Below are 55,870 nucleotides of genomic sequence, written 5' to 3' on the forward strand. Positions count from 1 at the left end.
CTCGAGGAGGCGTCCGCCGGGTAGGCCCCGTCCCTACGCGAATTTCGTCGGGGGAAGATCGGCGTGTTCGTGGACGGAGCGCGACCGTTGCCGGGTCAGTGCGGCGGGAGGCCGCCAGAGGAGTGCCTCGAACGGCGGGCCGGATCGAGCAAACGCATGGGCCGAATAGTATTTCATCTGTTCGGGCATATAGGGACGTACTATAGGGTCGACCGGAGGAGTTGCGGGGGAGGGACCGCGAGTACCTCGTTTCCGGTTTCATGCATCAGGCCGCGATCTCCGCGGCACGAAAGAAGGAGACTGAATGATACGCAAGGTTTCACTGGCGGTACTCGCCGCGGCCATGGCCGGGTTTGTAGCCGCTTGTGGCGGCGGTGGCGGCGAGCAGGAGGCGCAGCAGGGCGGCGGTCAGGGGGGGAGCTCGCAGGAGGAGCAGGCCCAGTCCGGCGGCGGCTCCGGCGTCACGACCGGTGGCACGACCGGTGGCGGCACGACTGGCGGCACCATGGGCGGCACGACTGGCGGCACCATGGGCGGTACGACCGGCGGGATGCAGGGGGGTACGACCGGCGGGGAGAGTGGGCAGCTCAGGCCCGTCGAGCCCGGCAACCCGGTCGTCGGGACGAGTTATGTGGCCCCGCTCGTGGAGCTCTTCGGCGACGTGAGGATCGGGGAGCGCAGCTTCGTCGCCTCCAACACCATCCTCAGGGCCTCCCCCGACCATAGTGTGGCGATCGGGAACGAGACCAACGCGCAGGACAACATCATCGTGCGCGCCCTCCAGGAGTCGTCGACCGTGGGCGACCGGACCAGCCTCGCGCACCACGCCATCATCCGGGACTCCGAGGTCGGCGACTTCGCCTTCGTCGGGTTCAACTCCGAGATCATCAACTCGACGCTCGAGAACGGGGCCTTCGTGCTCCACGGCGCGACCGTCGAGAACGTCACGATCCCGGAGAACAGTCTCGTCGGGCCGGGCGAGGAGATCACGACGCAGGAGCAGGCCGACGCGCTCCCCGAGGCCGACGCCTCGACCGAGGAGTTCCGCGAGGGCGTCCTCGACGTCAACGCCGAGTTCGCCGAGGGGTACATCGAGCTCTACGAGACCGAGGGCTACGAGACCGTCGTGAACGTCACCGGCCCCAACCCCGCGACCTCCTTCAACGAGCGGGCCGAGCCCGAGGTCGCGGAGCCGTTCGAGATCCAGGAGTTCGTCAGGATCGTAGGCGACGTCCGGATCGGCCCCAACGCTCAGATCGGCCAGAGGACGGCCATCCGGGCCGACGAGGGCTCCCCGATCATCATCGGCGCGAACGCCGACCTCGACGATCGGGTGACCTTCCACGCCCTCGAGGAGACCGACATCCAGGTCGGCGACGACCTGACCTCCTCCGAGGACGTGGTCTTCCACGGGCCGCTTCAGATGGGCAACGGCGTCTCCGCCGAGGACCGCGCCGTCGTCTTCCGCGCCATCGTCGAGGACGACGTCCAGATCGGCGAGGACGTCGTGATCGCGGGTCCTGCGCTCGAGGAGGGGGAGGAGCTCTCCTTCACCATCCCGGCGGGCAGCGTGATCCCGGACGGCTCCATCATCACCGACGAGGAGAGCTTGCAGCAGGCCATCGCGGGCAACCCCGTGACCGGCGACGAGCTCGCCGCCGCGGAGGTCGCGCAGATGGACCCGCACTCGCACTAGGTTCCGTCGGTCCGAAAAGGGCATAATGCCTCCCGCGTACTGGACGTAGAAACGCCGACGCGGGAGGCCCCAGAACATGCGGATAGTCCAGATGTCTGACATTCACGTCGGGTCGGGTCTCTTCAGGCCCGACCTTCTCTCTGCCGCCATAGAGGAGACCAACGAGCTCTCACCCGACCTCGTGGCGATCGTCGGGGACCTCACCATGGAGGGCTACCGCTGGGAGTTCGAGGAGGCGAAGGGCTACCTCGACCGCTTGTCGTGCCCGAACGTCGTCTACGCGATGGGCAACCACGACGCCAAGAACGTCGGGTACCGCCACTTCGAGGAGTTTTTCGGGATGCGCGAGACGTCGGTGACGGTCTCCGTCCCCGAGGGCGAGGCGAAGATCGTCTCCATCGACTCGACCAAGCCGGACCTCGACGAGGGGGAGGTCGGCCGGGAGCACTACGCCTGGCTCGACTCGGAGTTTCGCGGCTGGGACCGGGGGCCGAGGATACTCATGATCCACCATCACATCCTCGCCGTCCCCGGCACGGGCCGCGACGTCAACAACCTGCGCGACGCCGGCGACGTGATGGCGATCCTGCGTGACCTGAAGATAGAGATGGTCCTGTCGGGCCACCGCCACGTCCCCTACGTGTGGAGCATCTCGGGGGTGAGGATCGTGCACTCCGGCACGGCGTCGACCATGCGCGTCCGGGGGGTGATGCCCCCGTCCTACAACGTGATCGAGTTCGACGAGGAGACCGTGAAAATCTGGCTGCGCGAGCCTGGGAAGGGCGAGAGCCAGCCCCTCGCTTCTTTCTCCCGCAGCCCGGTGACCACGAGCGAGTTCTACCCGGCCTTCGAGAACTTCGTCGCCTACGACACCCTGCCGTTCCTCAAGGGAACGTAGTCCGGGGAGGGCTCCTAGAGCGCGCCCTCGGCCTTGTCGAGCTGGCCGGTCTTCTCGAAGGCCTGGCGGAGGAGGGCGCGCGCCTCTTCGCGTTCCTCGTCGCTGCGGGCCTTGCCGAGGACCGTCTCGACGCTCTCCTCGATGCCCGCCTCGTCGAAGACGATGTCGGGGAGGGCTATGACTACCTCCCGGATCTGGCGGTGGATAAAGTCCGGCTCGCCGGCGTAGACCCAGCTTTTGCGGGCCAGGACCCACGCCCAGCCCTTCATCCGAATGGTGTTCTCGATGTCCTCGTCCTCGAGGTTCCTCATCTCCATGCGCATCCTGTGCGCGGTGAGGACCTCGGGCTTTATCTTCACGATCGCTGCCATGGGGCTATTCTAGGGGACCGAGCGGGGGAAGTTCGTGTAACGGCCCACGAGAAGCGGCGAGGGGACCCAGAGAGGCCCCCTCGCCGCTTCTCGCCCGTGCTTTGGGCTGATACTTTACTGCTGCTCCAGGAGGCCCTCCGCCTCGAGGTGCTCCTGGGCGACGTCGGCGGGCTCCTCCTGCTGGAGGTCGACGCGGCCGTTCAGGTCGCGCATGACGTCGACGTTCAGGGTCGCGGAGACGGAGTTGAGGATCTCCTCCATCTCCGGGTTCTGCTCGAGGACGTCGCTGCGGACCACGGGGGCCGGGTAGTAGAACGGCCAGATGCCCTTCGTGTCCTCCAGGACGACGAGGTCGTCGGAGGTGAGCTGGCCGTCGGTGAGGAAGCCGACGCCCACGTCCGCGCGGTCGTCGGTGACGCCCTGGTAGCGGAGGCCGAGGTCGTTGGCGGTGATGATCTCGCCGAAGTCCAGCCCGGGGTAGTTCTCCTGCATGTTCTTGTAGCCGTCGGAGCGGTCCTGGAACTCGGAGTAGGTGGCGAAGCGGAGCTCGCCGGAGGCCTCCGCGAGGTCCTCTAGGGTCTCGATGCCCTGCTCCTCGGCGACGTCGCGCCGCACGAAGATGCCGTAGTTGTTGTTGAAGTCCGCCGGGGTGAGCATGGTGTTGGCGGGGTCGCGCTCGGAGTAGAGCCTGCGCGCCTCCTCGTAGGTCGCCTCGGGCGTGTCCAGCCCGTCGAGCTGCTGCTCGCTGTAGTCCAGGAGCGCGACCAGGGCCGTCCCCGTGTACTCGGGGTAGAAGTCGATCTGGCCGTCCTGCAGCGCCCGGTCGGCGATCTGCTCGGAGCCGAGGTTGAGCTGGCGCTCGACGGTGAAGCCCCTGGCCTCCAGAGCCTGCGCGTAGAGCTCGCCGAGGACGAACTGCTCGGTGAAGTTCTTCGAGCCGACGGTGATCGACGGGCCGTCGCCCTCGCCGCCGCCACCGCCGCCCTGCTCGCCGCCGCCCGCGTTGCCGCAGGCCGCGACCGAGAGCGCGAGGAGCGCGACGAGCGCCGCGCGGAGCAAAAACTTTAGCTTCATGTATGCGTCTCCTTCTGTCTCTGTTGCCACGGAATCTACTTGCCGCGCCGCTTGCGGGCCACGCGGAGGCCCTTCGGGGTGAAGGCGCGCTCCAGGAAGCCGAAGAGGAGCTCCGTAATGATCGCCAGCACCGCGACGGCGAGGGCGCCCGCGATCTGAATCGCCGGCTGGTTGCGCTGGAAGCCGAGGACTATAAGCTGGCCCAGGGCGCCGCCGCCGACGAAGGTTGCGAGGGTCGCGCTCGCGACCACCTGCACCGCCGAGGTGCGGATGCCGGCGAAGATGATCGGGGCGGCGATCGGGACCTGGATGCGGCCCAGAATCTGGGCCCCCGAGAGCCCCATCCCCTTCGCCGCGTCCATCACCTGCGGGCTAACCTGCCGGAGCCCCGTGGACGCGTTGATGAGGATCGGCGGGATCGCCAGCGCCGTGAGCGCGACGAGCGAGGTCGCGAACCCGAAGCCGAGCAGCGGGAAGGCCAGCGCGAGGAGCGCGAGGCTCGGCACGGCGCGCCCGATGTTGCCGATGTTGATGGCGATCGCCGAGAGCGTCGGCGAGCGGTTGACCGCGAGCGCGACCGGCAGGGCGATGAGCACGCCCAGGAGGAGCGCCACCACGGAGAGCTCGATGTGCGTGACGAGCAGGGGGATAAAGTCCGGCCTGCGGAAGACGTCCAGGAATTCGCTCATCGCCTAAGCCCTCCTCGTCCGCGCCCACGGCCTCAGGTAGCGCTCCAGGGCGAGGAGCAGGAGGTCCGCTATCACGGCGAGCAGCGTCGCCAGGACCGCCCCCACGATCACGCGGGTCGGGAAGTTGCGGCTGATGCCGAGGAAGATCAGCTCTCCCAGGCCACCGCCCCGGATGTACGCCCCGATCGTCGCGATCCCGATGATCGTCACCGTCGCTATCCTCACGCCCGCGACGATGACCGGCAGGGCGAGCGGGAGCTCGACGCCGAAGAGGATCTGGCGGGCGGTCAGCCCCATGCCGCGCGCCGCGTCCTTTGTCTCCTCGGGGACGGAGTCCATCCCGGCGACGACGTTGCGGATGAGGACGAGCAGGGAGTACGCCACGAGCGCGATGATCACGGCCGTCGGCCCGATCCCTATGCCGGGGACGGTCACGAGGAAGGCGAAGAGGGCGAGGCTCGGGATGGAGAACAGGATGCCCGTGAAGAACGTGACCGGCGGGTAGGCCTTGCGGTAGCGCGAGACCAGGACGCCGGTGGGCAGCGAGATCACGAGCGCTATCCCCACGGAGACGAATGAGAGGTAGACGTGCCCGATCAGGGCCGGCAGGATCTCGTCGCCGAAATTCTCCCCGATCCAACCCCAGTCCAGAAGCTTGGGCTGGAGGTCCTGGAGCAGCCCCAGGGTGTCGCCCGCTTTCGCGGGCTCTCCCGGGCTAGGCACGCGCCCCCCTGGTGAGACCCTCTATGGCCTCCATCGTCAGGAGCCTGCGCCCCCCCTCCCCCTCGACGACGCCGCGTCCGACCCCGGCCCCCATGAGCGCCGAGAGGGCGTCGCGGACGGTGAGGCGGTCGCTGAGGGTGGGCAGGCCCTCCCCGCTGCCGTTCGCCGGCTCCAGCTCCATCTCCGAGACGCGGGTGAGGGACAGGCGCTTGAGGATCCTGTCCGCCCCCACGAAGCTCGTGACGAAGTCCGAGGTGGGGTTGGTCAGGATCTCCTCGGGCGTGTCGTACTGGGCGAGGACGCCGCCCTCCTTCAGGATGGCGATGCGGTCGCCCATCTTTATCGCCTCGTCGATGTCGTGGGTAACGAAGACGATGGTCTTGCGGATCTCCTCCTGAATCCTCAGAAACTCGTCCTGCAGCCGGCTCCGGTTGATGGGGTCGACCGCCCCGAACGGCTCGTCCATGAGCATGATCGGGGGGTCCGCCGCCAGAGCTCGCGCCACCCCGACGCGCTGCTGCTGCCCGCCGGAGAGCTCGGCGGGGTAGCGGTCGCGGTACACGCCCGGGTCGAGGCCGACGAGCTCCAGGAGCTCGTCCACGCGGCCCTTTATGCGGGCCTTGTCCCAGTCCAGAAGCTGCGGCACGGTCGCGATGTTGTCGGCGATGGAGCGGTGGGGGAAGAGCCCGATCTGCTGGATCGCGTAGCCGATCTTGCGCCTCAGCTTCGTCCCGCTCATCGCGGTGTTCGGCTCGCCGTCGATGAGGATCTCGCCCGAAGACGGCTCGATGAGCCGGTTGATCATGCGCATGCTCGTCGTCTTGCCGCAGCCGGATGGGCCCACCAACACGCAGATCTCCCCGTCGAGCACCTCGAAGGAGAGATCTTTGACGACCGGCCGCGCGCTGCCGGGGTAGGTCTTGCTTACGCCTCTAAACTCGATCATGGTTTCTCCAAGACCTCCATGGATAAGCTCCCTCCCACTGTAGGACGCACGCCCTTGCGGTTTCGATCACCGTCTCTCCTGACTCCCGGACCCCCACGCGATCTTGTAAGTATAGAGGTTCCGACGGGCAACCGTACAAGCATGCCGCAGACCTACACCCTTTGGTGTATACATCGAGGGTGCTCGCGAGCCCGCCAGGACGACCAGCCCCTCGCCCGAGGATCGTCCTCGCCGGCGGCGGCCACGCCCACCTCTACACCCTCCGCCGGACCGCGGAACTGACCCGCCGCGGCTTCGACGTCACCCTGATCGACCCCTCGCCCTACCTCTACTACTCCGGCATGGCGACCGGCGTCGTCTCCGGGGTCTACACCCCCGAAGAGGACCGCATAGACGTCCGCCGGCTCGTCGAGGGGGGCGGCGGCTCGTTCGTGCAGGGACGCGTCCGGACGGTCCACGGGGAGGACCGCGCCCTCGTCCTCGAAGACGGACGCGCCGTCCCCTACGACGCCGTCTCGTTCTGCCTCGGCAGCACGACCCCCACGAACAAGGTCCCGGACGACGGCCGCGTCCTCCCGGTGAAGCCCGTCGAGAACGCCGCGGAGATCAAGCGTCGCCTCCTCCTGGACGGCGACCGGCCCGTGAAGCTCCTGGTCGTGGGAGGCGGGGCCGCCGGTTGCGAGGTCGCCGCGAACGCCCTCGCCCTCCTCGACCGGCGGCCCGCCGGGGGAGAGGTCGCGGTGGTGGAGAGGGGGGACTGGCTGCTCGAAGGCTCCCCAAAGCCCGCCCGGCGGAGCATCCGGGCGTACCTCGAAGGCCGCGGCGCGCGCGTCCTGACGGGGACCGAGGTCGTCTCCTACGACGCCGGCCGCGCCCGGACCTCCCGCGGGGACCTCCTCCCGTACGACCTCGCGGTCCTCGCCGTCGGCATCGTGGCCAGCGGCCGCGTCTTCCGGGCCTCGGGCCTCCCGGTCGGCCCCTGCGGGGGCCTCTGGGTGGACCGCGCGCTGAGGAGCGTGGCCGACGGCCGGATCTTCGGCGGCGGAGACGCGGTCTCCTACCGCGGCCTGGGCCTCCCGAAGCTCGGCGTCTTCGCCGTCCGCCAGGGCCCCGTCCTCTACCACAACCTGCAGGCCGTCCCCCGCGGCGAGCCCGTGCGTCGCTACAATCCCCAGAAGCGCTTCCTCTACGTCCTGAACCTCGGCGACGGCACGGGGCTCGCCGTCTACGACCGCGTGGCGTGGCGCGGGCGCCTCGCCTGGAAGCTCAAGAGCTACGTCGACCGCCGGTTCATGGCCGAGTACGGCGGTAGCGCATAACGCCGGCCCGTCCGGCGGCCTGAATGGTCACTTCCTCCGGCGCTCGCGCGTCGCCGCACGCGAGCGCCGCGTCGACCGTACAATGCTTCGATGCCGCTACGCCCGCCGGGCACCGCAGAGGAGGCGCGAGACCTTGTCGCAGAACCCGTACGCCGAGCACAACCAGCAGAGCAAGGCCAACTTCGACGGCGTCTACGACCTGCCGGACCCGCGCGGCTACTTCGAGGCCCTCGGCAGCCTGGACTACCGGGCGCCCGAGCACGGAAGCCGCGTCTTCTCCGCGCTCCTCGGGGCGATGGCGGGCGAGGCCAGCGACGGGCCGAGGGTCCTGGATCTCTGCTGCTCCTACGGCGTCAACGCCGCCCTGCTCAAGCACGACCTCACCCTCGACGACCTCTACGCGCGCTACGCCTCCCCGGACCTCGCCGGCCTCTCCGCCGAGGAGCTCGCGATCTCTGACGTCGCGTTCTACAGGAGCCGGCGGAGGTCGCAGGCGCCGGAGGTCGTCGGCACCGACTCGGCGGCCCGGGCCGTCTCCTACGCGCTCCGGGCCGGGCTTCTTGACGGGGGGAGCGCCGAGAACCTGGAGGAGGACGAGCCGACGGAGGCGCTGCGCCGGGACGCGCGCGGCATCCGGCTCGTAACCGTCACGGGGGGCGTCGGCTACATCTGGGAGCGCACGTTCGAGCGCGTGCTCTCGTGCGTCGCGGACGGCTCGGAGAACGGCGCGCCCTGGGTCGCCGCCTTCGCGGTGCGGTTCGTGGACTACGATCCCATCGCCGCGGTCCTCGCCCGACGGGGCCTCGTGACGGAGAAGCTCTCCACCCACACCTTCCCGCAGCGGCGCTTCGAGGGCGCTGCGGAGCGGGATCACGTCCTGCGGCAACTCGCGGCCGCCGGCATCGACCCCGCCGGCAAGGAGGACGAGGGCTGGTACCACGCCGACCTCTACCTCTCCCGCCCGTCCGAGGAGGTCTCCGCGGCCCCCGTAGACGAACTGCTGGGCAACTTCTAGGTCCTCGACCCGTAACCGCCGGTTAAGTCATGGTGCGCGATGACGGGACTCCGTTGCCGAGCCTGCCGAGGGTCGCCACCAGGGGAGGGGCGAGAAGCAGGCCCTCGACCGCCCCGAGCACGGCCTCGAACAGGACGCCGCCGAAGCCCGCGAAGGTCAGGCCGAGGCCGACGCTATCGGAGGTTCGGAGTACGAGGACGGCGGAGAATAGGAAGCCCATCAGCGCCCCGCCGAGGCAGACCGCGCCCACCACGCCGGCGCGGGGGTAGGAGAGCCCGTCGAGCCATCGGATCTCGGCCTCCGCGGCCACGAGGCCCGCGGCCACCGCCGCGAGCACGTACGGCGCGACCCGGGGTACGGAGACCTCTGTCCAGGACACGCCCGTAGGGAGGGCCGGGTTGCCACCGAAGAGATGGGCCAGCACGACGAGGTTGGCAAGCCCCACGAGAACGGCCGCCGTTCGGACGAACCACCGGGCCTCCGCCATCCGCGCCTCCTCTTCACAGGGCTGCTACCTCGTGTCGTCCAGCACAAGCATGGAGTGGACGGCCGAAGTGGCGCGGTGAAGGCGTTACCTGCGGCCGACGCCCAGGAGGAGGAAGAGGATAAAGTAGAAGCCGATGGCGGCGAAGCCCACGAAGTAGAGGCCTCCCGTGTCCACGTTCCCGCGCTGTTCGGGGGAGAGGGGGAGGGCCTGGAGGAGGGCCTGGGCGGGGATCTCGAGAAGCTGGGCGAGGCCCACGACGCCGCTCGTCAGGCCGTTCTGGTTCGGGTCCACGTTCAGGTAGGAGATGCCGAGGTGCAGCAGGATGACGACGATGACGAAGATCAGAACGGTTCGGAGGAGCGCCAAGCTCGCCTTCCTTTCTGAGTGGGGTCTCTACGCATTCTCGAAATGGCCGCGCAAGGACCCGGCCGCGGCCTCCGGGAAGAAGAACGCCAGCGACTCGGAGTGCGAGATCTCGAAGTAGTTGATGTCGCTGGTGCCCAGAGCGTTGGAGAGCAGGAACCGCGGCGAGAGCCGGCAGTGGACCTCGAAGCCCTCCGCGCCCTCCAGCCCGTAGAGCGCGAAGTTGAAGCTGGCGAAGCCCTCCGCGTCGAGGTAGGCGAAGATCCCGAGCAACGACCGCGAGAGCGCCCGCAGGTCCTCGTCCGTCAGGTCGAAGAGCGAGGCGCGGCCCGCGAAGACCCCGAGCACGTCGACGTGGCCCATCGGCGCGAAGCCGGTGAGCCACGCGATGCCGACCTCGCGCCCGACCCAGCGCTCCCCGCCCTCCTCGGTTGCGACGAGGTCCCCGAAGTAGCGACCGCCGTAGCGCGCGAGGCCGGCCTCCACGTCCGCGAGGTAGTTGGTGGGGAACGGGGAGGCGATAAGCTGGTGGTGCGGATGGACGAGGGAGCCGCCGGCGAGCGGCATGTAGTTCCAGTTGATGCTGTAGTGGCGCAGCCCGTTCCCGTCGGTCTCGCGGACCCGCCTCAGGTACTCCATGTCCGCCCCGAAGGCGTCGACGAGGAGCCCCTCCGAGAAGCCGGTCATGGGGACGAAATCCTCGTCCGAGAGGACGGTGACCGCGCTGTAGCGGTCGTAGGGGAAGAGGTTCGGGACGACGAGCGCCTCGCCGCGCCCGAGACGGCCGCCGGGGATGCCCTCGAGCTCCTCCAGGAACCTCGGCGTGACCTCCTCGCGCCCCTCCCGGGCGAAGGGGTTGAAGCCGGAGCGGAACCGCTCGACCATCCCCTCGACGTCCGGCCTCTCTGGCGAGAAGCCCATGTCCAGGATGCGGCTCGAACGATCGGTCAGGGGGTCGCGCCGGATCTCGGTGGTCTTTTCGACCGGCTCGAAGCCTCGGGTGGGGTCGAGGAAGCGGCAGACCTCCCGTTCGACCCGGAACTCGATGCTGCCCACGGCACCCCCTCAGACGACCCGACGCCGCTCGGTAGTATAGCGACGCCTCCGGGGGCTCGCCGCAGGCAGGAAAGCCCGGGAACGGGCTAGGAGGCGGTCTTGTTGTCCGCTCTGTTCTGCGTGCGGATCGCTCGCTGCGTGGTGCGCTCAGAGTCCGGGGAGAAGCGTCGCTGCTTGGAGGATTTGCGGGTCGACGCGCGCTCGAATACGAGCGCCGCGCCCGCTACGACAAAGCAGACCAGGCCCATGGAGAAAGTGACGGGGTCGCGCATGAAGATGCCGGCGGCGGCCGCGAGCGCCGGCGTCCACCACAGGGCGAAGAGGAGGCCGGGCTCCCGGGTGCGACGGTCGGCCGCCATGAAGAGCCCCAGCGCGAGACCGGCCAGCGCCACCAGCGCGACGAGTATCCCGACAAAGGTGATCAAAACGCCCATTTCCCTATGTTACATGACGATTTAAGGAGCGTCGGAGGAGAAGCGGAGAATACGCTGCCGGGCCGCGCTAGCGGCGGCTCATCTCGCGCCGGTAGGCCTTCATGTCGGCGAGAAACTCTTCCCAGCCGCGCTCCGGCGACTCGACGCGGTTGTTGTAGAGCGAGAACTTGTGGACGAACTCGTGCACCGCCGTCTCGGTCTCCGAGATGCACCGGGGGAGGGCGACGAGGAGTACCTCCCAGTCTTCCTCCTCCTTGATGTTCCCGATCGCGGCCTTCAAGCCGGGGCGGTGGTAGAGGAAGGCGCCCTGCGCGTCGAGGTCCTCGTAGCGCGCCACGATCTCGTGCCCCAACCTCGCGGCGAACCCTTCGAGGGTGGCCTGCTGCTCCTCGCGGGAGGGGAGTTTTCCCTCCGGATCTGTCCTGATGTAGACGGCCGCCCGGGACACGCCGCGGATGATAGCACGGCCCGACGGCCCGCTTGTCTCCGGCCTCCTTCTGGTATATTAAGGGCGATGCGTCGGGACGTGGCGCAGTCTGGTAGCGCACTCGGCTGGGGGCCGAGTGGTCGCCGGTTCGAATCCGGCCGTCCCGACTCTCTTGCGTTTTTTTGTGTGGCGGAGCGAGTGGTGGAGGCTCTTCTTTGGACACGCTGTACCTGCTCATGGGCGTCATCGGTTTCTTCGCCGTCATCGCCGTGTTCTTTTTCGGCGGCTTCGTGCTTCTCGACTTTATCTTCGCCCGCTCCGGCGGCGACTCTTAACCCACCCCGTCCAGGCCGTGGCCCGGAGCGCAATCCCGGCGCTCGATGCCCTGCGCATCGTGGAGCTGTCGTGCCTGATACTGCACGAAGACCACGACCCGGCGCGTCTGGCGCGCGTACGAGACGGCATCCGCGATGAGGCCGTCCAGCGCAACCCCGTCATCGCCGCCCCCTACGGGGACCGCTACCTCGTCCTCGACGGCGCCCACCGGGTGCGCGCCCTCACCGAGCTCGGCCTCCGCCTCGCCCTCGTGCAGATCATAGCCCTCCCCGAGAGCGCCGAGAGCTGGGGGCACCTCCTCCCCGCGGAGGGCCTCGAAGACGCCCTCCGCGCGCTCCCGGAGGTCTCGACCTCCACGCGGAGGCCGGAGGCCTGCCTCGTCGAGGCGCGTTTCCGCGACGGCCGGCGCCTGTACGCGCGGGCGAGGGGCGAGGGGCTGGTGGAGACCGTCCGCGGCCTGAAGGCCCTTGGAAGCATCTACCCGAAGGGTGGCGTCGTGCGGAGGATCGACCCGGAGGCGGATGTGGATCCTGGGGAGGGCGAGGCGCTGCTCCTCTACAGGAGCTTCTCCCCGCGCGAGCTTGCGGAGGTGGTGGACCGGGGGGAGGTGTTGCCCGCCGGGATCACGCGCTTCCCCGTCCCCGAGCGCGTCCTGAACGTCCGCTACCCCCTCGCCCTCCTCGAGGACGGCGAGACCGGCGCCCGCAACGCCGAGCTCAGGAGCTTCGTCGGGGAGTCGCTGGAGAAGAACCGGGTGCGCTACTACGCAGAGCCCGTCGTGCTCTTCGAGTAGCCCGCGGGCCGGGCGGCGTACCCATGCGGGCCCGTTCAAACCGTGTTGCTTCTATGCTACATTGCGTCAGTGCTGTCAGGACGCGAGGCTTTTATGAGTGTTGCACGCTCCCGCCCCGGATCTCCCTTACCCGAACTTCCAAGAGATAGGACGGTCACATGAGCGCTACGGTCGTGCTGGGACTTGCTTGGGGCGACGAGGGGAAGGGCCGCGTCTGCGACGCCCTCGCCGCAGACGCCAGCTTCGTCTCCCGATACTCCGGCGGGAACAACGCCGGACACACGATCCGGGTGGGCAAGGAGGAGTTCAAGGTCCATCTCATCCCCTCCGGCATGGTGCGCGAGGGCGTCGTCTGCACCGTCGGCAACGGGGTCGTGGTCAACCCGGAGGTCCTGGCCGAGGAGGTCGGCGCCCTGGAGGGTCGCGGCCTCGAGGTCAGGGGCCGCCTCAAGGTCGACGGCCGGAGCCACCTCATCCTCCCGTACCACATCCGCCTCGACGGCCACCGCGAGAAGGCGCTCGGGAAGGCCAAGATCGGGACGACCAACCGCGGCATCGGTCCGGCCTACGAGGACAAGGTGGCCAGGGTCGGCGTGCGGGTGCAGGACGTCTTCGACGAGGGCATCCTGCGGACGAAGCTGAGGGCCGCGCTTCGCGAGAAGAACGCGCTCTTCACGAGCGTCTACGACGAGGAGCCCTTCGACGTCGAGGAGCTCGTCCGCTACCTCCTCTCCTTCCGCGAGCTTCTGGAGCCGATGATGGCCGACACGGGCGGGATGCTCCGCGACGCGCTGGAGCGCGGCGAGGAGGTCCTGCTCGAGGGGGCGCAGGCGACGCTCCTGGACAACGACTTCGGGACCTATCCGTTCGTGACCTCCTCGAACCCGTCGGCAGGCGGGGCTTGCGTCGGGGCGGGCATCCCGCCGTCGGCCCTGGGCGAGGTGATCGGGGTGACCAAGGCCTACGCCACGCGCGTCGGGGACGGGCCGTTCCCGACGGAGCTCTTCGACGAGACCGGGGAGACGCTGAGGAGGGTCGGGAAGGAGGTCGGCACGACGACGGGGAGGCCCAGGCGGTGCGGCTGGATGGACCTGCCCGCGTTGCAGTTCTCGGCTTCGTTGAACGGCATCACCGGGCTCGCCCTCACGATGCTCGACGTCCTGTCGTCCGTCGACGAGGTCAAGGTGTGCGTGGGGTACGAGATCGACGGCAGGGAGGTCCGGGACTACCCCCTCAGCCAGACCGACCTCCACCACGCGAAGCCCATCTACGAGACCTTCGACGGGTGGAGCGTCGACGTCTCCGGGTGCCGCCGGAGGGAGGATTTGCCCGAGGAGGCGCGGTCCTTCGTGCAGTTCGTGGAGGAGGGGCTCGGGGCGCCGGTGCGCATGATCAGCGTGGGACCGGAGCGCGACCAGGCGATCGTAGAGAGCGCGAGGGTCTAGGGGTTGCGCGTCCTCGTCGTCGGCAGCGGCGCGCGCGAGCACGCGCTCGTCGAGGCCATCGCCGCGAGCCCCATGCGGCCCGAGATGTTCGCCGCCCCCGGCAACCCCGGCATCGCCGGGATCGCCGAGACCGTGGACATCCCGGCGGACGACCTCATCGGGCTCAGAAACTACGCGAGGACGGCCGGCATCGACCTGACCGTCGTCGGCCCCGAGTCGCCCCTGATAGGGGGCATCTCGGAGTGCTTCTGGCAGGCGGGATTGCGGATCTTCGGCCCCTCCCGCGCCGCCGCCCGCCTGGAGGGCTCGAAGGTCTTCGCCAAGGAGGTCATGCGCCACGCCGGCGTCCCGACCGCCCGCTTCGAGGCGTTCGACCGGGAGGAACCGGCGCTCGCCTACCTCCGCTCGCAGCGCGACTACCCCATGGTCGTCAAGGTCGACGGGATCGCGGCCGGCAAGGGCGTCACCGTCGCGCACTCGCCCTACGAGGCCGAAGGCGCGGTGCGGGCGGCCTTCCGGGGGGCCTTCGGGGCGGCGGGCGAGAGGGTCCTTATAGAGGAGTACCTGGAGGGGCGCGAGGCCTCCATCTTCGCGCTCACCGACGGGACCGACATCCTGCCGTTCGTCCCGGCGCAGGACTACAAGCGCCTCGGGGACGGGGACGAGGGGCCGAACACCGGCGGGATGGGGGCCTACTCCCCGACGATGTGGATGGAGCCCTCCACGTACGCGCAGATTCTGGAGCAGATCATCACCCCGACCGTCCGCCAGCTCTCGCTCATCGGCGCACCGTATGCTGGGCTCCTGTACGCGGGCGTCATGGTCACCGAGACCGGGCCGAAGGCGCTGGAGTTCAACTGCCGCTTCGGGGACCCGGAGACGCAGGCCCTTCTGCCCCGGCTCGACTCGGACCTCCTGGAGCTCCTCGTGGCCTGCACCGAGGAGGACCTCAGGAGGCGCGAGGTCTCGTGGTCCAACGAGAAGACCGTCTGCGTCGTCCTGGCCTCGGAGGGCTACCCGGAGTCGTCCTCGGAGGGGGACGAGATCTCCGGCCTCGACGAGGTGCGCGACCTCGCGGGGGTGCGCGTCTACCACGCGGCCGTGCGCGAGGATGACGGGGGCTTCTACACCGCCGGGGGGCGCGTCCTCAACGTCGTCGGGACTGGCCCCTCGATCATGGAGGCGCGGGCCCGCGCCTACGCCGCGGTGGAGCTGATCCGGTTCCCCGGCATGCAGTACCGCACGGATATAGCCCTCGAAGCGATGGAGATGGAAGAGCTGTGACCCCGCCCGTAGGAATACTCGTCGGCAGCGACACCGACATGCCCGTCATCGAGAAGTGCGTCGCGCGGCTCGAAGCGTTCGGCATCGATCACGAGCTGAACGTCATGAGCCCCTACCGCGACCCCGAGAAGGTCTCCGAGTACGCGGGCACCGCCCGCGAGCGCGGCCTCAAGGTCATCATCTGCGCGGCCGGCCTCGCCGGCGGCCTCGCCTCCGCCGTCGCCGCGCGCACCATGCTGCCCGTCATAGGGGTGCCGATCTCCGCCGGCACCCTGGGCGGCCTCGACTCCCTGCTCTCCACCGTCCAGATGCCCACGGGTGTGCCGGTAGCGACCGTGGCCATAGACGGCGCCGCCAACGCCGCCGTCCTCGCCGCCCAGATTCTCGCGCTCTCCGACGGGGACCTCGCGCAGAGGCTGGAGGGCTAGATGATAGGCCGCTACACGCTCCCCGAGATGGGGGAGATCTGGACGGAGGAGGCGAAGTTCCGCTCTTGGCTCGAGGTCGAGATCGCCGTCTGCCGCGCGCGGGCGCGCCTCGGCGAGATCCCGGAGGCCGAGGTGGAGGAGCTCGCCGAGAAGGCGGGCTTTACCGTCGAGCGCATCGACGAGGTCGAGAGGGAGACGAACCACGACGTTATCGCCTTCGTCACCACGGTGAACGAGGAGGTCGCACGTAAAGGTGGCGCGGACGCCGCCCGCCACTTCCACTTCGGCCTGACCTCCTCCGACGTCGTGGACACGGCGGGCGCCCTGAGGCTGCGGGACGCTTTAGGGCTCGTTATCGAGGAGGCGACGGCGCTGGCGAAGCTCCTCGTGGAGATGGCGCTCCGCCACCGCGAGACCGTGATGGTCGGGCGGACGCACGGGGTCCACGCGGAGCCGACGGTCTTCGGGCACAAGTGCGCGGTGTGGGCCTTCGAGATGGAGCGGAACCTCGAGCGGCTTGAGCACGCCCGGAGGATGGCCTCGGTCGGTAAGATCTCCGGCGCCGTCGGCGTCTACGCGAACGTGGACCCGAAGGTCGAGGCTCTAGCGTGCGAGGAGCTCGGCATCGAGCCCGCCGAGGCGTCCACGCAGGTGATACAGCGCGACCGCCACGCCGAGGTATTGTCCGTCCTCGCGATCATGGGCTCGACCTTGGAGAAGATAGCGGTCGAGGTCCGGGGGGCGCAGCGGACGGAGATCCGGGAGCTCCAGGAGCCGTTCGGCCGGGGCCAGAAGGGCTCCTCGGCGATGCCGCACAAGAGAAACCCGATCCTCTCGGAGCGCCTCACCGGGATGGCCCGCCTCCTCCGGGGCTACGCCGCGGTCGGCTTCGAGGACAACGCCCTGTGGCAGGAGCGGGACATAAGCCACTCCTCGGCCGAGCGCGTCGTCCTCCCGGACGCGACGACCGTAGCCCACTACATGCTGCGCACCGCCCGCCGCGTCCTCGACGGCCTGACGGTGGACGCGGAGCGCATGAGGGAGAACCTGAACATCGGCGGCGGCATCGTCTACTCGGGGCGCGTCCTGCTCGCCCTCGTGGAGAGCGGGATGTCCCGCGACGACGCCTACGCCATCGTCCAGGACTCGGCGCTCCGGGCCTGGGACGGCGAGGGCGGCTTCCGGGAGCTTCTGGAGGCGAAACCCGAGGTACGGGAGCGGCTCGGGGGCGGTCTCTCGGACCTCCTCGATCCCGGCTATGCGCTGAGAAACGTCGGCACCGTCTTCGAGCGGGTCGAGGAGCTAAAGAAGAGGTTGGAGAGTGTCTGAGAGGCTGCTCTACGAGGGCAAGGCGAAGAGGATCTTCGCGACGGACGAGGAAGGCGTCCTCCTCCACCGCTACAAGGACGACGCGACCGCGTTCAACGCGCAGAAGCGCGGCTCGTGGGTGGGCAAGGGGCGGACGAACGCCACGATGAGCGCGGCGCTCTTCAAGTTTCTGGAGAGCCGTGGGGTGGCGACCCATTTTATCGAGCAGGTCGACGACGAGACGATCAAGACGAAGAAGCTCCAGATGCTCCCCGTCGAGGTCATCGTGCGCAACGTGGCGGCGGGCTCGCTGGCGAAGCGCCTCGGCTACGAGGAGGGGACGCCGCTCAAGTCCACCATCATCGAGTTGTGCTACAAGAGCGACGAGCTCGGCGACCCGATGTTCAACTGGTACCACTTCCGGGAGGTCGGGGTCGCGGACGAGGAGCTGAAGCGCTGCGAGGAGATCGGGCTGGGGGTCAACGAGCTGCTCTACCCGTTCTTCGACGAGAAGGGCGTCCTGCTCGTGGACTTCAAGATAGAGGTCGGGCGCGACGAGGGCGGCGAGCTCATGCTGGCCGACGAGATCAGCCCTGACACCTGCCGCTTCTGGGACAAGGAGAGCGGCGAGAAGCTGGACAAGGACCGCTTCCGGCAGGACATGGGCGGCGTCGAGCAGGCCTACGAGGAGATGCTGCGCCGCGTGACGCACATGGGACCGATGGGGACGATGGAATGAAGAACGCTTTGAAGGTACGCGTGCTCGTACGCCCCAAACGGGGCATCCTCGACCCGCAGGGGGAGGCGGTGAAGCGCGCCTTACCGGCTCTGGGATTTTCGGGGGTTGGGGCGGTCCACATCGGCCGGCTGATCGAGCTGGAGGTCGAGTCGGCCGACGAGGTCGAGGGGATGTGCAGGAGGCTGCTGGCCAACCCGACGACCGAGGAGTACGAGTGGGAGGTCGTCTCGTGAGGATCGGGGTGACGGTTTTCCCCGGCTCGAACTGCGACCGCGACGCCCTGCACGCCGTCGAGCGCGCGGGCGCCACCCCCGTCGAGCTCTGGCACGCCGAAGCCGAGCTGAAGGCCGTCGACGCGGTCGTCGTGCCGGGCGGCTTCTCCTACGGCGACTACCTCAGGCCCGGCGCCATCGCCCGCTTCGCGAAGGTGATGGGCCCCTTGGAGGAGTTCGCGAAGGGGGGCGGCCCGGTCCTCGGGGTGTGCAACGGCTTCCAGGTCCTCCTGGAGGCGCACCTCCTGCCGGGGGCTCTGCTCCGAAACACGGGGATGCGCTTCGTGAGCAGGCGCGTGCGCACGCGCATCGAGAAGACGGACACGCCGTGGACGGCGCTGTACGGCGAGGGCGAGACCATCACGCTGCCCGTCGCCCACAACGAGGGGAACTACTACGCCGACGAGGGGACGATCCGGGAGCTCGAAGAGGAGGGGCGCGTCGTCCTTCGCTACCTCGAGAACCCGAACGGCTCGGCGAACGACATCGCCGGGATCTGCAACGAGGCCCGCAACGTCGTCGGCCTCATGCCCCACCCCGAGCGCGTCTCCGACCCGGCCCTCGGCTCGGAGGAGGGCCTGAGGGTCTTCCGGTCCGTGCTCGCGGCGGCGGGGGCGAAGGTTTGAACATCCAGGAGACGTACACCTCCCTCGGCCTCTCGGACTTCGAGTACGACCGCATCCTGGAGCTTATGGGCCGGCCGCCGAACTACCTGGAGCTCTCGCTCTTCAGCGTGATGTGGAGCGAGCACTGCGGCTACAAGAACTCCCGCCCGCTCCTGAGGCGCTTCCCGAACACGGGGCCGCGCGTCTTGCAGGGGCCGGGGGAGAACGCCGGCGTCATAGAGGTGGGGGAGGGCTGGGCGCTCGCGTTCAAGATGGAGAGCCACAACCACCCCTCCGCGGTCGAGCCCTACGAGGGGGCGGCGACCGGCGTCGGCGGGATCATCCGCGACGTCATCGCGATGGGGGCTCGCCCGGTAGCCCTTCTGAACGCGCTGCGCTTCGGACCCCTGGACGACGAGCGCAACCGCTACCTCTTCCGCGAGGTCGTGCGGGGCATCGGCGGATACGGCAACGCCATCGGCGTCCCGACCGTCGGTGGGGAGGTCGAGTTCTCACCCGCCTACTCCGGGAACCCGCTCGTGAACGCGATGTGCGTCGGCCTCATCCGGGCCGACGAGGTGGTTCGGGCGAAGGCCGAGGCGGGGGAGGGGAACCTCGTCGTCCTCTTCGGCGCCAAGACCGGCCGCGACGGCATCCACGGGGCGACGTTCGCCTCCGACGAGCTCACCGAGGAGTCCGAGGCGAAGCGCTCCAACGTGCAGGTCGGGGACCCGTTCGCCGGCAAGATGCTCATCGAGTGCTCCCTGCGGCTCCTCGAACGGAACCTCCTCGTCGCGCTCCAGGACCTCGGGGCGGCCGGCATCGCCTCTTCCGCCTCCGAGATGGCGGCGAGGGGGGGCGTCGGGATCGAGCTCGACGCCGAGAAGGTGCCCCTGCGCGAGGAGGGCATGGAGGCGTGGGAGGTCGTGATCTCCGAGTCCCAGGAGCGGATGCTCGCCGTGGTCGAGCCCGAGAAGGCCGACGAGGTTCTGAAGGTCTGCGAGCGCTACGAGCTCGACGCCGCCGTCGTCGGCCGCGTGACGAGCCACGGGGAGCTCCGGGTCTTCGACAACGGCGAACCCATCGGCTCCGTCCCGGCCGAGGCCCTCGCCGATGCCCCCGTCTACGAGCGCGAGGTGCGGAGGCCCGCCTACCTCGACGGGGCGCACCGATTCGACCCGGACGCCCTCCCGGAACCAGACGACTACAACGAAGTCCTGCTCCGGATGCTCGCCCACCCGAACCTCTGCTCTCGCGCCTCCGTCTACGAGCAGTACGACAGCGAGGTCGGCTCCGACACCGTCGTCCGCCCCGGCGCCGACGCGGCCGTGTTGCGCATCAAGGGCACGAAGCTCGGCTTCGCCGTCACCGCCGACGTCAGCGGGCGCCACTGCTACCTCGACCCGAGGGGCGGGGGGGCGGCGGCCGTCGCGGAGGCGTACCGAAACCTCTCGTGCGTCGGGGCCGAGCCCGTCGCCCTCACCGACTGCCTGAACTTCGGAAGCCCCGAGAAGCCGGACGGCTACTACGGGCTCTCCGAGTGCGTTGACGGGATGGCGGAGGCGTGCGAGGTACTCGGAACGCCGGTGGTCAGCGGGAACGTCAGCTTGTTCAACGAGACGGAGCGCGGCGCCATCTACCCTACTCCTGCCGTCGGGATGGTCGGCGTCTTCGAGGACGTGAGCCGTCACGCCACCCCCGGCTTCAAGCGCGAGGGGGACATGGTGGTGCATCTCGGAGACTACAGGCCCACGCTCGCGGGCTCCGACTACCTGGAGATCGTGCACGGAAAGGTCGCTGGCAAGCCGGAACAACCCCGTCTCCCTCGTGAGAAGGAGTACGCCGACTTGGTGAAATCCCTCGTGGCAGAGGGGATAGTGGATACGGCGCACGACGTATCGGGTGGCGGGCTCGCCGTGGCGCTCGCGGAGATGTCGATTACGGGCGGTATCGGGATGACGTTCGATAGGGTCGAGGTGGAACCCATGTTGAGCGGCAGGCGCGGGGACCAGGCCCTTTTCGGCGAATGCGGGGGGCATTTCGTCGTCGCGGTCCCCGAGGAGCGTTGGGATGCCCTGCAAGAAGCGTTGGGGGGTGTGCCGTACGACCAGATCGGCCGTACGGGAGGCGACCGCCTCGACGTCCCCGGACTACTCGACGTCGCGGTAGACGACCTTCGCGCCGCTCACGAGCGCGACCTCTTCGAGCAGCATGCCCCCGAGGGCGGACACCTCGGGTAGACGATTCGAAACTATGTGTAAGGAGCATGTAGTAGCATCTCTTGTTCGAGTCCCAGAAGGCCCCAATCTAGGAGTGCGGTCTGTTTTGATCGAGGTCGGAGAGATGGAAGGTAAGCCGAAAGAGGCGTGCGGGGTCTACGGGATGTACTCCCGCGAGCTCGCCGGTGAGCTCGCGCAGCGGACGTACTTCGGGCTGTACGCGTTGCAGCACCGGGGGCAGGAGTCGGCGGGGATCGCGGTCTCCGACGGGGAGCGGACGCTCGCGATGCGGGACATGGGGCTCGTCTCCCAGGTCTTCGACGAGACGCGGCTGGCTTCCCTGGAGAGCGGGCACATCTCGCTCGGCCACGTCCGGTACTCGACGACGGGGAGCGCCTCCTGGGAGAACGCCCAGCCCGAGTTCCACGGGCGGGGAGACGTGAACGTAGCGGTAGCGCACAACGGAAACCTCGTGAACGCGGATGTTCTGAGGCGCGAGCTCGAAGAGGAGGGCTTCGAGTTCCACTCCACCTCGGACACCGCGGCGATCGCGGCGGTCGCCGTCGGGGAGCTGGAGAGGGGCAAGGGGGTCGGGGAGGCGGTGCGCGACGCGATGCGCCGCCTCGAGGGGGCGTACTCCGTCGCCATGATCTTCCGGGACAAGCTCGTCGCCTTCCGCGATCCCCACGGCTTCCGGCCGCTCTCCATAGGCAGGGTCGAGGGGGGCTACGTCGTCTCCAGCGAGACCTGCGGGCTGGACATCATAGGCGCCGAGTACGTGCGCGACGTCGAGCCCGGCGAGGTCGTCGTGATCGACGACGACGGGCTGACGAGCTTCCGGGCGGAGCCCGCGCGCCGCGCGCTGTGCAGCTTCGAGTACGTCTACTTCGCCAGGCCGGACTCCCGCTTCGAGGGGCGCGAGGTCGCCGACTCCAGGTTCAAGATGGGCGAGATCCTCGCCGAAGAGAGCCCCGTCGAGGCCGACGTCGTCATCCCGGTGCCGGACTCCGGCATCATGGCGGCTACCGGCTACTCCAACGCGAGCGGCATCCCCTACGCCGAGGGCCTGATAAAGAACCGCTACGTCGGCCGGACGTTCATCCAGCCGACGGACGGGATGCGACAGATCGGGCTGAGGCTCAAGCTGAACCCGCTCCCCTCCGTCATAAAAGACAAGCGCGTCGTCGTAATCGACGACTCCATCGTCCGCGGCAACACGAGCCGCAAGCTCGTCTCGCTCCTGCACGAAGCGGGGGCGAAGGAGGTCCACTTCCGCGTCTCCTCGCCCCCCGTCACCGGCCCGTGCTACTACGGGATCGACATGGACACGAAGGAGGGCCTCGTCGGGGCGAACTACACGGTCGAGGAGATCCGGGCACAGATCGGCGCGACCACCCTCGCCTACCTCTCCGTGGACGGGATGACGCGCGCGACCGAGCAGCCCCGGGGAAGTCTCTGCCGCGCCTGCTTCGACGGCGACTACCCCATCACCGGCACGGCGAGCAAGCTCGCCCTGGAGAAGGTCCAGCCCGTGGGCGGCAAATAGGGATGACGGAGAGCAACCCCCCGTCGTCGTACGAGGCGGCCGGCGTCTCCATAGAGCGCGGCGACGAGGCGACCGGCCTCATGCGCGCCTCCGTCGAGGCGACGCACGGGCCACAGGTCGTCCCGAACCCGGGGGGCTTCGCGGGGCTCTACGCCCTCTCCGGCCTCCGGGAGCCGGTCCTCGCCTCCACCATCGACGGGGTGGGCACGAAGGTCCTCGTCGCCGGGGCCGTCGGCCGCTACGACTCCCTGGGGGCGGACATCGTCAACCACTGCGCCAACGACGTCCTCGCCACCGGCGCGACACCGCTCGTCTTTCTGGATTACGTCGCGAGCGGGCGGCTGGATCCCGCCGTTGTGGCCGGGGTCGTCCGGGGGGCGGCGGAGGCGTGCCGGCCCCTGGGCATCTCGCTCGTCGGCGGGGAGACGGCGGAGATGCCGGGGCTCTACGCAGGCGGCGACCTGGACATCGTGGGGGCCTGCGTGGGGGCGTGCGAGAGGGGGGACGTCGTCACCGGGGAGGGCGTCGAGGTCGGGGACGTGGTCATCGGCCTGCCCTCAAGCGGCCTGCACACCAACGGCTACACCCTCGCCCGCAAGGTGGTCGAGGACGCGGGGCTCTCCTACGCGAGCGTGCCGGAGGGCTGGGTCGAGACGGTGGGGGAGGCGTATCTGGAGCCGCACCGCGCCTACGTACGCGAGGTCTCGGCCCTGCGCCGGTCCGTCCGGGTGCGCGGGATGGCGCACGTCACGGGGGGCGGGCTCCCCGGCAACCTGCCGCGCGCCCTCGGGGGGAGGGGCGCGAGGCTGTACGAAGGTTCCTGGGAGGAGCCTGCTGTATTCGGCCTGATCCGTGCGCTCGGCAAGGTCTCCGAGGACGAGATGCGCCGCGTCTTCAACCTCGGCGTCGGGTTCTGCGTCGTGGTCGAGAGCGGTGATGCGGAGGAGGCGATGGCGGTCCTGCGGGACGCGGGGTCCGGGGCCCGGCGCATCGGGGAGGTCGTGGGGGACGGAGGGGTGGAGTTTGTCCCCGGAGGGTAGCGCGAGGGGTCTGCCGGAGGGGGCGCGCTTCGCGGTGCTCGCCTCGGGCTCGGGGACGAACCTCCAGGCGCTGCTCGACGCCTACAGAGAACACTGCGCGGTGGTGGCGGGGGACAAGGAAGGGGCGTACGCTTTCGAGAGGGCCAGGCGGGCCGGGGTTCCGGCGGAGCACGTGGAGCCGCGGAGCTTCGGGTCGCGCAAGGCCTACGACGCCGCGCTCGCAGATAGGGTCGCGGCGTATGACGTGGGGCTCGTGGTTGGGGCGGGGTACATGCGGGTGTTGACGCCGGCCTTTCTGGAGCGGTTCCCGGCGGTCATCAACGTGCATCCCTCGCTGCTGCCGCGATTCAAGGGGTTGCACGCCATACCCAGGGCCTTGGAGTCCGGGGAGGAGGAGACGGGGGTGACGGTGCATTACATGGTCGAGGAGGTCGACGCGGGGCCGGGGATCCGGCAGGAGGCCGTGCCGATCCTGCCGGGCGACACGGAGGAGACGCTGCACGAGAGGCTCAGGCCCGTGGAGCACCGGCTGCTCGTCGAGGCGGTCGCGGACCACTTTCTGGGGGGCGCGAAGTGAGGCGCCGGGCGCTCGTCTCCGTCTCGGACAAGCGGGGGGTCGCGGCGTTTGCGCGGAGGCTGCACAAGCTCGGGTTCGAGATCATCTCGACCGGCGGGACCGCGAGGGCGCTCGAGGAGGCGAAGGTCCCGGTGACGCAGGTCGCCGAGGTCACGGGGGCGCCGGAGATGCTCGCCGGGAGGGTCAAGACGCTGCACCCCAGGATCCACGGCGGCATCCTCGCCGACCTCGAGGACCCGGAGCAGGTCGTAGAGCTCGTGGACCACGATATAGGCCCGATCGACCTCGTCTGCGTGAACCTCTACCCGTTCGAGGAGACGGTCGCCGGCGGGGCCGAGGAGAAGGAGGCCATCGAGCAGATAGACATCGGCGGCCCCACGCTGCTGCGCGCCGCCGCCAAAAACTTCAAGAGCGTGACCGTCGTCCCCTCCCCGAGCTTCTACAAGGAGGTCGCCGCCGAGATGGAGCTCGGGCAGGTCGAGGAGACGACCCGCCGCCGCCTCGCCCTCGAAGCCTTCCGCCGGACCGCCGAGTACGACGCCTCTATATCGGCGTGGCTCGCCGAGAGGGTGGAGATGGAGGCCGTCCCCTCGACGAACGGTACGGCGGCGGCCCCGGAGCAGAGCCTGGACGATGCCGCCGCCGGAGATGACGTCTTCCCGGAGACCCTGACGAAGAGCTACGAGAAGGTCCTGCCGCTGCGCTACGGCGAGAACCCGCACCAGGCTGCGGCGTACTACGCCGAGGCGGGGGGCGGCAGCCACCTCCTCACGGGGGTCGAGCGGCTCCAGGGGCGTCCCCTGTCGTTCAACAACCTCTACGACGTGGACGCCGCGCGGACCCTGCTCGCGGACCTCTCGGAGGACGGCAGGGCCGCGGCGGTCATCATCAAGCACGCAAATCCTTGCGGGGCGGCGGTCGCCGACGACCTCGCGGAGGCGTACGGGAAGGCCCTCGCCTCCGACCCGACCTCCGCGTTCGGCGGGATCGTGGCGCTCGGCGGCCCCGTGGACGGGGAGCTTGCGCGCGAGATCTCCAAGGTCTTCACGGAGGTCCTGATCTCGCCGTCCTTCAGCGAGGAGGCGCGCAAGGTCTTCTCCGAGAAGCCGAACATGACCCTGCTGCAAGCCGGCCCCATCGAGCGTCCCGAGCTCTCCGCCAAGCCCGTGGCCGGCGGCCTCCTCGTCCAGGAGACCGACCGCGTGGAGGGCGACGACGAGTACGAGCTCGTCACCTCCGTCCACCCCTCGCCGGAGGGGCTCGGCGACCTGCTCTTCGCCTGGAAGGTCGCGAAGAACGTCAAGAGCAACGCCATAGTCCTCGTCAGGGACGGGGCGACGGTCGGCATAGGCGCCGGACAAACGAGCCGGGTCGACTCGTCCGAACTCGCCGTGCGCAAGGCGGGCGAGAGGGCGAAGGGCGCGGTGGCCGCCAGCGACGCCTTCTTCCCGTTCGCCGACGGGGTCGAGGCCCTCGCAAAGGCCGGCGTCGGAGCCGTCATCCAGCCGGGCGGCTCCAAACGCGACGCCGAGGTCGTCGAGGCCGCCGACAGGCGCGGCCTCTCGATGGTCCTCACCAAGCGGCGCCACTTCCTGCATTGACGCACGGGGAGGAGACCACGCGCGCCACGCGAGCCCTCGGGCTCTCCGAGAAGGTCGTCTACTACGCGGCGGCGGTCTTCCTGCTCGTCACGGTGGCGATGCTCTTCGTCTCGGCGGGGGCGAGCGTGCTCGGGGTGCTGGAGCTCGGCCCGCTCGAGGCGGCGCTCGAGGTCCTCGACAAGGTGCTGCTCATCTTCATCTTCGCCGAGCTCCTGAGGACGATAATAACCGTGGTCGAGGAGCGCGAGGTGAGGGTCGAGCCCTTCCTCGTCGTGGGCCTCATAGCCGTCGTCCGGCGCATACTCGCCGTCACCGTCTCCATCGAGCAGAGCCTCGGCACCCCCGATTTCAACGCGCTGCTGATCGAGCTCGGCGTCCTCACCGCGCTCATCCTCGCCCTCACGGGGGCGCTCTACCTCTCCCGCAGGATGGGCCCAGTCGCATCCCGCTAGGCGCACACCATCTGGTAAAATCCAAAAATTGGGCCAGTAGCTCAGTGGTAGAGCAGGGGACTTTTAATCCTCGTGTCGAAGGTTCGATCCCTTCCTGGCTCACAGGCCACTCAAGGTCCACCACGGCCCCCATCGTCTAGAGGCCCAGGACACCGCCCTTTCAAGGCGGCGGCACGGGTTCGAATCCCGTTGGGGGCACGACCTCGGCCAACCCGAGGACCGGGGCGATTAGCTCAGGGGTAGAGCACCTCCCTTACAAGGAGGGGGTCGCTGGTTCGAACCCAGCATCGCCCACCTCGAAAAAGCGGCGTTTTGCAGGTAGAAATAGAAAGTCAACGAGGGGCCGGGTTTCGACTCGGCCCCGTTTGACGACGGTTTGACGACAGTTGGGGCGAGGGCGGTTTGCGCTAGCGCTTGAGAGCGGCGACGGCACCCGGTATCATCGGCCACATGGCTAGATGCACGGCACCAGTATATGGCCATCGTACAGCGAGCGGCGCAGCGAACTGCCCTGCATGCGGTGGCCGCTACAGCGGCTACAGGTACTCGTACCCGTCGTCCTCGTCTCCGTCCTACCCCTCATCGGTGAGTAGCGGGAGCGCTCGGAGCAGCAGCGGCGGGTCTGGCAGCCCCAGGCCGAGGTGGTCGGGAGCCGGTTCGTCCGTGTCTTACACGCCTGCCCAGGTGCGGTCGCTCACGCCGATCCGCGAAAGCGTCGAGAAGCAAGCCTCCCTGCCTGACCTTCGGGACGTCTTCCTCTGCCATGCATGGAACGACCGAGGTGGGGCCGCCAAGGAGCTTCACGATCTGCTCGAAGCACGAGGTGTCTCGGTCTGGTTCAGCGAGAAGGACGTCGTCCTCGGCACGCCGTTGCTCCGCGAAATCGATAAGGGACTGGCGAAATCGCGAGTCGGGATCGTGCTGGTGACCCCCGCGCTGCTGCGCCGCGTTCAAGGAGCGGGCATCTCCGAGAAAGAGCTTTCGGCACTCCTAGCGCGTGACCTGCTCGTTCCCATCGTCCACGACACGACGTATGACGCTCTCCGCGAAGTTAGCCCCCTGCTCGGCTCGCGAAGCGGCCTGGACACTGCGGAAGAGCCGATGGAAGACGTCGCGGCCAAGCTAGCCGAGCTGGTCACGCTCTAGCTCTATTTCCGGGGTGGCCGGCCCCACGTCGCACAAGCGGTCCGGGCGCCGACGCGGCTTTTTCAACGGGCTGTCCGGAATGGTACTGTGACCCCAGATTGTGAGTAAAGCCCCTTGCGCAACGTCTGCGAGTTGCCGGACGAGGAGGCGGAGCGCCGATCGCGACGATATGTGAGTCTTACGGTCACCGATGTCTGCTGCCGAGTTATCTCACGGAGCGCCACGCAACGGAGGCCTGGTTTTGTCACGACGCCGGCCGGAGGTTGTCGAGCTCCCGAGGCGAGAGGTGCGCAACGTATTAGCAAGGATCTGCTGGGGATTGACGCGGGTCGCCGCACCGGAGTACGCTGGCCCCCGACGGAACCGCGGTATTGGGTCAGCGCATCGCCGGAGCGTAGGGACGAGGGGGGAGGACGCGGTATGACGGAACGCCAAGGGGCGCCATTGCGTAAGGGTTGCCCGCGCTTGATCGTGCTCGTCGCCGGTCGCCCGGTTCGCGCCGACGTGTGAACGATGCGAGGAGTCCGATCGGACCGCTGCCGCATAGCGGAACGGGCGGATGAGCAGGGTGCCAACACAGGGAGGGGCGACGCGTTTCTTAATGACGGTGGTGACCCGTTGCCCTACGGACGAGGGAAGGTCGTCCGGACTGCGAGCTCGTTGAACCTCCTATACGAGAAAACCATGTGGTGATCGCCGTTCGACGGAAAGACGTTGAGCGCGCACCATCGCTCCCCGACGTTCGTGCTTGCCGCCGAGAAAAAGCCGCTGACCGCGAGCGACGGCGAGCGCCCCGGCAGCGTCACGACCTCGTGCGCCACCTCGCCATGGGCGCCGGCCAGGTGCAGCCCGTCCAGCTTACGCTTCTCCTTCATCAGCGCGTCGGCGTCCTCGCCCGGCTTGGCCGCCGCGGCGGCGTCGAGTCTACTGCCCGGGGGCAAGACGCCGTCGCGCTCGAGGTCGGCGTAGACCGACGCCGGGCCTTCTTCGGAGAGGTACCTCAGCAAGATCGAGGCGCCAAGAGAATGGCCCATGAGGACGACGTCGCCGTCCATACCCGCAAGCTCCTCCGAGATCCGGTCCCTCCACGCCCCGTACTCGGGGCTGTCCTCGTTCGGCATCCTGGGGGACTGTACGCCGTATCCGGCACCCAATGCGTCTTGCAGGCTCGCCGCCAGCCTCCGATCCTCCTCATAAGCGCCCTCTCCGCCACCGTGAACGAACAGCACGTGCGTCTTCACGTCCGTCTCCTTCTCACTCCGTCCCCATCCGGGCGACGGGGTGGCTGGTGATCTGCCGCAGCGGGCCCCGGCAGGAGTCGACGAACCGGTGCGGCGTTCTCGCCGCCCGCTAGCCGTTCCGCCGCGGTGACGTACCCATCACTCATCCAGCGCCTCCTGCTCCGGTACGGCGGTTTTCCTCATGCTGATCCTCCTTCACCGGATCGGCTCCGATGGTACGGCCGGGCCGGAGGGGCGACCTCGACCGAAGGATGGAGCGCGGGGGCTGAGTTATTCCGCCTCCTCCGGTGAAGGAGCGTCGAGAAACTGAGGGACCATCGCCAGCAGCCATTCGGCGCGGTCCAGGATGCCGCTGCCAGGCGGGATGAAGTGGGAGGTGCCGGGGAGTACCGCGAGCTGGTGCCCGGAGAAGCCGGCGAGGTCCCCCATCGCTCCGCCTCCCAGCAGCCGGAACATCTCGACGGCGTGCTCCAGGCGCACGACGTCGGCGTCGCCGACGACGATCATGGTCGGGGATTCGATCCCCCGGATGTCCTCTTCCGGCCAGGCGAAGGGCGTCGTGTCGAGCGTCTTCAGTTTCTCGACCAGGGTGGGGAAGTCCTCGGGGTTCGGCGCGATCTCCTTGTAGGCGGCCTCCATGGGAGACCCGGCGAACATCTCGGGCGTAATGGTCGGGGCCATCTCGTGCAGCTCGGGCTGCACCCCGTCGCTGGTGTAGGAGACCGAGGCGAGCACCAACCTGCGCGCCAGGCCCGGGTGGCGGATACCGAGCTGGAGGGCGACAGCGGCGCCCATGCTGAAGCCGAATACGTCGGGCTGGTCCAGGTCGAGGTGACGGATGAGGGCGGCCACGTCGTCGGCCATGTGCTCGTAGGTTATGGGGCGGTCGATGTCCGCGGTGCGGCCGTGGGCCTGCAACTCGACGGCGATCACCCGCCAGGTCTCCGCCAGGCCGGACAGGAGCCGTCCCATGGAGCCGACGGTCATGTAGGCGCCGTGGAGTAGGACGAGAGGCCGGCCGGTGCCGTGAACCTCGTAGTACATGTTCAGGCCGTTGACCTCCGCGTACCCGCTCGCGAAATCGTTACTCGTCATCCGATCTCTCTCCTTTCCGGTTGGTAAGCGAGGGAGACGACCCCCGTACCGAACGTCTTCGAGTCCACCAGCGTCAGGCCTCTGGTATCTCCCCAGCCTTCGAAGAGGCGCCTTCCGGCCCCCAGGACCAGGGGATGGACGGTGAGCCTCAGCTCGTCGAGCAACCCGGCCCGTAGCAACGACCGTACGAGGTCGCAGCTGCCGACGACCGTGATGTTCTTGCCGGGCTCCCGCTTCAACTCCGCTACCCCCTCCGCGAACCCGTCACCCGGGATCAGGGCCGAGTTGTTCCATCCTAGCGGCCCTTCCAACGTCCCCGACACGACGAACTTGGGCACGCTGTTTATGTAGTCGACCATCTGCGTGCCGGGGGGTTGGCCGGGCCAGAAGGAGGCGAACTCCTCGTACGTCTTCCGCCCCAACAACAGCGCGTCCGACGCGGCCATCCCCGCCGTGTTCTCCCGCTCCATCTCGTCGTCGGAGTAAGAGAAGGCCCACTCGTTCGGCGACTCCATGACGCCGTCCAGAGACAGCAACTCCACCGCGACTATCTTCCTCACGTCTTCTCCCCTCTCGTAAGGTTCAGCGTCCGGCTTTGGCGAACACCGTCCTGGTCCGGGCCGGAAACTGTAGAGGTAGAATACGGTTTGTGTACGGTGTTCACAACGGGGGAAATCACCCCGACGCGGGCGAAAATGTGCACTAGCGGGGCGGCAGGATAGCGGGCCTGGGCGTGGGCTCTCCGAAGGGCGATTCGTACCGACACGGCGGCCTTCGCCGGGCGCTCGTGGGGGCCGGCGTTGAGCTGGCGCGGGGGGGCGCCGACGCGGTGGTGCAGCGCGAGGCGACGCGGCGGGTGGGGATGGCGCCCAGCGCGGCGTACCGGCACTTTGCGGACCGGCGGGAGCTTCTCGACGCAGTCTGCCCGGCCATCCAGGCGAAGCAGGCCGTTGCGATGAAGGAGGGTCTGGCTTGGTCCGCGGTACACGGTCCGGCGATGCTCCTCATCGACGGCACGTTGCGCGGCAAGGACGGCGCCGGGGTATACGACGTGGGGCAGCGGCTCATCTATATGGCCGAACGGGGCCTGTAGCCGGTTGGGACTTCTCGGTGGAGCGGCGGGACGCCCGAAGAAGCGTCTCCCTGAGGGGACGAGCCTCACTCACAGGCGTCACGCGCGCGATCTGTCCAGGACGGTCGAGGACACGATCTAGACTCGAGCAATACTCGTTCGCGGTGCTAGAGGGCGCTAGCCGCCTGCAAAGGACGGGTCCGGCGGCGGTATCTCGGGGCGTTGCACGGCGAAGGAGGCTCGCTGCCACGCCCGGGTGGGGCCTGGCCGCGGCCTTCGGGGCGCTCCGGGTACGTTCGTCGGAACCGTTAGAAAACCCGTTTGTGGTCTGCTAAACTGCTGGGGTCCCGGACGAGTCCGGGGAGCCCACGCGGGGGCGTAGTTCAGTTGGTTAGAACGCCGGCCTGTCACGCCGGAGGCCGCGGGTTCGAGTCCCGTCGCTCCCGCCCCGTTGTTGGGGTTTACACACCCTATCCTTGTGCCGTGGCTTATACTCTTGTGCGTAAGTCATACGGCAGGAGGTTTTTCATGGCACAGCCCTTCGCGGTTACCACCGAAACGTTCGAGAACGAGGTCTTGAAGTCCGACGTCCCGGTGCTCGTGGACTTCTGGGCTTCCTGGTGCGCGCCCTGCCGCCAGGTGGCTCCGGTGATGGACGAGATCGCGGCCGAGTACGACGGCGCCGTCAAGGTCGCCAAGGTCGACGTGGACGCGGAGTCCGCCCTCGCCGGTCACTTCGGCATCTCCAGCATCCCGACCATCGCCCTCTTCGAGCCCGGCGAGCAGCCCAAGGCCGTCGTCGGCGCCCTCCCGAAGGAGATGGTGGAGTCCGCCTTCGAGCTCGACCGCTTCTCCAAGAAGTAGTCGCGCCTCACGGACGCGCGAGGAAGGGGCCCCGCGTGGGCCCCTTCCTCCTTGATAGGGCGCATCCCGTGCCCTAGAATCTCCCAGGGCGCGCCCCGAGCGTGTCCTTTCGCCAGGCGAGATAGCTCAGCTGGTAGAGCACATGACTGAAAATCATGGTGTCCCGGGTTCGAGTCCCGGTCTCGCCACTCGGACGAGCCCCGCAATGAGCGGGGTTTTTCTTTGCCCGATCGTCCGGTCCGTCCCCCTGTACCATCGAGCCACCAGAACGGGTTAGCCGAACACCCCGTCCAGCGCGGCGAGCGCCCTCTTCCGGGCGCCCGGCACGAGGCGGCCGTAGACGCGTAGTTGCCCTCTTATTGCACGTCCCGGAGCCGTTCTCGACCACGACGCGGTCGTCGACGCGCGCCTCCTCCGGGCTCTGCGTCGGCCGTGCCTCCTGCCCGTACGGCGGGACACATTGCATACTTCGAACCATTGCGGCGGCTGTTCGCCGTGCGATCATGAAATGCATGGTACCGCAGCGTCGTCAATTCGAAGCCGAGATGGGAGACGCACGGCCCATGCTGCTCGCCGCGCTGCGCAGCCACCGGCCCGGCGGAAGAGGATTCGCGGACCCGAGGACCGCGAGGCTGGAAGCCGCGGCGGACGCCCACTGGTTCGTCCATCCGGACGACGAGGAAGTAATAGAGGCCTGGAAGGCGTTCTACGGCCGAGTGAGGAAAGGTGCCGCCACCAGAGCGGGCTGATCTCGCCGTCTCCTCCACGGGCGGCGGGAACGCGGCCGTTCCCCGGTGCAGAGCGCCTCGCGTCCGTTGGGCGAAGACGCGCTGATGAACGGGCCGGTGACCGATAACCGGCTCCCGGAGGACCTGCTCTCCGCGGTCGGGTGGATATGCCCGAGGCTCCTAGCGGTTCCCGGGCTCCCTGCCCGCCCGGGCCAACGCCGCGGCCTCGTCCACGATCGAGAGCAGGTCCTCCAGCTCGACCTCCTCCAGCTCCCGCCGTCGCCCCGCGATGCGGATCCGCGCGGGCGGGTGCTCGTATGGGAGGAACTCGATCCATGCTGTCCCTCTGTCGGGTGCGAAGGTGTCGGGGCGGTTCGAGAAGACGAGGTCGGGGTCGAGGCGCGCGACCGCCGCCCCGAGCGTGGCCGGTTCGAGCACGGTGACCTCGACGTCCGGCCTCGAGGCTCCGATGGCCTCCCCTATGACCTGCCGGTAGGAGCGGGGCTCTATGGCCACGATGACTCGCACCTTCGTCCGCTCACCTCCTCAACAAGATGCGTACGGCGGTGAGGATCTCCTCCACGGAAGCGTCTTTGGAGATCATCTCGTCCGCCCCCATCGACCGCACCCAGGAGTAGAGGTCGGGGCCCCGGGCCACGGTAAGGACCAGCACCGGCAGGTCGGGCTTCGTCCTGCGCAGATCCCGGATCAGCTCCGTGCCTATGCCGTCGGGCAGCAGCAGGTCTACCAGCGCCAGGTCTATCTCCTTGGCCCTGTCGCGCGTCTCCCGGCGCGCCTCCTCCAACGAACCGGCCTCACCGACGACCTCGAGGTCCGGCTCGAGCGCGAGCATGTCGGCGAGGGCCCGGCGGAACCAGGAGTGGTCTTCGAGCAAAAATATCCGTCCCAAACGCCGCACCGCCCTTCCAGGGTGCCTTACAAGCATTCATACCCGAGCGAAGTCCGCCCCACAAGGTGGGGGATGAGCCTTCATGCCCCCGGGCCGCCCACCGGGCGGGCGGTGCCTTTGAAGAGGTGTGACCGCGAGGTCGCGCCGACTCCTACCCCAAAATCCGTGGCGCCGCCCCGCCTCCCGGCACGGAACGCCCGGCGCGCCCGGACCCCGCCCGCGCCCCCTCAGGGAACCATCGACGCCGCCCGGACCCCCGCCGAAGCGAGAAGCGCGCCGGGCTTCGATCCGCCGGCCGCTCCTGATAATCGTGGTGTCCCGGGTTCGAGTCCCGGTCTCGCCACTTGGAGGGCCCCGCAAACCGCGGGGCGTTTTTGCGGGTCTTCCTTGCGCTCCCGATGGACTATCCACGGGCCGAAGATCGGCTCGCCTCGCGTGGCGTCTCCGCCTCGGGCGCCACGATCGGAGCTGTGGGACCGTCGCAGAGTATTGCCTCGTAGGCCACTCCTTCGTCCGCTCCCATCTGTAGCCTGAACGTGCCGCCCGAGGCGACCTCTCCGGAGCCCGCGCCCCGCGGGGAGCATCTCGGGTGGGGTGGAGATGTGCGGCAATTCCTCGGGCGAAAGGTCCTCGGGCAGGTACGGCGGGACCGGCTCCTCGCTGGTGACCCCAACGCCGAAGCTGCCCCGCCTCGATGTTGCGAACGTATCTTGGCCGTGCCTCGTTGGCTCGGATGTGAACGTCTCGGTGTCGAGATGTCGTCGACTCGGGATGGCGACAGCGGGAACGGGACGAACCCCGAGCAGCTCTTCGCCGGGCGGCGGAAAAAATTGTCGGAGACGCCTCGATCAGGGCGAACGTCTATCCGGGGAGGACCGAGGACGGAGGTTTCGGGCTCGCGGTCGATCGGCCACCCCCCGGACCTGACGCGGTAGGATGCCCAGGCGCTCATGGAGAAAGCGCACGAGGTCTGCTCGCACTCCGGGGCCACGCGCGGGGACATCGGCGTCAAGCTCTCGGTGGGGGAGTGGGCGAAGGGGCCGGGGACCACATAGGCCCCGGCCCCTTCGCTAGCACACGGTTCTCCTCCTGCTAGACGGCCGGCTCGCCGACCTCCGGCGCCGGCTCCTCGACGACGGGCTCGCAGGCGTCGCCCGTCCCGTTGCCGTCTGCGTCGGCCTGGTCGGGGTTGGCGACGTCGGCGCAGTTGTCGCCGGACGCGCTGACGTAGCCCTCCGGCTGCTCATCGATCACAAAGGTCCGGGGCTCGCCCGCCCCGATCCCGTCTCCGTCGGCGTCGAGGTAGTAGGGGGCGGTCGGGCTCGTCGCCACGAACATGTCGGCCGTGAAGCTTTGCGAGCCGCGCGGGGCCATCGCCTTCGCCACCACCGCGTCCCCGGCGTCGAGGTTGGAGAGCCTGGTCTTTACGTCGTCCTCGACGACCTTGGTCCGGGAGTTGGCGGCGATGTCGAGCCGCTTGCCGACGAACGGCTTCGCGAAGCTGTTGCCCCCCTCCACGCTCACCAGCACCGAATCGGCGTCGACCGCGACGATCTCGCCCCGAAAAACGTGCGCGACGGGCGGCGCCGGCTTCTTGTCGGGCTTCTTGGCGGGCTTGCCCTTCGCCCCCGCTACACCTGTCGTCATCGCGACCAGCAAGGCCGCGACGAGCACGAAAACCATCGACCTTCTCACAGCATTTCCTCCTACGCTTCGGTAGCCGGGCTGCCTCGTCTCGAGGCCCCTGGCTTTGCGCCCCCGCCTCGCGGCGGGTTTGCCTTTGTCGTCCGTCGAGGGATTTTCGGCACGGCGGCAGAGAAACTTTAGCCGCGCCAGCGAAGCTCCCTGGCGCCGACCGCTGCACGAGCGCCGGCCCGGGGTAGGGAGGCGTCGCTTGTCTCCGGGCTACGCCGTGGCGGTCGTGGGGGCGTTGCCGTGCAAGGACGAGGATGCGGGGGCGTCAGGGCCTAGGAGGAGTGGGGGCTCCGCCCAGGCCGGCGTCGCGGGCGAGGATGATGGCCTGGGCGCGGTCCGCCACCCGGAGCTTCGGGAAGATGTTGGAGAGGTGGTTTCGCACCGTCTTCTGGCTCAGGTACAGGTGGCGTGCGATCTCCCCGTTGCTCATGCCTCGCGCGAGCAGGTCGAGGACCTCTCGCTCGCGATCGGTGAGCTGGGGGAAGGTCTGCGAGGGTGCCGCTTCCGGGGCGGAGAAGAAGCCCATGAGCCGCCGGGCTATGTCCGGCCCGAAGTGCGCCTCGCCGCCGGCGACCGCGCGCATCACCTTTATGACCTCGTCGGCGTCCGCGCCCTTGAGCACGTAGCCGCGGGCGCCGGCGCGCATGGCGGCGAAGACGGAGTCGTCCTCCTCGAACATCGTCACGACCACGACGCCGACGCGGGGGTGGTCCCGCGCGATGCGCCGGGTGGCCTCTATCCCGTTGATGCCCGGCATCTGCACGTCCATGAGGACGATGTCCGGCTGGAGCTCGGCGGCGAGGCGCACCGCCTCCTCGCCGGTGGCGGCCTCGCCGGCCACCTCGAAGCCCTCCTCGGAGGCCAGCATGGCCCTCAGGCCGTAGCGGAACAGGGCGTGGTCGTCCGCGATCAGCACGCGCATGGGATCCACGGTGCTCCTCCCTCGTTCATCCCGTCACTCCGCCTCGCGCTCGAAGAGGGGAAGGCGCGCCACGACGCGCGTGCCGCCGGTCGGGACGGGTTCGACCGTCAGCTTGCCGACGAGCTCTTCGGCCCTCTCCGCCATGGAGCTCATCCCCACCCCCGCTCGGGGGTCATCCGGCAGCCCGATGCCGTCGTCGACGACGTCGAGCCGCAGCTCGTCTCCCGGGGCGGAGATCGAGAGCCGTATAAGGCAAGAATCCGCCCTCGCGTGGCGGACGACGTTGTTGAGCGCCTCCTGGGCGATGCGGTAGCAGGAGACCTCCACGGCGGCCGGCAGCGGCGGCAGCCCGGCCGGCGCCTCGACGCGGAAGGCGAGGCGCCCGTTCCTGTCCGCCTCGCTCGCCCCCGAATCGTCGAGCAGGCGGCCGTGCTTGGCGGCCTGCTCCCGGATGGCGCCGACGAGGCCCAAGTCGTCGAGGGCCGGGGGCCTCAGGCCGTAGACGAGCCGCCGGACGTCCCCGACCGCGTCCTTGGCCTGGGCCTTGAGCTGCGCCAGCATCTCGTCGGCCTCCCGCGGGTCGGTCTTCAGGAGCCGGCGGGAGACGTCGAGGCCGAGCGCGAGGCTCCCCAGGGTGGGGCCGAGGCCGTCGTGCAGGTCGCGCCGGAGGCGGCGGCGCTCCTCCTCGCGGGCCGTCACCAGGCGCTCCTTGGACCGCCGCAGGTCCGCGGTGAGCTTCACGGCGTGTACGGCGACCTCGGCGTTTCGGGCCAGGTCCTCCAGGAGGCTCCTGTCGGCGGGCGAGAAGCCCTCGCCCGGCGCCCTGGGGGCCAGGATCAGGCGCCCCACCGTCTCGCCGCCGTGGCTGAGCGGCAGGACCGTCCCCTCGCCGGTTGGGGTCCCGTAGGAGGCCGAGATCTCGAACCCGTCCTCCCCGCGCATCGCTATCGCCGCGTAGGGCAGACGGAGCGCCCCCGCCACCGTCTCGACGATGGTCGGGAGCACGGTCTCGGGCTCGAGGGCCGCCTCCAGGCGTCTTCCGAGGCGCGAGAGCACCCGGTAGGGGTCGTCGCGTTCGCCGTACATCAGGCGGTCGATGCCGCGCTGGAGCCGGTCGCGCAGCGGCGCGAAGGCGACGGCGACCACGCCCGTGGCGAGCAGGGAGGCGAGGAAGGTGCCGCGTGCCTGGAAGAGCGCCCCGATCCCCCCGACCAGCAGCACGTACAGCGCGACGACGCTGAGCGTGAGGGAGGCGTAGACCAGCGTGCGGTTGATGATCACGTCGATGTCCCACAGCCGGTAGCGCAGGATCGCCACGCCGAGCGAGAGCGGTATGCAGAGCGCCGAGGAGTAGAACACCGTGCCCACCGCCAGGTTCGAGAACGTGCCCGGCTGCGGCGGCTCCAGTAGGACGAAGAACACCAGGATGACGGCGACGTAGACCGCGAGCGCCGCCGCGAAACCGAAGACCACCCACTTCGTCTGCTGGCGCTCCACCGCGCCGGAGAGCCGGTACCGGAGGGCCTGCGCGATGAGACCGACGACGAGACAACCGCCGAAGAACGCACCGTGGGGGAGACCGGACCAGCCCTTCGGGTCCCAGACGGACGCCGGCCAGAGCGAGGCGAGGAGCAGGTACGCGACCAGGGGCGGGGCCACCCACCGGGTCCAGCGGGGGACGAAGCGCCCGTCGGGGAAGAGGTAGAAGAACGCGAACACGGACGCGAGGCTGAGCGACTCCAGGAGGCTGCTCGCGGTCTTCAGGACCGGGTAGGAGGCCGCCAGCGCCTCGTTGGCCTCCCACCGGGTCGCGCCGAACAGCACGAGCAGCAGCGCGACGAAGAGGGCCATCGGCTCGTCCGGCCGGCGCCAGAAGACGATGCCCGCGACGGCGAAGAACACCGCAGCCACCGCCACGGGCAGGACGACGGAGAACCACGCGGCGTAGAAGCCGACGGAGAGGCCGAGCCGGCTCAGGTTGGCCTCTAGCGAGGCGAGATCCTCACCGCCGAGAACCCCGTCGACCACCTCGGCATAGAGCGCGGGCAAGCCGGCGGCGAAGACCGCGACGGCGACGGCCGCCACGAACACCCAGGCCACCCGCGCGATGACGAGCCGGCGCTCGCGCACGACGAGGAGCAGACCATCCGGGATGCCTGCGGGTCCCCGTCCTGTAGGGTGCGGTCTCACGGGCGAGCCGTTCCGGGGATTACCTGCGCCTCCTGCCAATGGGCCAACCCCACCACCCGTACGTGGCCTCGTACTCCGCATAGTCGTCGTACGTCGGGCCCGGGTAAGGCTGGGTTTCGGTCCCCCACACGACGGTGCTCGACACGATCTTCCTCTCTCCTCCGACGGTTCCTATCGTGTCCGTCAACGTGCCGCGGTACCTCTTGGGGTCCCTTCGGTACTCGATCTCGGATTCGACTTTGTTGTCCCCCTTCGGGCTTACGCTCTTGTAATCGAAGCCGGGGTCGTGAAGCGGAGGATAAGGGGCCGGGCAGTCGGTGGCACCGATTATCTGCACCTCGTTGTCGTAGGCGAAGACTTCTCTGAGCGTCGCGGCGTCACCCCGTCTGCAGGCGTCGAAGGCCCTTCTCACCAACTCCACGTTCTCGTTCGACATCCGTCGTTCTCCTTCCCTGCTCTGGCTGTTCGTCCTGGCCGCGCCGACGATCGTCCGGGGGTCACGTGCGTCGCGTTCTCTTGAGGGGGAGCGCGGCATCCGCGTCGGGCGCGAGATGGCGTCCGCGGCGGAGAACGACGCTCACGCTGCTGCCTCTCGTAAGCGTCGGGGCCCTCCTTCCCGAACGTCGTGACCCGTGTCTCATGCGACTATATCCGGAGGTGGAAGCGGGGGGAACGTCGCGTTCCGGGCGAGGGGTAGCTGCTCCGGGCGCGACCGTCTGCGTTTGCCCGCGCCGCGCCCGGACCGCGGCGGTCTCGAGATCTCGACGACGCGCCCGCCATCCGCCGGCAACCTCTCGCTCGTGGGTGGAGCGGCGCGCTCGAAATGCCCCGCGTTGGAATCGTACATCCGGTCCTTCTCCTTCCCGAGATCGCTGCTCCCGGATCTCGAACGAATGCTAAGCAGGGGGTCGTCCCGCCGTCATGGGGCTCGTGTCCCGGTTTGGTCGGGAACTTGCGTCCCGGGCCCCCGTACGGTCAGGCCGTGAGCCGTCGGACCGTGCGGAGGATCTCCTCGATGGAGGCCTCCTTGGAGAGCACCTCGGTCGCCCCCGCGCCGAGTGCCCGGTCGTGATGCTCCAGGTCCGCGTTCTTGCACAGCGCCAGCACCCCGATCCCAGGATCTTGGCCGCGAAGACCGCTTTTAAGCTCCGAACCATCGCCGTCTGGGAGGCAGAGGTCCACGATCGCGGCGTCGACCGTCGCGTCCGGCAACAGCTCGAGGGCCTCGGTCAGAGAGCCCGCTTCGACGCTCTCTCGCAACCCGGTGTGCCGCCCCAGTACGCACGCGAGGGCCTGCCGGAACACGGCATGGTCCTCCACGATGAGCACGCGCTTCATCGCCGTCCTCCTTCCGAAGCGCCGCTCGGGCGCTTCCTCCCTCCGCCACGCGGTTGCAACGATCTCTGAAGACCCTACCGGGGGCACCATCCCGCCGGCGTGGGAGAGATGTCCCATTCGAACCGGGAAATTTCGGCTCCTACGACGGGAGCGGACGCGAAGCGCCGCGTCCGGAACGTAGCGCTCGGAAACGAGACTCGGCGTCGCGTCATGGATGCCGGTCCGAAGCATCGTATCCGATGATATGCGGGCACGAGCAAGCGGCGGACGGAGAGCGCAAAGCGGCGCATCCGGAGGCGCCGGAACCTCCTCGACGCGCTGGGGGGCCTACCGATGCCCGAGGGACGGCGCGGAGCGGTCATGCGAAGCGAGCGATGCGGAAGCTCTCGAAGCCGGGCGGACGAGCTGGCTATCGAGGGAAGTCGTGCGGCTGGATCTCAGGGTTGCGGGGATGGGGATTTCGTCCTCGCGCGCCGGACTCGCAGGTTCGGTCCCGTTCGAGGGCGCTCCAGATCGGCGAGGTTCTCGGGCTCGAGGACGGACGGCGCTCGGCGTCGGGAGGCTTGTCTGGCAGAGAGGGGGCCGGGGTTGCATGCGGCCCCGGCCCCCTGCGCTTTCGTCTCTCCTCTCGGGGACTACAGCTCGACCGCTACCTCGGCGGCGCCTTCCCCGGCGCTCGTGTTCGTGTCCGACGCGGGGCTCGGGTCCCGGTCGTCGGCCAGCCCGCGGATGATGGTCGAGGCCAGGATGACGGCCGCCACCCTGGCCGTGCCCTGCACCAGGGCCTCCGCGACGTCCTCCTTCGGTCCCCTCCTGCCGGGCACCAGCTCCTTGACGAGCCTCTTCAGCGGGATCTGCAGGGTGATGAACGTTGCCAGCACGAGCAAGGACAACAGCCGTTTCTGCGCGTTATCTCCCACGTCGGCCTACCTCCCTTTCCGGCGCCACCATCAGGTACCCCAGCGCTTGCTCAGTACGTTGCGTATGATCAACGAGGACACGATGGTCGCGGCGACCGAGAAGGCGCCCTGCACCAACGCCTCCTTCACGTCGTCGCCGACGCCGCGCTCTTCGGGCTCGTCCAGCAGCGTGCCCGCGACCTTCGTCGCCGCGAACGCGGCCAGCGCCGTGGATAGCACCAGGGCCAATCGCTTCTCCGCATCCTTACCCAACTTTGCCTCCTTCCGCTGCCGCACCACCGGCTTCCTGAGCCCTCGTTACCCCTCACGAGGACCGTCTACACGAAGCCGCGGGTCGGCCCGCCTCCGTAACGAGGCGACGGCGGCGCGCCCTCCCGAGCAGGTATCCACCGCCCCGGGCCGCGAGCGAGGTCCGTAAATCCGTCGGACACCCCTATCCCGCGCGCCGCCCATCGGTAACTCACGCCGGGGCTTCCTGCTATTAGGCCTTCCTCGTCGACGCTCTCGTGGTCGTTCGCCCCGGCCGCTTGTAGAATCGTCGCCGTGGAAGAGACGCGCAAAAAGAACCTGCCGGAGAGCGTGGACGTCCTCGTGCTGGACAGCTCGGGGCGGCTACGCGACGACGTCGGTCTCGAGGAGCTGCCCTTCCATCTCTCCGACCCGGACGCGCTCGTGTGGTGCGACATCGCGAGCACGGAAGGGGGGCAGGGCGGACCGTACGGGCGGCTGTTGAGGGAGGTCTTCGGGTTCGACGACCTGACGATCGAGGACTGCTTCACCCGCAGCCACCTGCCCAAGGTGGACATCTACGACGAGTACCTCTTCGTGGCGCTCTTCTCGTTCCACCTCTCCGAGAAGACGCAGAGGGTGCAGACCGTCGAGGTGGACATGTACGTGGGGGAGAACTACGTGGTCTGCGTCCATCCACGGCCGCTCAGGGAGCTCTCGAGGGTGCGGCGCAGGCTCGGCTCCGGGAACGCGTTCGTCTCGGGCTCGCCGGCCAACGTGGCGCACACCGTCTTCGACGCCGTGGTCGACGAGTACCTGCCGATCATGAACAGGCTCTCCGCGACCGTGGACGACATCGAGGACAAGCTCCTCGACGAGGACCTCGGCTCCGGGACGGACGTCTTCGACCGGCTCTACCACCTCAAGCACGAGCTGACGGCGCTCCGGAGGCTGGCGGTCCCCTTGCGGGACGTCGTCGGCATCCTGATGCGGCCCTCGACCACGCTCGTCCCCGAGGAGAGCGTCGCCTACTACGACGACGTGCGGGACCACCTGATCCGGGTGGTCGACATGATCGACACCATGCGCGACTACCTCATGGACTCGCTGGACATCTACACCACCCGCCAGACCCAGCGCAACGCCGAGGAGACCCGAAGGGTCAACCAGAGCGTCGCGCGCCTCACCGCCGTCTCGACCCTCTTCCTGCCGTTGACGTTCATCACGAGCGTCTACGGGATGAACTTCGAGAACATGCCCGAGCTCTCCACGCGCTACGGCTACTTCGTCGTCCTCGCCGTCCTCGTCGTGATCGGCGTGACGATGCTCGTCTACCTGCGCCGCAAGGGGATAATCTAGGCCCGATCGGAAGCGTTGGCGGCAGCATGGATAGGTTTCCGTGCCGCCGGCCGACATATTCATCGGGTCGAGGAGGTCGCCGACACCCCGGGAACGCCGTCGACTACCACCAAGCGAGGGTTTCAGGGCCTTCTGGACAGCATGGGGAGCGGCTACTGCCCCTCAACCCGATCCACCGCCCGAGTCCCGACTTCGTGAAGCTCGACGTATGGCTCATGCGTGGTGTTGGTTGGGGTGCTCATGAGGCGGTCGTCGTCGACGAGATCCGGATGACGGCCAAGAAGCTCGACGCGGAGACGATAGTTGAGGGCTTCGTTTGGGACGTCCGACCCTCGGAGCGTCCCGGCCGTCTCTTCGCCGTTGGTGTCGTGCGTTAAAGAAATCTCGCGCGGCGTCCGATAATCGGCGTAGGGGCCCGAAACCACCCTATTTCCTCTTCCCTATTCCCTCCGGGCCCCTTCCTTCTCGGTCGGGAGCCGCCCCGATACTCCCCCTGCGCGCGAAGATATAATGTGTCTAACTATAGGGAAGATAGGAGTCGGGGAACGGGCCCGTGGCCCCGCGAGGGTTTCGGTTGGCAAGAAGAAAGGGCAGGGATTTTGACCGACAGGGCGCAAGCTACCGAGAATGGAAAGGCTCAGGCTACCGAGGGGGCCGACAGCCTTACCATCAAAGACAACCGAACCGGGAAAAGCTACGACGTAGAAGTCAAAGACGGCACCGTGCGGGCCATGGATCTCCGTCAGATCAAGGTCGACGACGACGACTTCGGTCTGATGACGTACGATCCCGGCTTCTCCAACACCGCGAGCTGCCGCAGCGCGATCACCTACATCGACGGCGAGAAGGGCATCCTGGAGCACCGGGGCATCCCCATCGAGCAGCTAGCGGAGAGCTCGTCGTTTCTAGAGGTCTCCTACCTGCTCCTCTACGGGCACCTCCCGAACCAGCAGCAGCTCGACGAGTGGGTGCACGAGATCACGCACCACACCTACGTCCACGAGAACATCAAGCGCTTCATGGAGGGCTTCCGCCACGACGCCAACCCTATGGGCATGCTGCTCGCGAGCGTCGGCGCCCTGAGCACGTTCTACCCCGAGGCCGTGGACATAAGGGACGAGGAGCAGAGGCACATCTCGGCGGTGCGCATGATCGCCAAGATGCCGACCCTCGCCGCCTTCGCCTACCGGAACGCCATGGGCCTCCCGTACGTGTATCCGGACAACGACCTCTCCTACACGGGCAACTTCCTCTCCATGCTCTTCAAGATGGCGGAGCCCCGCTACGTCCCCGACCCGAGGATCGAGAAGGCGCTCGACGTCCTCTTCATCCTCCACGCCGACCACGAGCAGAACTGCTCGGCGGCGGCGGTCAGGGTCGCCGGCTCCTCCCTGCCCGACCCGTTCTCGGCGATCGCGGCCGGGGTCGCCGGGCTCTACGGCCCGCTGCACGGCGGGGCGAACGTGGCCGTCCTCAAGATGCTCCAGAGGATCGGCTCCGTCGACAACATCCCGGGCTTCTTGCAGGGCGTCAAGGACGGCAACGAGCGCCTCATGGGCTTCGGCCACCGCGTCTACAAGAACTACGACCCGCGCGCCAGGATCATCCGCAGCCACGTCGACGAGGTCCTGGAGGCGACGAACAAGCAGAGCGTCCTCCTCGACATCGCCATCGAGCTCGAGAAGCGGGCGCTGGACGACGAGTACTTCACGAGCCGCAAGCTCTACCCGAACGTGGACTACTGGTCCGGCATCATCTACGAGGCCATGAACATCCCCACCGACGCCTTCACGGTCATGTTCGCCATCGGCCGGACCCCCGGCTGGATGGCCCAGTGGATGGAGATGATGGACGACCCCGAGCTCAAGATCGCCCGCCCGCGCCAGATCTACACGGGCGCCCGCGAGGCCGACTACGTCCCGATGAACCAGAGGAACGGCTCCGGCTCGTAACCGAACCCGAACCAGGAGGCGCCGACCGGATCCATCCGGTCGGCGCCTGTTCTTTGGGCGAAACGTTAGGTAGGACGCGCCGCTCGTCCGCCGTTCCCGGGCGAGCGGGTTTAGCGATCGTCCCGCATTACGTCCTCGTACAGCTCCCTCTGGCGTTCGAGCGCCCGCCGGTAGGCCTCGTGTCGCCCGTCGTCGGGCTGTATCGTCTCGCCGAACGGGGCCGGCACCTCTTCGATCCTGGGTCCGCCGAGGGCCTCCGCCGCGAGCAGGGCGGCGCCGCGGCTGGAGGCCTCCCCGACCCCGGAGACCGTGACCGGCCTCCCGAGGGCGTCGGCCATGATGCGCGCCCAGGTCGGCGAGCCGAGCAGGCCGCCCCCGGTGGCTACCACCTCCCTGCCGCGGGCGCCTTCGGGGAAGGCGGCGTCCAGACCTTCCGCTATGAGGGCGAAGCGGAGGGCGACGGCCTCCATCGCGGCGCGCAGGATGTCTATCGGCGTGGTGCCCATCGAGAGCCCCGCCACGGTCCCGTTCGCCTCGTCGGCCCAGCCGGGACCGCGCTCTCCGGCCAGGAGCGGGAGGAGGGTGAGGCCGTGCGAGTCGGGCTGCATGCGGGAGAGCAGGCCCTCCGCCTCCTCCTCACCGGGGAGGCGCAGCGTCCTCCGGAGCCACTCGACGAGGTTGCCCCCGTCGGAGAGCGCGCCGCCGGAGACGAAGCGCCGGGCGTCGGCGCGGTAGCACCAGAGGCCGTCGGGCACCTCGGCGGACTCGGCCTCCCACAGGACGCGCATGGCCCCGCTCGTCCCGACCATCAGGGCGAGCCTGTCCTGCGTCACGCAGCCGCTCCCGACGTTCGAGCACGCCCCGTCCCCGACCGCCGGGAACCACGGGACCTCCCGGAGCGCCGGCCAGCGCTCGGCCCACTCGCCGCCCAGTCCCCCGAGCGGCTCGTCCGAGATGGGGGAGAGCTTGCCCTCGTCGATGGGCAGCGCCGCCAAGAGGTCGCCGTCCCATGCCTTGCGGTTCTGGTCGAGGAGGCCGGTCCCGGAGGCCATCGAGGTCCCGACGCGCGCCTCCCCGAAGAGCTTGAGCTGGAGGTACTCGCCGGGGGAGAGGAAGCGATCGGTGCGGGAGAAGGCGTCGGGGTCCGTCCGGCTCAACCAGAGGAGCTTGGCGGGCCAGTAGCTGGAGTGGAGGACGGAGCCCGTTCGGGCGTGCACGGCCCCCTCGTCGAGGGTCCGCCGTAGCCCACGCGCCGCGCCCGCCGCACGGCGGTCGGCCCACGTGAAGATCGGGGTCGTCGGACGCCCGCGCGCGTCCACGCCGAGCAGGCTGTGCCAGAACGTGCTCGTGGCGACGGCGGCGATGCCGCCCTCCGTGCCCCCGCCCTTGGAGAGCGTCTCGTCCACGGCGCGGAAGACGAGCGCCGCGAGCACCTCGGGGTCGAGGGTGGCCGCCCCGCCCGCGCCCCGCTCGAAGGCGTGCTCGTGGGCGGAGGCCGTGCCCTCGACGACCTCCCCCAACCCTCGGTACACGGAGCAGCGGACCGACGAGGAGCCGACGTCCAGGGCGAGGACGTTGCCGGAGGGGGTCAAGATCGGAAGGAGGGGCCAGCTTCGGGCCCCCGGCTCGCCTTGTTACCGATGGTTCTTCCCCGACGCATCATCTACCAATATATAGCTTGGCGACCGCGATCGCGCCGCCCGGGCGTACCGACTCCGCGTATGTTTTTTCCGCTCCGGAGGGGGTACAGGTCCCACCGAAGCCAAAAGTGGCAAGGAGGAGATACCGTGGCCGGTGAAGATCGCTTGCGCGAGTTGGAAGAGAAGTACGAGGGCTACAAGGTCTACGACAACAACGGCGAGAGCATAGGCAAGGTCGACGACTTGTTCGTCGACGAGAGGGACCGCGAGGAGTACATAGGGGTCAAGATGGGCCTCTTCGGGCTCTCGGGGACGACCTTGATCCCGATGGAGATCGTGCGCGTCAACGACCGGGATCGCGTGATCGAGGTGGCCGAGTCGAAGGAGCGCGTGAAGGACGCCCCGCAGTACAGGGACGACGACGAGATCGACCGCTCGTTCGAGGAGAGGATCCGCGGACACTTCGGCCTCGGCGGCGGGACGGGCGGTTCCTACGACCGTCCGACCGACGCCTCGGGCGCGGAAGGGGCCGCGGCTGGCGACAACACGATGCGCGGCGACGACTACGATACCTCCGATCGCGGCTCCCGCGAGAACGTGGGCCGCGAGGAGTACCGCAACGACGAGAACTACGTCTCCGATTCCGCCATGGCTTCCGCGGCCGGCGGCGCCTCGACCTCCGGCGGCGTGAGCGACTTCGAGACCGGGGACCGGGGGGATGGCGGCGAGTACCGCGAAGGCGGGGGCGAGTACCGCGAGAGTGGCGGCCAGCATCGCGAGGGCAGCGGACAGGACGATCGCCAGGGCGCAGAGGCGATCGCCGGCGAGACCTCCGGGACCGGCGGCCAGGATACGGGGGAATCCGCCGCTCGCGAGGCGTACCTGCAGGGCTACCGCGACGCGATCCGCGAGAGCAGCGGCGGCCAGGGTAGCGGCCCCTCCGGCTCGGCGGGCTCTGGCGAGGGACAGGGCGGCCGTACGGGCGACAGGGAGGGGGCGAGCGAGTACTTCGGGGCCCCCGCCGCCGAGCCCGGCGAGAAAGAGTTCACGGACATGCAGGACTACCAGAGCGCGTCGACGGGCTACCAGCCCGGCCGCGACGAGGGCAGTGGGGGCGGCGAGGGCGAGGGCCGCACCAGGATCCGGCGCCTGCGACGCGGTTCCTGACCCCGGCAGATCGGGATAGCCGCGCGAGATCGGGGCCCGCGAGAGCGGGCCCCTTCGCGTGCCCCGGGTGAGAGGCGGTGCGGCTCGCGCGGGGCGCGATGGTGCGGCATCCTGGGGCGCGACGGGATCGTCTCTCGGCGTACGGAACGCTTGTCGTCTCCGGGGCCGGGATGAGAAGGAGGAGCGCATCGTGGTAAAGCAACCCACCCCCGAACAGCTGCGGGAGATCTCGGCCTCCTACAACCTCAACCTCTCCGACGCGGACGTCGCGTCGTTTCTCGGGCTGGTGGAGGGGGCGATGGCCTCGTACCGGCGTCTCGACGAGCTCGTCGAGCCCGCGCCCGAGGTGAGGCACCCGCGCTCCGGGGCCTACCGTCCCGAGCCCGAGGAGAACGCCCTGGGGGCCTGGTACTGGAGGTGCAGGATCCGGGGCTCGGACGGCGGGCCGCTCGCCGGGAAGCGCCTTGCTATCAAGGACAACGTCTGCGTCGCCGGGGTGCCGATGATGAACGGCACGGCCGTCCTCGAGGGCTACGTCCCCGAGGCCGACGCCACGGTCGTCGCGCGCATCCTCGACGCGGGCGGCGAGATCCTGGGCAAGGCGGTCTGCGAGTCCCTGTGCTTCTCCGGCGGCAGCCACACGAGCGATACGGGGCCCGTCCGTAACCCCCACGATCGCTCGCGCTCGGCGGGCGGCTCCTCCAGCGGGAGCTCCGCGCTCGTTGCGAGCGGGGAGTGCGACGCGGCGATAGGCGGCGACCAGGGCGGCTCGATCCGCATCCCCGCCTCCTGGTGCGGCGTCTACGGCCTCAAGGGCACGCACGGTCTCGTCCCGTACACCGGCGCCTTCCCCATAGAGCTGACGCTCGACCACGTCGGGCCGATCGGGGCCACCGTCGAGGACGTCGCCCTCCTCCTCTCGGCGATCGCCGGGGAGGACGGCCTGGACCCGCGGCAGGCGGGCGTCAGGGTCGACGACTACCTCTCCGACCTCGACGGCGGCGTCGAGGGGGTGAGGATCGGCGTCCTCTCGGAGGGCTTCGGCTGGCCGGGGCTCTCGGAGGAGGACGTGGACGCCTCCGTCCGGGAGGCGGCGGAGGTTCTCCGGGGGCTCGGGGCGGAGGTGGGGGAGGTCTCCGTGCCGCTGCACCGCGACGGGATCCACATCTGGAACGGTATCGCCATCGAGGGGGCGACGGCGCTCATGGTGAGCGGAAATTCCATGGGCACGAACTGGAAGGGCCACTACACGACCTCCCTGCTCGACGCTTACGCGCGCGGCAGGATCACGCGCGCGGACGACCTCGCCGAGACCGTCAAGCTGACGATGCTCGTCGGACGCTACATGCAGCAGCGCTACCACGGCCGCTACTACGCCAAGGCCCAGAACCTCTCCCGCAAACTCTCCGCGGCCTACCACGCGGCGCTCTCCGAGTACGACCTCCTCGTCCTGCCCACGGTCCCGATGAAGGCGACCCCGATCCCGCCCGCCGACGCCCCGCGCGAGGAGATCGTCGCGCGGGCGCTGGAGATGATCCACAACACCTGCGCCTTCGACGTCACCGGCCTCCCGTCCATGAGCGTGCCCTGCGGCACGTCGGAGGGTCTCCCCGTAGGCGCGATGCTCGTCGGGCCGGACTGGGGCGAGGCGAAGATCCTGCGCGCCGCCCGGGCGTTCGAGGGCACGAAGACCTACAGCGCCGCACCCGTGCCCCCGGGGCACGCGCGAGGCTCCGGCGTCGCCGGTTAGGCTACGCGGGCCGGCCCTTCTGAGTGCTCCGGAATTGCGCATGCCCCGCGGGGGCGTATACGATGGGCCGGTCTCAGACCGGCGGAAACGTCGACAGGAAGGGGCCATTATCGAGACCGCAACGATCGGCAGCCTCGTCGAGGGCGTGAGTGAGGAGGTCGTCGGCTGGCGGCGCCACCTCCACCGCAACCCGGAGCTCTCTTTCCACGAGGAGGAGACCTCGCGCTTCGTCTACGAGACCCTGGAGTCCTTCGGCGGGCTCGAGCTCTCGCGGCCGACGCCGACGAGCGTGCTGGCGCGGCTCGTCGGGGGTGCGCCGGGGCGCGTGATCGCGCTCAGGGCGGACGTGGACGCCCTCCCCATCACCGAGGAGAACGACTCCGAGTTCGTCTCGCGCAACCCGGGCGTGATGCACGCCTGCGGCCACGACGGCCACACGGCGATGCTGCTCGGCGCGGCGAAGGTGCTCGCCGGGATGAAGGGCGAGCTGCGGGGCGAGGTCCGCTTCGTCTTCCAGCACGCCGAGGAGCTCTTCCCCGGCGGGGCGGAGGAGATGGTCCGGGCCGGGGTCATGGACGGGGTGGACAGGGTCGTCGGGATCCACCTGTGGAGCGGGCTACCGGCGGGCAAGGTCGGGGTTGTCTACGGTCCGATGATGGCCGCGCCGGACACGTTCAAGATCGTGGTGAAGGGGAAGGGCGGGCACGCCGCGCTGCCGCACCAGACCGTCGACTCGATCGCGGTCGGGGCGCAGGTCGTCACGAACCTCCAGCACGTCGTCTCCCGGGAGACGGACCCGATAGAGAACGTCGTCGTCTCCGTCACGAAGTTCACCGGCGGGACGGCCCACAACGTCATCCCCGGCTCGGTCGAGATGATCGGGACGGTGCGGACCCTCAAGCCGGAGATCCGGGACGGGATGCCGGGGGCGATGGAGCGGGTGGTCCGCGGGATCACCCAGGCCCACGGGGCCGAGTACGAGTTCGAGTACCAGCGCGGCTACCGGCCGGTCATAAACGACGACGAGGTGACGCGAGCGGTGGAGGAGACGGCGCGCGACGTCCTCGGGGAGGCGACGCTGGTGCGGATGCCGCCGACGATGGGCGGCGAAGACTTCTCGGCCTACGGGCAGGTCTCGCCGGGGACCTTCTACCTCGTCGGGGCGAGGAACGAGGAGAAGGGGATCTCCTTCCCCCACCACCACCCGCGCTTCGACATAGACGAGGACGCCCTGCCCGTCGGGGTGAAGATGCACGTCGGAGCGGCGCTGAGGCTGCTGGAGGACGCGTCGTGAAGCGCCGGACCACCTCCCCTCCCTGCCGTTCGGGGGGCTCGCGGTGAGCGTGATCGGCGCGCGCACCGCGACCGTGCCCGCCCCTTCGGGCGCGAACCTCGGCCTCGCCGGTCGCGGCGGTCCTACGAGCGGGGAGCGGAGCGCTTGAGCAAGCGGCTGAACGAGATGGACGACCTGCGCGACATGGGCCGCTTCCCGGTGCCCATCTACGTCGGAGCCACCGGGAACGTGCTGATGACGATCGTCCTGACGTACCTCGTGCGGGGTCGCTCTTCGGGTCCGCGCGCGCTGGCGGCTTGGGGAGGCGCCGTGATCCTGGCGAACCTGCTCCCCGTCTTCGTGCTCCGCTCCCGGATGGACGAGGAGACGCGCTACCCGGAGATCGAGGAGATGGATTTCTTCTCGGACCAGCACAAGTTCTCCCGCTGGGTCTACGGCGTCGCGTCGGCGAACATGCTGTTCTGGATCTCCCTCGCCTGGCTCGCCTTCTCCCGCCGCCGCGACGGCAGGACGCTCGCCGTCACGCTCCTCCTGGCCTTCGTCTGCACGTTCTTCCCGGCCTGGGTCCGCCTCTTCGGGAGACCCTAGTCAGGCCGGCCAGGTCCCGCCGGGCAGGTAGACGCCGGAGCCCTCCGCGGCCGAGTAGGCCCACGCGAGCACCGGCTCTCCGCTACTCGCCGGCGTGACGGGGACGAGGACGCGGGTGTAGAAGCCCTCCTCGCCCGGACGAAACCTCTCAAGCCCGTCGACGGCCGGCAGACGCTCCGTGGGGTCTCCGAAGGTCATAAGCTCCCCGTGGACGGAATCCCAGCCCGGGAGCTCCGCGCGCTCGCGGACCCTGGCGCCGTGGGGGAGGTTTGCGTCGGCTACGTAGTCCGCGGTACCGACGGCGTGGACGTCCTCCGCCGGCACCACGAGAGCGGGGAAGCCGTAGGGGAGGTCGTAGATCCTCCCCCGGACGGTCGCTTCCTCGACGCTCGCGAAACCCGCGCAGAAACGGTCGTGGTTGCGCTCGCCTCGCTTGAGGGTGCCGTAGACGAAGAGGCGCAGGGGAGGTTGCTCCGGCGGAGCGCTCAGAGCTTCGCGGCGAGGTCCCGGAGGTCCGGGACGACGAGGTCGGGTTCGATGCCCCAGGGGTCGAAGAGGGCGGCGGGGCCGCGCTTCACCCAGGCGGCGCTCAGGCCGACGTTCTTCGCCCCGATCACGTCGAACGGGTTGCTGGAGACGAGCCACACCCCCGAAGGCGGCCTGTCGAGCCTCCGGCAGAGGTAGCGGTAGACCTCGGGGTCCGGCTTGAACGAAGTGACGGCGTCGACGCTGACGACGCCGTCGAGGAGCGGCAGGATGCCCGCCCGTTCGAGAAGCGAGCGCAGCGTGGCCTCCACGCCGTTGGAGAACGCGACGAGGGCGTGGCCCGCCGCCCTCATCTCCTCCAGGCCCGGCGCCACGTCGGCGAAGGGGGAGAGGTTGACGTACTCGGAGATCAGACGCTCCCGGTCGGCGCCGGAGAGCTCGGCCCCTAGGGCCTCGATCGCGTAGTCGAGCGCCTGGCGGGTGCAGGCGTCGAAGTCTTCGTAGCGGCGCATGAGGGCGCGCCTGAAGGTGTACTCGAGCTGCTTCTCGCGCCAGAGCTTCGCCATGGACTCCGCGAGCCCCTCCCCGACGACGGGCCGGAGGCGCTCCCCCATCTCCAGCGGGTCGACGAGGGTCCCGTAGACGTCGAAGGCGATGGCCCCGGGCATCTTCTCCCCCTAGCCGACCGCTTCGACGTGCCGGACCTCGGGCCGGCCGGCGAGGTACGGACCGATGGCGTCCCCGAAGTCCTCGAAACCGGGCTCCCTCGTGAGCGCGGTGTGCGCGTCGACGGAGTCCCACTCGACGATGAGGGTGAAGGAGTTGGGGTTCTCTATCCCCCTGTGCAGCGTCGCGCCGTGGCTCCCCGATGCCTCGTTCAGGACGTTCGCGACCCCGTTGTAGGCCTCGATGAAGCCCTCGCCCTGGCCCTCCTGGACTTCGAAGTAGGCTATCTCTCGTACCACGCGGTGACCTCCAGGAGCGTCCGGGGCGACCACCGTCGCCCCGGTGATGGATGCATGTTCAGCGGCTGCTCGTCGGCTCGACCGCGGGGATGTCTACCTCCGTCTGGATCGAGTCGTTCATGTAGTTGGAGAACTGGGTGAGGGCGACGTTGGAGATCACCTCCATGATCTGCTCGTCCGTGTACCCTGCCTCGCGGACCTCCTCGAACGAGCCGTCCGAGGGGTGCCCCCGGCTCTCGACGACGTCGCGGGCGAAGCGCAGCGCCGCCGCCCGTTTGGGGTCGTCCGATTCGAAGCTCTGCGCCTGCCGGACCTCGTCCTTGCTCAGGCCCTCTTGCTCCGCCACGGCGGAGTGCACCGAGAGTCAGTAGACGCAGCCGTCGTAGTCCGAGACCGCGACGGCGATGGACTCCTGCGTCTGCCGGTCGAGCGCGCCGCCTTCGAGCGTGGCGGCAAAGTCCATGTACGCCTTGAACGATGAGGGGGAGACGGACATCTGCTTGTAGAAGTTGACGACCTGCCCGCCGGTCTTGGCCTTGCCCTTCTCGACGTACTCCTGAGATACCGAAGGAGCGTCCTCCGGCTCTATCGGCCTGATGCGCGGCATGCTTACCCCTTCCCTCGCCTCCTGACGTTGCATATCTTACACATACGCTCGGGGCGACGGGGGCTCTGGCCAACCGCCGGGCGTCCCTAGCGGCCCAGGAGGGCGGCGTGGTCCACCTTTATGCAGCGGTCCATGACGACCGTGAGGCCGTGCTCCCCGGCGTAGCGCGCCGCCTCCTCGTTGTAGACGCCGAGCTGGAGCCAGATGGCCCTCGCCCCGGCCACCGCGGCGTCGCGCGCGACCGGCGGGGTGAGCTCGCTCCTGCGGAAGACGTCCACGATGTCCACCCGCTCCGGGATCTCCTCGACCGTGGCGTAGGGCTCCTCGCCGAGGACCGGGCCCTTGAGGTTCGGGTTGACCGGGAAGATCCTGTACCCCGCGTTCTGCAGGAAGCGGGCGATGGCGTGGCTCGTGCGGTACGGGCTCTCCGAGAGCCCGACGACCGCCACGTTGCGCGCGCCCTCCAGAAGGTTCCTGATCTCCTCGCGTGAAGGGTTCTCGTGCACGGCTGCTCCCTCCTAGACGTCCAGCATCTCGAACGCGTCGATGTACGCGCCCGTGAAGGTCGGGAACTGGGCGATGCCGTCGCGCAGCTCCTCCACGGGAATCCCGACGCGGATGGCGGTCGCGGCGTGGTGGATCCACTCCCCCGCCTGCGGCGCCACGGCCCACGCCCCCACGAGCACCCCGCGGCCCCGGTCCGCGACGAGGCTCAGGGTCCCCCGCGGCTCCTGCTCGTACGTCCACGGCTTCGCGATAAGCTCCGGCAGGTCCAGGGTCACGGCGGTCACGTCCATCCCCTGCGAGCGCGCCTCCTCCTCGGTGAGGCCGACGGCCGCGATCTCCGGGTCCGAGAACACGACCCGCGGCACGCCGCCGTAGCTCGCGTGCCGGTCCCCGCCGAGGATGTTCGCCGCCACGACCCGGCCCTGGTACTGGGCCACGTGAGTGAACAGGAGCTTGCCCGTCACGTCCCCGACCGCCCAGACGTTCCCGGACGCCCCCTCGACGCGGCACCGCTCGTCCACGGCGACGCCGCCCTTGTCCGGCTCGACGCCGACCGACTCCAGCCCGATCCCCTCCGTCCTCGGCGTCCGGCCGGCGACGGTGACGACGACGTCCGTGGGGATCTCCTCCCCGTCGTCGAGGGTGACCACCGCGCCTTCGCCCTCCTTACTGCGCGCCCTCTCGACGCTTCGGCCGACGCGCACCCCGATGCCCTCCTCCTCCAGGATGCCCTTGATGATCCCGCCGACCCTCGGGTCCTCCCGGTTCACGAGGACGTCGGCGTGTTGGACGAGGGTTACCTCGCACCCGAGCCGGGAGAGCCACTGGCTCGTCTCGACCCCGTTCGGACCGCCGCCGATGATGACGGCGCGGCCCGGCACCTCGCGCGTCGTCGTGGCCTCGCGGTTCGTCCACACCGTCACCTCGTCGAGGCCGTCGATGGGGAGGGGGTTCGAGTACGAGCCGGTGGCGAGGATCACGTGCTCCGTCTCGTAGCTCTCGCCGTTGACCTCGACCCGTCCCTCGCCCGCGAGGCGCCCCTCGCCCTTGATGACCGTGGCGCCCTTCTTCTCGTAGCCCTCGACCTGGCGGGAGTCGTCGAGGTTGCGGATGATGAAATCGCGGTAGTCGAAGATGGCCTCGACGTCGAGCTCCGGCGTGCTCGTCCCCGCGGCGCGCGCCGCCTCGCTCCTCACCTCGGGCGGACGGATCAGGGTCTTCGACGGGATGCAGGCCCAGTAGCCGCACTCGCCCCCGATAAGCTCCCTCTCGACGACGGCGACCTTCTTGCCCGCGTTTAGGAGGCGCCCGGCGGCGACCTCCCCGCCGGGGCCCATCCCCAGTATCATCACATCGAACCTCTCGGCCATCCCGAACCTCCGTCCGTCGCGTTGCGTTCGCCGTCTCCGGTCTGGGAGACGCCCCCAGCCCTCCCTATACCCCGAGCTCCACACCGAGCGCCACGAGGGCCTCCTCCTTGCCCTTCGCCTCGACCATGACGTCCGCCTCCCGGCCGTCGAGGGCGATGAGAAGCGTCTCGTAGTCGGCGGGGTCCACGAGGTAGGCGTGGCCGCCGGGGCGCTTCTCGGGGTCCTGGCTGGAGAGGTGAAGCTTCGGCCGCCCGTGCCCCGCCCAGGTGGGGAGGGCGAGGTCGACGGCCTCCCCCAGGGTCAGGCCGCCGGGGTGGATGCCGTGGTGGAAGGAGTCGAGGATCGCGGGTACGCCGAGGGCGCTCGCGGTCGCGACGATGTCGCCGATGGGCCAGACGCGCTCGTCGTTCTCCAGCGCCAGGTACTTCAGGATCTCCGCGTGCGGCGCCATCACCTCGACGAAGCGCCGAGCGGTCTCGGCCCGGTCCTCGTAGGCCCCGCCCATGTGCAGGACCATGACGGAGTCGTCGCTCCCGAGGAGGTCGAAGAGGCGCGCGACGTACCGAAGCTCGGCGAGGCTCCGCTCCGAGGTGCCGGGCTTGGGGCTGCCGGGCTGGATAAACTGGCCGGGGTGCATGCTCAGGCGCACGCCGAGGGAGCGGGCGAGCCCGCCGATCCAGCGGAAGTCCTCGCCGTGCTCCTCCTCCCAGTCGTACGGGAAGGCCGGGTGGGAGGCGAACGGGACCATCGCCTGCCCCATCCGGAAGAGCGAGATGCCGCGCTCGGCGTTCCAGCGGATGATCGTCTCCAGCGCGGTGATGTTCTCCCACACGAGCGCCCGCACCTTCTCGGCGTCCGGCAGGCTCGCGAGGCGGCACGTGTGGTTCGTCCCCGCCGGGATGGCGAGGTTCTGCGCGGGGTAGCCTAGTCGGATCACGCGCCCTTTTTAACACCATCGCCGGAAACGTGCCCCTCCCGGGCGCCCGGCGTGAGCCCACCGCGGTCGGGGTATGGTGTCCGTAATGTCCGATTCTTTCGCGGGAATGTTCGAAGAGGCCGTTCGCGTACTCCGCCGCAACGACATGGGCGGCTGGACGAGGGCCGCGCCGGAGCTCTACCCGCACCAGTGGAGCTGGGACAGCGCGTTCATCGCCATAGGCCTCGCCCGACTCGGCGCGCGGCGCGCGGCCAGCGAGCTCACGACGCTCCTCGACGGCCAGTGGACGACGGGCAAGATCCCGCACATCGTCTTCAACCCCAAGGCCCCGCCCGGAAGCTACCTCCTGGGCCCCGAGCACTGGGCCTCCGCCTCGCTCTCCAGGAGCGCCTCCGGGACGCCGCGACCGACGAGCGCCCTCTGCCAGCCCCCGGTACACGCCATAGCCGCCCTCCGGATCTTCGAGGTCGCGCGGGGGACGGCGGACGAGGACGAGGCCCGATCCTTCCTCTCCGGAGGCTACGCGAACCTCCTCGCGTGGCACCGCTACCTGGCTACGGCGAGGGACCCCGAGGGCTCGGGGCTGGTGACGATCTACCACCCCTGGGAGAGCGGCACCGACAACTCCCCGCGCTGGGACGAGGCCCTCGCCAACGTCAAGGTCGGCGAGCTCTCGCCCTACGCGCGCCCCGACCTCGGGTTCGTCGACGAGCCCTCGGAGCGCCCGACCGCGGAGGAGTACGACCGCTACCTGTG

Annotated in this window: 62 protein-coding genes, 6 tRNA genes and 1 riboswitch (2 of these 69 running past the window's edge); of the genes, 37 read left to right on the forward strand and 31 right to left on the reverse strand. The window is 69.1% G+C overall.

What is annotated here, in order from left to right; genetic code table 11:
- The 3 genes from argH to GBA65_RS09190 all read left to right on the forward strand — a co-directional run.
- A protein-coding gene (gene argH, locus GBA65_RS09180) for an argininosuccinate lyase (protein WP_166396310.1) crosses the window boundary here: on the forward strand, positions 1–24 show its final stretch. Its footprint begins 1,383 nt before the window's first position; the window shows 24 of its 1,407 coding nt (coding positions 1,384–1,407); its start codon lies off the left edge, out of view; the stop codon is at positions 22–24.
- A 280-nt stretch (positions 25–304) separates the two neighbouring features.
- Complete coding sequence (locus GBA65_RS09185; RefSeq protein WP_166394803.1) at positions 305–1,696, forward strand: LbetaH domain-containing protein; 1,392 nt, start codon at positions 305–307, stop codon at positions 1,694–1,696.
- Between the two features lie 91 nt (positions 1,697–1,787).
- The gene (locus GBA65_RS09190; RefSeq protein WP_166396311.1) at positions 1,788–2,594 is read left to right on the forward strand and encodes a metallophosphoesterase family protein; all 807 of its coding nucleotides are present in this window, start codon (positions 1,788–1,790) and stop codon (positions 2,592–2,594) included.
- A gap of 14 nt (positions 2,595–2,608) precedes the next feature.
- On the opposite strand, the gene GBA65_RS09195 is transcribed toward GBA65_RS09190, so the two are convergent.
- From GBA65_RS09195 to GBA65_RS09215, 5 genes are all read right to left on the reverse strand, one after another.
- A complete protein-coding gene (locus tag GBA65_RS09195; protein ID WP_166396312.1) occupies positions 2,609–2,965 on the reverse strand; it encodes a hypothetical protein in 357 nt (118 codons plus the stop codon).
- Positions 2,966–3,079: 114 nt separating this feature from the next.
- Entirely contained in the window at positions 3,080–4,039 is a 960-nt protein-coding gene (locus tag GBA65_RS09200) for a glycine betaine ABC transporter substrate-binding protein (RefSeq protein ID WP_166396313.1), read from the reverse strand.
- A 35-nt stretch (positions 4,040–4,074) separates the two neighbouring features.
- Entirely contained in the window at positions 4,075–4,728 is a 654-nt protein-coding gene (locus GBA65_RS09205) for an ABC transporter permease (protein ID WP_166396314.1), read from the reverse strand.
- A 3-nt stretch (positions 4,729–4,731) separates the two neighbouring features.
- Entirely contained in the window at positions 4,732–5,451 is a 720-nt protein-coding gene (locus tag GBA65_RS09210; RefSeq protein ID WP_166396315.1) for an ABC transporter permease, read from the reverse strand.
- On the reverse strand, positions 5,444–6,397 hold the full coding sequence (locus GBA65_RS09215) for an ABC transporter ATP-binding protein (protein ID WP_166396316.1): 954 nt from the start codon (positions 6,395–6,397) through the stop codon (positions 5,444–5,446). Before GBA65_RS09215 ends, GBA65_RS09210 begins: the two co-directional genes overlap by 8 nt.
- A 179-nt stretch (positions 6,398–6,576) precedes the next feature.
- Here GBA65_RS09215 and GBA65_RS09220 point away from each other — a divergent pair, with 179 nt between their 5' ends.
- A complete protein-coding gene (locus GBA65_RS09220; protein WP_166396317.1) occupies positions 6,577–7,716 on the forward strand; it encodes an NAD(P)/FAD-dependent oxidoreductase in 1,140 nt (379 codons plus the stop codon).
- Positions 7,717–7,849: 133 nt separating this feature from the next.
- A complete protein-coding gene (locus GBA65_RS09225; RefSeq protein WP_166396318.1) occupies positions 7,850–8,731 on the forward strand; it encodes a hypothetical protein in 882 nt (293 codons plus the stop codon).
- Positions 8,732–8,753: 22 nt separating this feature from the next.
- Here the strand turns inward: GBA65_RS09225 and GBA65_RS09230 are convergent, their stop codons facing one another.
- The 5 genes from GBA65_RS09230 to GBA65_RS09250 form a co-directional block, all read right to left on the reverse strand.
- Positions 8,754–9,218 (reverse strand): hypothetical protein, encoded by a 465-nt coding sequence (locus GBA65_RS09230; RefSeq protein ID WP_166396319.1) that lies wholly within the window; start codon positions 9,216–9,218, stop codon positions 8,754–8,756.
- An 84-nt stretch (positions 9,219–9,302) separates the two neighbouring features.
- Positions 9,303–9,584, reverse strand: a complete 282-nt coding sequence (locus tag GBA65_RS09235) for a hypothetical protein (protein ID WP_166396320.1) — start codon at positions 9,582–9,584, stop codon at positions 9,303–9,305.
- A 27-nt stretch (positions 9,585–9,611) separates the two neighbouring features.
- Complete coding sequence (locus GBA65_RS09240; protein ID WP_166396321.1) at positions 9,612–10,637, reverse strand: hypothetical protein; 1,026 nt, start codon at positions 10,635–10,637, stop codon at positions 9,612–9,614.
- 86 nt (positions 10,638–10,723) lie between these two features.
- Positions 10,724–11,062, reverse strand: coding sequence for a hypothetical protein (locus tag GBA65_RS09245; RefSeq protein ID WP_166396322.1), 339 nt, complete (start codon positions 11,060–11,062; stop codon positions 10,724–10,726).
- 76 nt (positions 11,063–11,138) lie between these two features.
- On the reverse strand, positions 11,139–11,519 hold the full coding sequence (locus GBA65_RS09250; RefSeq protein WP_166396323.1) for a recombinase family protein: 381 nt from the start codon (positions 11,517–11,519) through the stop codon (positions 11,139–11,141).
- Between the two features lie 72 nt (positions 11,520–11,591).
- Between GBA65_RS09250 and GBA65_RS09255 the strand changes: the two genes are divergently transcribed.
- The 19 genes from GBA65_RS09255 to GBA65_RS09345 all read left to right on the forward strand — a co-directional run bounded on the left by GBA65_RS09255 (position 11,592) and on the right by GBA65_RS09345 (position 27,289).
- Positions 11,592–11,665 (forward strand) — tRNA-Pro (locus GBA65_RS09255).
- Between the two features lie 185 nt (positions 11,666–11,850).
- Positions 11,851–12,627: a ParB N-terminal domain-containing protein gene (locus GBA65_RS09260; protein ID WP_166396324.1), complete on the forward strand. Its 777-nt coding sequence runs from the start codon at positions 11,851–11,853 to the stop codon at positions 12,625–12,627.
- Between the two features lie 158 nt (positions 12,628–12,785).
- Positions 12,786–14,072: an adenylosuccinate synthase gene (locus GBA65_RS09265; RefSeq protein WP_166396325.1), complete on the forward strand. Its 1,287-nt coding sequence runs from the start codon at positions 12,786–12,788 to the stop codon at positions 14,070–14,072.
- 3 nt (positions 14,073–14,075) lie between these two features.
- A complete protein-coding gene (gene purD, locus GBA65_RS09270) occupies positions 14,076–15,356 on the forward strand; it encodes a phosphoribosylamine--glycine ligase (RefSeq protein ID WP_166396326.1) in 1,281 nt (426 codons plus the stop codon).
- Positions 15,353–15,784: a 5-(carboxyamino)imidazole ribonucleotide mutase gene (gene purE / locus GBA65_RS09275; RefSeq protein ID WP_207956279.1), complete on the forward strand. Its 432-nt coding sequence runs from the start codon at positions 15,353–15,355 to the stop codon at positions 15,782–15,784. Before purD ends, purE begins: the two co-directional genes overlap by 4 nt.
- Positions 15,785–17,113, forward strand: coding sequence for an adenylosuccinate lyase (purB, locus tag GBA65_RS09280; RefSeq protein ID WP_166396327.1), 1,329 nt, complete (start codon positions 15,785–15,787; stop codon positions 17,111–17,113).
- Positions 17,106–17,831, forward strand: coding sequence for a phosphoribosylaminoimidazolesuccinocarboxamide synthase (purC, locus tag GBA65_RS09285; RefSeq protein ID WP_166396328.1), 726 nt, complete (start codon positions 17,106–17,108; stop codon positions 17,829–17,831). The genes purB and purC overlap by 8 nt, the downstream gene beginning before the upstream one ends.
- On the forward strand, positions 17,828–18,064 hold the full coding sequence (gene purS, locus GBA65_RS09290) for a phosphoribosylformylglycinamidine synthase subunit PurS (RefSeq protein WP_207956280.1): 237 nt from the start codon (positions 17,828–17,830) through the stop codon (positions 18,062–18,064). The genes purC and purS overlap by 4 nt, the downstream gene beginning before the upstream one ends.
- Positions 18,061–18,729 (forward strand): phosphoribosylformylglycinamidine synthase subunit PurQ, encoded by a 669-nt coding sequence (purQ, locus tag GBA65_RS09295; protein ID WP_166396329.1) that lies wholly within the window; start codon positions 18,061–18,063, stop codon positions 18,727–18,729. Before purS ends, purQ begins: the two co-directional genes overlap by 4 nt.
- Positions 18,726–20,948 carry a phosphoribosylformylglycinamidine synthase subunit PurL gene (gene purL / locus GBA65_RS09300; protein ID WP_166396330.1) on the forward strand — a complete coding sequence of 741 codons (2,223 nt, stop codon included), beginning with the start codon at positions 18,726–18,728 and terminating at the stop codon, positions 20,946–20,948. The genes purQ and purL overlap by 4 nt, the downstream gene beginning before the upstream one ends.
- Before the next feature lie 103 nt (positions 20,949–21,051).
- Positions 21,052–22,473 (forward strand): amidophosphoribosyltransferase, encoded by a 1,422-nt coding sequence (purF, locus tag GBA65_RS09305; protein ID WP_166398429.1) that lies wholly within the window; start codon positions 21,052–21,054, stop codon positions 22,471–22,473.
- 2 nt (positions 22,474–22,475) lie between these two features.
- A complete protein-coding gene (gene purM / locus GBA65_RS09310; protein WP_166396331.1) occupies positions 22,476–23,513 on the forward strand; it encodes a phosphoribosylformylglycinamidine cyclo-ligase in 1,038 nt (345 codons plus the stop codon).
- Entirely contained in the window at positions 23,497–24,090 is a 594-nt protein-coding gene (gene purN, locus GBA65_RS09315) for a phosphoribosylglycinamide formyltransferase (RefSeq protein ID WP_228281783.1), read from the forward strand. The genes purM and purN overlap by 17 nt, the downstream gene beginning before the upstream one ends.
- Complete coding sequence (gene purH / locus GBA65_RS09320) at positions 24,087–25,691, forward strand: bifunctional phosphoribosylaminoimidazolecarboxamide formyltransferase/IMP cyclohydrolase (protein WP_166396333.1); 1,605 nt, start codon at positions 24,087–24,089, stop codon at positions 25,689–25,691. The genes purN and purH overlap by 4 nt, the downstream gene beginning before the upstream one ends.
- On the forward strand, positions 25,688–26,143 hold the full coding sequence (locus GBA65_RS09325; protein ID WP_166396334.1) for a phosphate-starvation-inducible PsiE family protein: 456 nt from the start codon (positions 25,688–25,690) through the stop codon (positions 26,141–26,143). Before purH ends, GBA65_RS09325 begins: the two co-directional genes overlap by 4 nt.
- Positions 26,144–26,173: 30 nt before the next feature.
- Positions 26,174–26,245, forward strand: a tRNA-Lys gene (locus GBA65_RS09330).
- A 23-nt stretch (positions 26,246–26,268) separates the two neighbouring features.
- Positions 26,269–26,341 (forward strand) — tRNA-Glu (locus GBA65_RS09335).
- Positions 26,342–26,365: 24 nt separating this feature from the next.
- Positions 26,366–26,437: transfer RNA gene (locus GBA65_RS09340), tRNA-Val, on the forward strand.
- Positions 26,438–26,593: 156 nt separating this feature from the next.
- On the forward strand, positions 26,594–27,289 hold the full coding sequence (locus tag GBA65_RS09345; protein WP_166398430.1) for a toll/interleukin-1 receptor domain-containing protein: 696 nt from the start codon (positions 26,594–26,596) through the stop codon (positions 27,287–27,289).
- 623 nt (positions 27,290–27,912) lie between these two features.
- On the opposite strand, the gene GBA65_RS09350 is transcribed toward GBA65_RS09345, so the two are convergent.
- The 3 genes from GBA65_RS09350 to GBA65_RS09360 all read right to left on the reverse strand — a co-directional run bounded on the left by GBA65_RS09350 (position 27,913) and on the right by GBA65_RS09360 (position 30,185).
- Positions 27,913–28,530, reverse strand: coding sequence for an alpha/beta fold hydrolase (locus tag GBA65_RS09350; RefSeq protein WP_166396335.1), 618 nt, complete (start codon positions 28,528–28,530; stop codon positions 27,913–27,915).
- A gap of 270 nt (positions 28,531–28,800) precedes the next feature.
- Positions 28,801–29,625 (reverse strand): alpha/beta fold hydrolase, encoded by an 825-nt coding sequence (locus tag GBA65_RS09355; protein ID WP_166396336.1) that lies wholly within the window; start codon positions 29,623–29,625, stop codon positions 28,801–28,803.
- Positions 29,622–30,185, reverse strand: a complete 564-nt coding sequence (locus tag GBA65_RS09360; RefSeq protein ID WP_166396337.1) for a dihydrofolate reductase family protein — start codon at positions 30,183–30,185, stop codon at positions 29,622–29,624. The genes GBA65_RS09355 and GBA65_RS09360 overlap by 4 nt, the downstream gene beginning before the upstream one ends.
- 227 nt (positions 30,186–30,412) lie before the next feature.
- Between GBA65_RS09360 and GBA65_RS09365 the strand changes: the two genes are divergently transcribed.
- From GBA65_RS09365 to GBA65_RS09385, 5 genes are all read left to right on the forward strand, one after another.
- Positions 30,413–30,718 carry a TetR family transcriptional regulator gene (locus GBA65_RS09365; RefSeq protein ID WP_207956281.1) on the forward strand — a complete coding sequence of 102 codons (306 nt, stop codon included), beginning with the start codon at positions 30,413–30,415 and terminating at the stop codon, positions 30,716–30,718.
- A 351-nt stretch (positions 30,719–31,069) separates the two neighbouring features.
- A tRNA-Asp gene (locus GBA65_RS09370) sits at positions 31,070–31,143 on the forward strand.
- Positions 31,144–31,225: 82 nt separating this feature from the next.
- Positions 31,226–31,561, forward strand: a complete 336-nt coding sequence (trxA, locus tag GBA65_RS09375; protein WP_166396338.1) for a thioredoxin — start codon at positions 31,226–31,228, stop codon at positions 31,559–31,561.
- A gap of 115 nt (positions 31,562–31,676) precedes the next feature.
- A tRNA-Phe gene (locus GBA65_RS09380) sits at positions 31,677–31,749 on the forward strand.
- 357 nt (positions 31,750–32,106) lie between these two features.
- Positions 32,107–32,310, forward strand: a complete 204-nt coding sequence (locus GBA65_RS09385; RefSeq protein WP_166396339.1) for a hypothetical protein — start codon at positions 32,107–32,109, stop codon at positions 32,308–32,310.
- A gap of 159 nt (positions 32,311–32,469) precedes the next feature.
- Here GBA65_RS09385 and GBA65_RS09390 read toward each other — a convergent pair whose 3' ends face one another.
- From GBA65_RS09390 to GBA65_RS09430, 9 genes are all read right to left on the reverse strand, one after another.
- Positions 32,470–32,817, reverse strand: coding sequence for a hypothetical protein (locus GBA65_RS09390; RefSeq protein ID WP_166396340.1), 348 nt, complete (start codon positions 32,815–32,817; stop codon positions 32,470–32,472).
- Between the two features lie 10 nt (positions 32,818–32,827).
- Positions 32,828–33,199: a response regulator gene (locus GBA65_RS09395; RefSeq protein WP_166396341.1), complete on the reverse strand. Its 372-nt coding sequence runs from the start codon at positions 33,197–33,199 to the stop codon at positions 32,828–32,830.
- Between the two features lie 1,092 nt (positions 33,200–34,291).
- Complete coding sequence (locus GBA65_RS09400) at positions 34,292–34,894, reverse strand: hypothetical protein (protein ID WP_166394804.1); 603 nt, start codon at positions 34,892–34,894, stop codon at positions 34,292–34,294.
- A gap of 17 nt (positions 34,895–34,911) precedes the next feature.
- A riboswitch (cyclic di-GMP riboswitch) is annotated at positions 34,912–34,988 on the reverse strand.
- 171 nt (positions 34,989–35,159) lie between these two features.
- Positions 35,160–35,816 carry a response regulator transcription factor gene (locus tag GBA65_RS09405; RefSeq protein WP_166398432.1) on the reverse strand — a complete coding sequence of 219 codons (657 nt, stop codon included), beginning with the start codon at positions 35,814–35,816 and terminating at the stop codon, positions 35,160–35,162.
- Between the two features lie 33 nt (positions 35,817–35,849).
- Positions 35,850–38,006, reverse strand: a complete 2,157-nt coding sequence (locus GBA65_RS09410) for a sensor histidine kinase (RefSeq protein ID WP_166396342.1) — start codon at positions 38,004–38,006, stop codon at positions 35,850–35,852.
- A gap of 19 nt (positions 38,007–38,025) precedes the next feature.
- Positions 38,026–38,442 (reverse strand): hypothetical protein, encoded by a 417-nt coding sequence (locus GBA65_RS09415; RefSeq protein ID WP_166396343.1) that lies wholly within the window; start codon positions 38,440–38,442, stop codon positions 38,026–38,028.
- A gap of 539 nt (positions 38,443–38,981) precedes the next feature.
- The gene (locus GBA65_RS09420) at positions 38,982–39,344 is read right to left on the reverse strand and encodes a response regulator (RefSeq protein ID WP_166396344.1); all 363 of its coding nucleotides are present in this window, start codon (positions 39,342–39,344) and stop codon (positions 38,982–38,984) included.
- A 635-nt stretch (positions 39,345–39,979) separates the two neighbouring features.
- A complete protein-coding gene (locus GBA65_RS09425) occupies positions 39,980–40,264 on the reverse strand; it encodes a hypothetical protein (protein ID WP_166396345.1) in 285 nt (94 codons plus the stop codon).
- 30 nt (positions 40,265–40,294) lie between these two features.
- Positions 40,295–40,516 (reverse strand): hypothetical protein, encoded by a 222-nt coding sequence (locus GBA65_RS09430; protein WP_166396346.1) that lies wholly within the window; start codon positions 40,514–40,516, stop codon positions 40,295–40,297.
- A 291-nt stretch (positions 40,517–40,807) separates the two neighbouring features.
- On the opposite strand from GBA65_RS09430, the gene corA reads away from it, so the two are divergent.
- The 3 genes from corA (at position 40,808) to GBA65_RS09445 (ending at position 43,803) form a co-directional block, all read left to right on the forward strand.
- Positions 40,808–41,851, forward strand: a complete 1,044-nt coding sequence (gene corA / locus GBA65_RS09435; RefSeq protein WP_166396347.1) for a magnesium/cobalt transporter CorA — start codon at positions 40,808–40,810, stop codon at positions 41,849–41,851.
- Positions 41,852–42,045: 194 nt separating this feature from the next.
- Positions 42,046–42,228, forward strand: a complete 183-nt coding sequence (locus GBA65_RS09440) for a hypothetical protein (RefSeq protein WP_166396348.1) — start codon at positions 42,046–42,048, stop codon at positions 42,226–42,228.
- A gap of 291 nt (positions 42,229–42,519) precedes the next feature.
- Entirely contained in the window at positions 42,520–43,803 is a 1,284-nt protein-coding gene (locus GBA65_RS09445; protein WP_166398433.1) for a citrate synthase, read from the forward strand.
- A gap of 110 nt (positions 43,804–43,913) precedes the next feature.
- Here GBA65_RS09445 and GBA65_RS09450 read toward each other — a convergent pair whose 3' ends face one another.
- The gene (locus tag GBA65_RS09450) at positions 43,914–45,395 is read right to left on the reverse strand and encodes a gluconokinase (RefSeq protein ID WP_228281785.1); all 1,482 of its coding nucleotides are present in this window, start codon (positions 45,393–45,395) and stop codon (positions 43,914–43,916) included.
- Between the two features lie 195 nt (positions 45,396–45,590).
- On the opposite strand from GBA65_RS09450, the gene GBA65_RS09455 reads away from it, so the two are divergent.
- From GBA65_RS09455 to GBA65_RS09470, 4 genes are all read left to right on the forward strand, one after another.
- Positions 45,591–46,610: a PRC-barrel domain-containing protein gene (locus GBA65_RS09455; RefSeq protein WP_166396349.1), complete on the forward strand. Its 1,020-nt coding sequence runs from the start codon at positions 45,591–45,593 to the stop codon at positions 46,608–46,610.
- Between the two features lie 187 nt (positions 46,611–46,797).
- Entirely contained in the window at positions 46,798–48,360 is a 1,563-nt protein-coding gene (locus GBA65_RS09460; protein ID WP_166398435.1) for an amidase, read from the forward strand.
- 109 nt (positions 48,361–48,469) lie between these two features.
- Positions 48,470–49,654, forward strand: coding sequence for a M20 family metallopeptidase (locus GBA65_RS09465; RefSeq protein ID WP_407691082.1), 1,185 nt, complete (start codon positions 48,470–48,472; stop codon positions 49,652–49,654).
- A gap of 144 nt (positions 49,655–49,798) precedes the next feature.
- Positions 49,799–50,242 (forward strand): hypothetical protein, encoded by a 444-nt coding sequence (locus GBA65_RS09470; RefSeq protein WP_166396351.1) that lies wholly within the window; start codon positions 49,799–49,801, stop codon positions 50,240–50,242.
- Here GBA65_RS09470 and GBA65_RS24200 read toward each other — a convergent pair whose 3' ends face one another.
- The 8 genes from GBA65_RS24200 to uvsE form a co-directional block, all read right to left on the reverse strand.
- Positions 50,243–50,824 carry a gamma-glutamylcyclotransferase family protein gene (locus GBA65_RS24200; protein ID WP_228281949.1) on the reverse strand — a complete coding sequence of 194 codons (582 nt, stop codon included), beginning with the start codon at positions 50,822–50,824 and terminating at the stop codon, positions 50,243–50,245.
- Entirely contained in the window at positions 50,728–51,396 is a 669-nt protein-coding gene (locus tag GBA65_RS09480; RefSeq protein WP_166396352.1) for a haloacid dehalogenase type II, read from the reverse strand. Before GBA65_RS09480 ends, GBA65_RS24200 begins: the two co-directional genes overlap by 97 nt.
- Positions 51,397–51,405: 9 nt before the next feature.
- On the reverse strand, positions 51,406–51,693 hold the full coding sequence (locus GBA65_RS09485) for an antibiotic biosynthesis monooxygenase family protein (RefSeq protein WP_166396353.1): 288 nt from the start codon (positions 51,691–51,693) through the stop codon (positions 51,406–51,408).
- 58 nt (positions 51,694–51,751) lie between these two features.
- Positions 51,752–52,039, reverse strand: a complete 288-nt coding sequence (locus GBA65_RS09490; protein ID WP_166396354.1) for a carboxymuconolactone decarboxylase family protein — start codon at positions 52,037–52,039, stop codon at positions 51,752–51,754.
- 18 nt (positions 52,040–52,057) lie between these two features.
- The gene (locus tag GBA65_RS09495) at positions 52,058–52,300 is read right to left on the reverse strand and encodes a carboxymuconolactone decarboxylase family protein (protein ID WP_166396355.1); all 243 of its coding nucleotides are present in this window, start codon (positions 52,298–52,300) and stop codon (positions 52,058–52,060) included.
- A gap of 86 nt (positions 52,301–52,386) precedes the next feature.
- Positions 52,387–52,806: a CoA-binding protein gene (locus tag GBA65_RS09500; protein ID WP_166396356.1), complete on the reverse strand. Its 420-nt coding sequence runs from the start codon at positions 52,804–52,806 to the stop codon at positions 52,387–52,389.
- Between the two features lie 12 nt (positions 52,807–52,818).
- Complete coding sequence (locus GBA65_RS09505; RefSeq protein ID WP_166396357.1) at positions 52,819–54,177, reverse strand: dihydrolipoyl dehydrogenase family protein; 1,359 nt, start codon at positions 54,175–54,177, stop codon at positions 52,819–52,821.
- A gap of 64 nt (positions 54,178–54,241) precedes the next feature.
- On the reverse strand, positions 54,242–55,114 hold the full coding sequence (gene uvsE, locus GBA65_RS09510) for a UV DNA damage repair endonuclease UvsE (protein ID WP_166396358.1): 873 nt from the start codon (positions 55,112–55,114) through the stop codon (positions 54,242–54,244).
- 85 nt (positions 55,115–55,199) lie between these two features.
- On the opposite strand from uvsE, the gene ggh reads away from it, so the two are divergent.
- Positions 55,200–55,870: the 5' portion of a glucosylglycerate hydrolase gene (gene ggh, locus GBA65_RS09515; RefSeq protein ID WP_166396359.1), read on the forward strand. It continues 667 nt past the right edge of the window; only the first 671 of its 1,338 coding nucleotides appear in the window; the start codon lies at positions 55,200–55,202; its stop codon lies beyond the right edge, outside the window.

Origin of the sequence: Rubrobacter marinus, from assembly GCF_011492965.1 — a bacterium.
GTDB lineage: Bacteria > Actinomycetota > Rubrobacteria > Rubrobacterales > Rubrobacteraceae > Rubrobacter_F > Rubrobacter_F marinus.

Bases quoted from the DNA above. Each gene is read 5' to 3' on its own strand.
- GBA65_RS09355 (WP_166396336.1), bottom strand. From the start codon at position 29,625: ATGACGAGTAACGATTTCGCGAGCGGGTACGCGGAGGTCAACGGCCTG.
- purB (WP_166396327.1), top strand. From the start codon at position 15,785: ATGATAGGCCGCTACACGCTCCCCGAGATGGGGGAGATCTGGACGGAG.
- GBA65_RS09415 (WP_166396343.1), bottom strand. From the start codon at position 38,442: ATGTCGAACGAGAACGTGGAGTTGGTGAGAAGGGCCTTCGACGCCTGC.
- GBA65_RS09405 (WP_166398432.1), bottom strand. From the start codon at position 35,816: ATGCGCGTGCTGATCGCGGACGACCACGCCCTGTTCCGCTACGGCCTG.
- GBA65_RS09215 (WP_166396316.1), bottom strand. From the start codon at position 6,397: ATGATCGAGTTTAGAGGCGTAAGCAAGACCTACCCCGGCAGCGCGCGG.
- GBA65_RS09420 (WP_166396344.1), bottom strand. From the start codon at position 39,344: ATGAAGCGCGTGCTCATCGTGGAGGACCATGCCGTGTTCCGGCAGGCC.
- GBA65_RS09195 (WP_166396312.1), bottom strand. From the start codon at position 2,965: ATGGCAGCGATCGTGAAGATAAAGCCCGAGGTCCTCACCGCGCACAGG.
- GBA65_RS09265 (WP_166396325.1), top strand. From the start codon at position 12,786: ATGAGCGCTACGGTCGTGCTGGGACTTGCTTGGGGCGACGAGGGGAAG.
- GBA65_RS09505 (WP_166396357.1), bottom strand. From the start codon at position 54,177: ATGGCCGAGAGGTTCGATGTGATGATACTGGGGATGGGCCCCGGCGGG.
- GBA65_RS09480 (WP_166396352.1), bottom strand. From the start codon at position 51,396: ATGCCCGGGGCCATCGCCTTCGACGTCTACGGGACCCTCGTCGACCCG.
- GBA65_RS09230 (WP_166396319.1), bottom strand. From the start codon at position 9,218: ATGGCGGAGGCCCGGTGGTTCGTCCGAACGGCGGCCGTTCTCGTGGGG.
- GBA65_RS09385 (WP_166396339.1), top strand. From the start codon at position 32,107: ATGGGAGACGCACGGCCCATGCTGCTCGCCGCGCTGCGCAGCCACCGG.
- GBA65_RS09345 (WP_166398430.1), top strand. From the start codon at position 26,594: ATGGCTAGATGCACGGCACCAGTATATGGCCATCGTACAGCGAGCGGC.
- GBA65_RS09205 (WP_166396314.1), bottom strand. From the start codon at position 4,728: ATGAGCGAATTCCTGGACGTCTTCCGCAGGCCGGACTTTATCCCCCTG.
- GBA65_RS09200 (WP_166396313.1), bottom strand. From the start codon at position 4,039: ATGAAGCTAAAGTTTTTGCTCCGCGCGGCGCTCGTCGCGCTCCTCGCG.
- purF (WP_166398429.1), top strand. From the start codon at position 21,052: ATGGAAGGTAAGCCGAAAGAGGCGTGCGGGGTCTACGGGATGTACTCC.
- purM (WP_166396331.1), top strand. From the start codon at position 22,476: ATGACGGAGAGCAACCCCCCGTCGTCGTACGAGGCGGCCGGCGTCTCC.
- GBA65_RS09495 (WP_166396355.1), bottom strand. From the start codon at position 52,300: ATGCCGCGCATCAGGCCGATAGAGCCGGAGGACGCTCCTTCGGTATCT.
- GBA65_RS09185 (WP_166394803.1), top strand. From the start codon at position 305: ATGATACGCAAGGTTTCACTGGCGGTACTCGCCGCGGCCATGGCCGGG.
- trxA (WP_166396338.1), top strand. From the start codon at position 31,226: ATGGCACAGCCCTTCGCGGTTACCACCGAAACGTTCGAGAACGAGGTC.
- purS (WP_207956280.1), top strand. From the start codon at position 17,828: ATGAAGAACGCTTTGAAGGTACGCGTGCTCGTACGCCCCAAACGGGGC.
- GBA65_RS09190 (WP_166396311.1), top strand. From the start codon at position 1,788: ATGTCTGACATTCACGTCGGGTCGGGTCTCTTCAGGCCCGACCTTCTC.